The 54,609-nt window shown below is 61.0% G+C and carries 56 protein-coding genes and 2 pseudogenes (1 of these 58 only partly in view); 33 read left to right on the top strand and 25 right to left on the bottom strand.

Going from position 1 to position 54,609, the window contains the following annotated elements; translation table 11 throughout:
- A protein-coding gene (locus tag GFM02_RS31355) for a DUF982 domain-containing protein (RefSeq protein WP_168273140.1) crosses the window boundary here: on the bottom strand, positions 1-161 show its 5' portion. It extends 85 nt beyond the left edge of the window; only the first 161 of its 246 coding nucleotides appear in the window; the start codon lies at positions 159-161; its stop codon lies beyond the left edge, outside the window.
- Between the two features lie 437 nt (positions 162-598).
- Here GFM02_RS31355 and GFM02_RS31350 point away from each other — a divergent pair, with 437 nt between their 5' ends.
- Positions 599-781 (top strand): hypothetical protein, encoded by a 183-nt coding sequence (locus tag GFM02_RS31350; protein ID WP_168263379.1) that lies wholly within the window; start codon positions 599-601, stop codon positions 779-781.
- 535 nt (positions 782-1,316) lie between these two features.
- Positions 1,317-1,904 carry a hypothetical protein gene (locus GFM02_RS31345; protein ID WP_168273162.1) on the top strand — a complete coding sequence of 196 codons (588 nt, stop codon included), beginning with the start codon at positions 1,317-1,319 and terminating at the stop codon, positions 1,902-1,904.
- A gap of 136 nt (positions 1,905-2,040) precedes the next feature.
- Here GFM02_RS31345 and GFM02_RS31340 read toward each other — a convergent pair whose 3' ends face one another.
- A complete protein-coding gene (locus GFM02_RS31340) occupies positions 2,041-3,456 on the bottom strand; it encodes an FAD-binding protein (RefSeq protein ID WP_246792508.1) in 1,416 nt (471 codons plus the stop codon).
- A gap of 131 nt (positions 3,457-3,587) precedes the next feature.
- Between GFM02_RS31340 and GFM02_RS31335 the strand changes: the two genes are divergently transcribed.
- A complete protein-coding gene (locus tag GFM02_RS31335) occupies positions 3,588-4,484 on the top strand; it encodes a LysR family transcriptional regulator (RefSeq protein ID WP_168323832.1) in 897 nt (298 codons plus the stop codon).
- A 44-nt stretch (positions 4,485-4,528) separates the two neighbouring features.
- On the opposite strand, the gene GFM02_RS31330 is transcribed toward GFM02_RS31335, so the two are convergent.
- Positions 4,529-5,251, bottom strand: a complete 723-nt coding sequence (locus GFM02_RS31330) for a class I SAM-dependent methyltransferase (RefSeq protein ID WP_168323831.1) — start codon at positions 5,249-5,251, stop codon at positions 4,529-4,531.
- Between the two features lie 199 nt (positions 5,252-5,450).
- Here GFM02_RS31330 and GFM02_RS31325 point away from each other — a divergent pair, with 199 nt between their 5' ends.
- The 5 genes from GFM02_RS31325 to GFM02_RS31305 all read left to right on the top strand — a co-directional run bounded on the left by GFM02_RS31325 (position 5,451) and on the right by GFM02_RS31305 (position 8,357).
- On the top strand, positions 5,451-5,771 hold the full coding sequence (locus GFM02_RS31325) for a hypothetical protein (RefSeq protein WP_168263374.1): 321 nt from the start codon (positions 5,451-5,453) through the stop codon (positions 5,769-5,771).
- Between the two features lie 190 nt (positions 5,772-5,961).
- A complete protein-coding gene (locus GFM02_RS31320; RefSeq protein WP_168273377.1) occupies positions 5,962-6,333 on the top strand; it encodes a cell surface protein in 372 nt (123 codons plus the stop codon).
- Positions 6,334-6,487: 154 nt separating this feature from the next.
- Complete coding sequence (locus GFM02_RS31315; RefSeq protein ID WP_168263372.1) at positions 6,488-6,793, top strand: hypothetical protein; 306 nt, start codon at positions 6,488-6,490, stop codon at positions 6,791-6,793.
- Between the two features lie 237 nt (positions 6,794-7,030).
- Entirely contained in the window at positions 7,031-7,702 is a 672-nt protein-coding gene (locus GFM02_RS31310; RefSeq protein WP_027666195.1) for a class I SAM-dependent methyltransferase, read from the top strand.
- A gap of 19 nt (positions 7,703-7,721) precedes the next feature.
- Positions 7,722-8,357 (top strand): TetR family transcriptional regulator, encoded by a 636-nt coding sequence (locus GFM02_RS31305; RefSeq protein WP_168323830.1) that lies wholly within the window; start codon positions 7,722-7,724, stop codon positions 8,355-8,357.
- A 108-nt stretch (positions 8,358-8,465) separates the two neighbouring features.
- Here GFM02_RS31305 and GFM02_RS31300 read toward each other — a convergent pair whose 3' ends face one another.
- The 3 genes from GFM02_RS31300 to GFM02_RS31290 all read right to left on the bottom strand — a co-directional run bounded on the left by GFM02_RS31300 (position 8,466) and on the right by GFM02_RS31290 (position 11,022).
- Positions 8,466-9,188: a sulfite exporter TauE/SafE family protein gene (locus GFM02_RS31300; RefSeq protein WP_168323829.1), complete on the bottom strand. Its 723-nt coding sequence runs from the start codon at positions 9,186-9,188 to the stop codon at positions 8,466-8,468.
- Positions 9,189-9,323: 135 nt separating this feature from the next.
- Positions 9,324-9,602 (bottom strand): metal-sensing transcriptional repressor, encoded by a 279-nt coding sequence (locus tag GFM02_RS31295; RefSeq protein ID WP_026238697.1) that lies wholly within the window; start codon positions 9,600-9,602, stop codon positions 9,324-9,326.
- A gap of 79 nt (positions 9,603-9,681) precedes the next feature.
- The gene (locus GFM02_RS31290) at positions 9,682-11,022 is read right to left on the bottom strand and encodes a cation diffusion facilitator family transporter (RefSeq protein WP_168273381.1); all 1,341 of its coding nucleotides are present in this window, start codon (positions 11,020-11,022) and stop codon (positions 9,682-9,684) included.
- Between the two features lie 402 nt (positions 11,023-11,424).
- On the opposite strand from GFM02_RS31290, the gene GFM02_RS31285 reads away from it, so the two are divergent.
- Positions 11,425-12,321, top strand: coding sequence for an aldo/keto reductase (locus tag GFM02_RS31285; RefSeq protein ID WP_168323828.1), 897 nt, complete (start codon positions 11,425-11,427; stop codon positions 12,319-12,321).
- A 619-nt stretch (positions 12,322-12,940) separates the two neighbouring features.
- Here GFM02_RS31285 and GFM02_RS31280 read toward each other — a convergent pair.
- Positions 12,941-13,324: a hypothetical protein gene (locus GFM02_RS31280; protein ID WP_168323827.1), complete on the bottom strand. Its 384-nt coding sequence runs from the start codon at positions 13,322-13,324 to the stop codon at positions 12,941-12,943.
- Positions 13,325-13,524: 200 nt separating this feature from the next.
- On the opposite strand from GFM02_RS31280, the gene GFM02_RS31275 reads away from it, so the two are divergent.
- The 4 genes from GFM02_RS31275 to GFM02_RS31260 all read left to right on the top strand — a co-directional run bounded on the left by GFM02_RS31275 (position 13,525) and on the right by GFM02_RS31260 (position 18,009).
- Entirely contained in the window at positions 13,525-14,802 is a 1,278-nt protein-coding gene (locus tag GFM02_RS31275; RefSeq protein ID WP_168323826.1) for an alpha/beta hydrolase, read from the top strand.
- A 183-nt stretch (positions 14,803-14,985) separates the two neighbouring features.
- On the top strand, positions 14,986-16,236 hold the full coding sequence (locus GFM02_RS31270) for an NAD(P)/FAD-dependent oxidoreductase (RefSeq protein WP_168323825.1): 1,251 nt from the start codon (positions 14,986-14,988) through the stop codon (positions 16,234-16,236).
- Between the two features lie 9 nt (positions 16,237-16,245).
- Positions 16,246-16,956: an SDR family oxidoreductase gene (locus tag GFM02_RS31265; RefSeq protein ID WP_168323824.1), complete on the top strand. Its 711-nt coding sequence runs from the start codon at positions 16,246-16,248 to the stop codon at positions 16,954-16,956.
- 15 nt (positions 16,957-16,971) lie between these two features.
- Positions 16,972-18,009, top strand: coding sequence for a 4-hydroxyproline epimerase (locus GFM02_RS31260; RefSeq protein ID WP_168323823.1), 1,038 nt, complete (start codon positions 16,972-16,974; stop codon positions 18,007-18,009).
- 353 nt (positions 18,010-18,362) lie between these two features.
- Here GFM02_RS31260 and GFM02_RS31255 read toward each other — a convergent pair whose 3' ends face one another.
- Positions 18,363-19,031: a TetR/AcrR family transcriptional regulator gene (locus GFM02_RS31255; protein ID WP_205930544.1), complete on the bottom strand. Its 669-nt coding sequence runs from the start codon at positions 19,029-19,031 to the stop codon at positions 18,363-18,365.
- Between the two features lie 81 nt (positions 19,032-19,112).
- On the opposite strand from GFM02_RS31255, the gene GFM02_RS31250 reads away from it, so the two are divergent.
- On the top strand, positions 19,113-19,853 hold the full coding sequence (locus GFM02_RS31250; RefSeq protein WP_168323821.1) for an SDR family NAD(P)-dependent oxidoreductase: 741 nt from the start codon (positions 19,113-19,115) through the stop codon (positions 19,851-19,853).
- Positions 19,854-19,945: 92 nt separating this feature from the next.
- Here GFM02_RS31250 and GFM02_RS31245 read toward each other — a convergent pair whose 3' ends face one another.
- The 3 genes from GFM02_RS31245 to GFM02_RS31235 are packed head-to-tail and all read right to left on the bottom strand — an operon-like array spanning position 19,946 to position 21,260.
- Entirely contained in the window at positions 19,946-20,326 is a 381-nt protein-coding gene (locus GFM02_RS31245) for a TfoX/Sxy family protein (protein ID WP_168323820.1), read from the bottom strand.
- Positions 20,323-20,682 (bottom strand): nuclear transport factor 2 family protein, encoded by a 360-nt coding sequence (locus GFM02_RS31240; RefSeq protein WP_131661724.1) that lies wholly within the window; start codon positions 20,680-20,682, stop codon positions 20,323-20,325. The genes GFM02_RS31245 and GFM02_RS31240 overlap by 4 nt, the downstream gene beginning before the upstream one ends.
- Positions 20,679-21,260, bottom strand: a complete 582-nt coding sequence (locus GFM02_RS31235) for a TetR/AcrR family transcriptional regulator (RefSeq protein WP_168323819.1) — start codon at positions 21,258-21,260, stop codon at positions 20,679-20,681. The genes GFM02_RS31240 and GFM02_RS31235 overlap by 4 nt, the downstream gene beginning before the upstream one ends.
- Positions 21,261-21,416: 156 nt before the next feature.
- Between GFM02_RS31235 and GFM02_RS35505 the strand changes: the two genes are divergently transcribed.
- The 5 genes from GFM02_RS35505 (at position 21,417) to GFM02_RS31210 (ending at position 25,273) form a co-directional block, all read left to right on the top strand.
- A complete protein-coding gene (locus tag GFM02_RS35505) occupies positions 21,417-21,545 on the top strand; it encodes a hypothetical protein (protein WP_260682840.1) in 129 nt (42 codons plus the stop codon).
- Positions 21,546-21,673: 128 nt separating this feature from the next.
- Positions 21,674-22,537, top strand: coding sequence for an alpha/beta fold hydrolase (locus GFM02_RS31225; RefSeq protein ID WP_168323818.1), 864 nt, complete (start codon positions 21,674-21,676; stop codon positions 22,535-22,537).
- A gap of 33 nt (positions 22,538-22,570) precedes the next feature.
- Positions 22,571-23,575 carry an NADP-dependent oxidoreductase gene (locus GFM02_RS31220; RefSeq protein ID WP_168272406.1) on the top strand — a complete coding sequence of 335 codons (1,005 nt, stop codon included), beginning with the start codon at positions 22,571-22,573 and terminating at the stop codon, positions 23,573-23,575.
- Positions 23,523-24,152, top strand: a complete 630-nt coding sequence (locus tag GFM02_RS35285; protein WP_246792505.1) for a DUF2147 domain-containing protein — start codon at positions 23,523-23,525, stop codon at positions 24,150-24,152. Before GFM02_RS31220 ends, GFM02_RS35285 begins: the two co-directional genes overlap by 53 nt.
- A gap of 26 nt (positions 24,153-24,178) precedes the next feature.
- On the top strand, positions 24,179-25,273 hold the full coding sequence (locus GFM02_RS31210; RefSeq protein ID WP_168323817.1) for an alkene reductase: 1,095 nt from the start codon (positions 24,179-24,181) through the stop codon (positions 25,271-25,273).
- 26 nt (positions 25,274-25,299) lie between these two features.
- On the opposite strand, the gene GFM02_RS31205 is transcribed toward GFM02_RS31210, so the two are convergent.
- Positions 25,300-25,875, bottom strand: coding sequence for a TetR family transcriptional regulator (locus GFM02_RS31205; protein WP_168323816.1), 576 nt, complete (start codon positions 25,873-25,875; stop codon positions 25,300-25,302).
- 184 nt (positions 25,876-26,059) lie between these two features.
- Between GFM02_RS31205 and GFM02_RS31200 the strand changes: the two genes are divergently transcribed.
- Entirely contained in the window at positions 26,060-26,962 is a 903-nt protein-coding gene (locus GFM02_RS31200; RefSeq protein ID WP_168323815.1) for an alpha/beta fold hydrolase, read from the top strand.
- Between the two features lie 339 nt (positions 26,963-27,301).
- Here the strand turns inward: GFM02_RS31200 and GFM02_RS31190 are convergent, their stop codons facing one another.
- From GFM02_RS31190 to GFM02_RS31170, 5 genes and pseudogenes are all read right to left on the bottom strand, one after another.
- The gene (locus tag GFM02_RS31190; RefSeq protein WP_168323814.1) at positions 27,302-28,846 is read right to left on the bottom strand and encodes a putative bifunctional diguanylate cyclase/phosphodiesterase; all 1,545 of its coding nucleotides are present in this window, start codon (positions 28,844-28,846) and stop codon (positions 27,302-27,304) included.
- A 372-nt stretch (positions 28,847-29,218) separates the two neighbouring features.
- Positions 29,219-30,646 (bottom strand): hypothetical protein, encoded by a 1,428-nt coding sequence (locus tag GFM02_RS31185; protein WP_168323813.1) that lies wholly within the window; start codon positions 30,644-30,646, stop codon positions 29,219-29,221.
- A gap of 131 nt (positions 30,647-30,777) precedes the next feature.
- Positions 30,778-31,452, bottom strand: a complete 675-nt coding sequence (locus GFM02_RS31180; protein ID WP_168323812.1) for a hypothetical protein — start codon at positions 31,450-31,452, stop codon at positions 30,778-30,780.
- A gap of 249 nt (positions 31,453-31,701) precedes the next feature.
- Positions 31,702-31,867: pseudogene (locus GFM02_RS35280) on the bottom strand (RbsD/FucU domain-containing protein); the annotation flags it as partial.
- Between the two features lie 52 nt (positions 31,868-31,919).
- A complete protein-coding gene (locus GFM02_RS31170) occupies positions 31,920-33,452 on the bottom strand; it encodes a winged helix-turn-helix domain-containing protein (protein WP_168323811.1) in 1,533 nt (510 codons plus the stop codon).
- 116 nt (positions 33,453-33,568) lie between these two features.
- Here GFM02_RS31170 and GFM02_RS31165 point away from each other — a divergent pair, with 116 nt between their 5' ends.
- Positions 33,569-34,003, top strand: a complete 435-nt coding sequence (locus GFM02_RS31165) for a cupin domain-containing protein (protein ID WP_168283770.1) — start codon at positions 33,569-33,571, stop codon at positions 34,001-34,003.
- A 19-nt stretch (positions 34,004-34,022) separates the two neighbouring features.
- Positions 34,023-34,505, top strand: a complete 483-nt coding sequence (locus tag GFM02_RS31160; protein WP_020048284.1) for a RidA family protein — start codon at positions 34,023-34,025, stop codon at positions 34,503-34,505.
- Positions 34,506-34,567: 62 nt separating this feature from the next.
- Here GFM02_RS31160 and GFM02_RS31155 read toward each other — a convergent pair whose 3' ends face one another.
- Both GFM02_RS31155 and GFM02_RS31150 read right to left on the bottom strand, forming a co-directional pair.
- Entirely contained in the window at positions 34,568-35,038 is a 471-nt protein-coding gene (locus tag GFM02_RS31155; RefSeq protein WP_168323810.1) for an RbsD/FucU family protein, read from the bottom strand.
- Positions 35,022-36,269: an ROK family transcriptional regulator gene (locus GFM02_RS31150; protein WP_168323809.1), complete on the bottom strand. Its 1,248-nt coding sequence runs from the start codon at positions 36,267-36,269 to the stop codon at positions 35,022-35,024. Before GFM02_RS31150 ends, GFM02_RS31155 begins: the two co-directional genes overlap by 17 nt.
- A gap of 228 nt (positions 36,270-36,497) precedes the next feature.
- On the opposite strand from GFM02_RS31150, the gene GFM02_RS31145 reads away from it, so the two are divergent.
- The 7 genes from GFM02_RS31145 (at position 36,498) to GFM02_RS31115 (ending at position 43,349) form a co-directional block, all read left to right on the top strand.
- Positions 36,498-37,517: a sugar ABC transporter substrate-binding protein gene (locus GFM02_RS31145; protein ID WP_020048287.1), complete on the top strand. Its 1,020-nt coding sequence runs from the start codon at positions 36,498-36,500 to the stop codon at positions 37,515-37,517.
- A 155-nt stretch (positions 37,518-37,672) separates the two neighbouring features.
- Positions 37,673-38,737 carry an ABC transporter permease gene (locus GFM02_RS31140; protein ID WP_168323808.1) on the top strand — a complete coding sequence of 355 codons (1,065 nt, stop codon included), beginning with the start codon at positions 37,673-37,675 and terminating at the stop codon, positions 38,735-38,737.
- Between the two features lie 2 nt (positions 38,738-38,739).
- Entirely contained in the window at positions 38,740-39,522 is a 783-nt protein-coding gene (locus tag GFM02_RS31135) for an ATP-binding cassette domain-containing protein (RefSeq protein ID WP_168323807.1), read from the top strand.
- Positions 39,519-40,151 (top strand): nucleoside triphosphate hydrolase, encoded by a 633-nt coding sequence (locus GFM02_RS31130; protein WP_168323806.1) that lies wholly within the window; start codon positions 39,519-39,521, stop codon positions 40,149-40,151. The genes GFM02_RS31135 and GFM02_RS31130 overlap by 4 nt, the downstream gene beginning before the upstream one ends.
- A 72-nt stretch (positions 40,152-40,223) precedes the next feature.
- The gene (gene pyrC, locus GFM02_RS31125; RefSeq protein ID WP_168323805.1) at positions 40,224-41,270 is read left to right on the top strand and encodes a dihydroorotase; all 1,047 of its coding nucleotides are present in this window, start codon (positions 40,224-40,226) and stop codon (positions 41,268-41,270) included.
- Between the two features lie 173 nt (positions 41,271-41,443).
- On the top strand, positions 41,444-42,622 hold the full coding sequence (locus GFM02_RS31120; protein WP_168323804.1) for a GGDEF domain-containing protein: 1,179 nt from the start codon (positions 41,444-41,446) through the stop codon (positions 42,620-42,622).
- 190 nt (positions 42,623-42,812) lie between these two features.
- Positions 42,813-43,349 carry a glyoxalase superfamily protein gene (locus tag GFM02_RS31115; protein WP_168323803.1) on the top strand — a complete coding sequence of 179 codons (537 nt, stop codon included), beginning with the start codon at positions 42,813-42,815 and terminating at the stop codon, positions 43,347-43,349.
- An 837-nt stretch (positions 43,350-44,186) separates the two neighbouring features.
- Here GFM02_RS31115 and GFM02_RS31110 read toward each other — a convergent pair.
- Both GFM02_RS31110 and GFM02_RS31105 read right to left on the bottom strand, forming a co-directional pair.
- A complete protein-coding gene (locus tag GFM02_RS31110) occupies positions 44,187-44,684 on the bottom strand; it encodes a DUF1772 domain-containing protein (RefSeq protein ID WP_205930543.1) in 498 nt (165 codons plus the stop codon).
- Positions 44,672-45,496, bottom strand: a complete 825-nt coding sequence (locus GFM02_RS31105; protein WP_168323802.1) for an NmrA family NAD(P)-binding protein — start codon at positions 45,494-45,496, stop codon at positions 44,672-44,674. The genes GFM02_RS31110 and GFM02_RS31105 overlap by 13 nt, the downstream gene beginning before the upstream one ends.
- Before the next feature lie 100 nt (positions 45,497-45,596).
- Between GFM02_RS31105 and GFM02_RS31100 the strand changes: the two genes are divergently transcribed.
- From GFM02_RS31100 to GFM02_RS31090, 3 genes are all read left to right on the top strand, one after another.
- Positions 45,597-46,253, top strand: a complete 657-nt coding sequence (locus GFM02_RS31100; RefSeq protein WP_168272424.1) for a TetR/AcrR family transcriptional regulator — start codon at positions 45,597-45,599, stop codon at positions 46,251-46,253.
- A 72-nt stretch (positions 46,254-46,325) separates the two neighbouring features.
- On the top strand, positions 46,326-47,015 hold the full coding sequence (locus tag GFM02_RS31095) for an orotate phosphoribosyltransferase (protein ID WP_168272425.1): 690 nt from the start codon (positions 46,326-46,328) through the stop codon (positions 47,013-47,015).
- Positions 47,016-47,077: 62 nt separating this feature from the next.
- A complete protein-coding gene (locus GFM02_RS31090) occupies positions 47,078-48,004 on the top strand; it encodes a carbohydrate kinase family protein (RefSeq protein ID WP_168272426.1) in 927 nt (308 codons plus the stop codon).
- 294 nt (positions 48,005-48,298) lie between these two features.
- Here GFM02_RS31090 and otsA read toward each other — a convergent pair whose 3' ends face one another.
- From otsA to GFM02_RS31075, 3 genes are all read right to left on the bottom strand, one after another.
- Positions 48,299-49,705, bottom strand: coding sequence for an alpha,alpha-trehalose-phosphate synthase (UDP-forming) (gene otsA / locus GFM02_RS31085; protein WP_168323801.1), 1,407 nt, complete (start codon positions 49,703-49,705; stop codon positions 48,299-48,301).
- Between the two features lie 531 nt (positions 49,706-50,236).
- Positions 50,237-51,862 (bottom strand): glucose-6-phosphate isomerase, encoded by a 1,626-nt coding sequence (gene pgi, locus GFM02_RS31080; RefSeq protein WP_168323800.1) that lies wholly within the window; start codon positions 51,860-51,862, stop codon positions 50,237-50,239.
- Between the two features lie 150 nt (positions 51,863-52,012).
- Complete coding sequence (locus GFM02_RS31075) at positions 52,013-53,713, bottom strand: long-chain fatty acid--CoA ligase (RefSeq protein ID WP_168323799.1); 1,701 nt, start codon at positions 53,711-53,713, stop codon at positions 52,013-52,015.
- Between the two features lie 257 nt (positions 53,714-53,970).
- On the opposite strand from GFM02_RS31075, the gene GFM02_RS31070 reads away from it, so the two are divergent.
- Positions 53,971-54,363 carry a PRC-barrel domain-containing protein gene (locus GFM02_RS31070; protein ID WP_168323798.1) on the top strand — a complete coding sequence of 131 codons (393 nt, stop codon included), beginning with the start codon at positions 53,971-53,973 and terminating at the stop codon, positions 54,361-54,363.
- 135 nt (positions 54,364-54,498) lie between these two features.
- On the opposite strand, the pseudogene GFM02_RS35790 reads toward GFM02_RS31070, so the two are convergent.
- Positions 54,499-54,609 (bottom strand): annotated as a pseudogene (locus GFM02_RS35790) (IS110 family transposase); the annotation flags it as partial.

Below are 54,609 nucleotides of genomic sequence, written 5' to 3'. Positions count from 1 at the left end.
ACGTCGGCGCAAATCGTACAGGCTCTATCCAAGGCGGGACCCTCTTCGGTCGGCCAGTCTTCGACCAGCGCCCATGTCGCGGCCTGGGTGGTCTGGATCACCACCCACTGATCCGGGCCTTCAAGGGCGAGCGTTACCGGCTTCTTCCAAATGGTTTGCATGATCTCAGGATCTCCGCTGCGTGCTTTCTGTAGGGCTCACATAACGCGGTTCATCCAGCGTGGCGAGGTGAGGGGATGAACGAGATGCTCTTCTCGAGCAGTGAACTGCTGGGATGTACTTTTCGAAAAGGGTTTCATGCCGCCGTTTTGCGCGCTTATGCGGAACCTCCTAGAATTCCTGCACGAATTCACACGCCAGCAAGGTTTTGCCGGGCAGGCGTCTCCCTGGCGAGCAACGATGGAGACTTTTCCGGGTCCGGCCATACCGGGTTCTGGCTGCAGATCTGCCGGAAGCTCGCGCGAATAGCCCTTGCTACCCAAAGTTTAATCTCTCAGCTTCACTCTTCTCTTCCGTCTGGCCGTACTGATGGGTAGGATGAGTGGTATCGGATGCCGAGACGGAGATATCACAGGGCCGATCCGAGGGCAGGAAAGTCATGATCGCAGCCTATATCGATGAAATCATCATGTTTTGCGCCGGCCTATGGATGACATCCGTCGGCTTTGGTTATCTGCCATATCCAGGCAAGCCGGCACACCGGCCGCCGTTGGTTCGCCACTTCAAGTGGATGGGTCCTTTGCTGCTCGCGATCGCCGTCATTCTGGCCGCCGCCTCATAAGCCGCGTGCTCATGCTCGAGTGAAGCAATGACCAATATGTTGGCCTGCCCCACTCGTCCGGATCGCCCATTTCCCATCCCGCCCAGCAGAGCGCGACGCGACGGAATTTGGCGTTGCAGAGTCCGTGATTTGCCAGCGCGCGCGGATCATGTGTCAAAGCTGATTAGGGCTGCGACGTCGCTGGCCAGTTAGAAACGCGATACTGGCGTCCGGCTTGCTCCGCCGATCAGCCCCCGATCCGATCGGCTGATCGCAAGGGAATGCCTGGACGGCACTTGCGAACAAGATCGATAACAATGCCAGCAATCGCTTGCCGTAAACCACCACGTCCATCTTCCCTCGATCGACCATTCGCATCGTGATAAGAGAAAATCTAAGAATATTTTCCTAGTTCATGGATCGTTCTTGCTCTAGGTTGGCCGCCGTTGCAACCCATGGAAGGTCGTATGTCGAGCAGATTTTTCTCAACTGGCGAGGCGATGGCGCGGTCGAGCTTTGGCCGTCGCGCGCCGCTGATGCAAAGGGCGAGGCGCTGATGGCCGAATTCAACCCTCGCGACAAAAGCCGAACCAGTGCCGGAAAGACGCGGGCGCTGGTGCGCAAGCATACCGCTCCGCCGGGCGCGGCGGACGACGGCAGCCTTCGCTGGCAATGGTTCACAATTCAGTTGCTGGAATCCCCGGCCTTCACGACCCTGAGTGCGAACGCCTGCCGCGCCTTCTTCCGCATCGTCATCGAGCACACGGCCCACGCCGCCTTGGAAAACGGCAAGCTGATCGTGACCCATCCTCAGTTCGTATCTTACGGCGTGACCGGCGAATATGTGGCCGATGCGATCGATGAGCTCGAATATAAGGGGCTGATAAAAGTTCGTCGCGGCCGGGCGGGCAGCGGCGTCGCGCATCCCAACCGGTTCACGCTGACTTTTGTCGGTGACCATGAGGGTGCGCCACCAACGGATGAGTGGAAACGGTGCACGACGGAAAGATGCCGGAAATGGTCCGAGACCGACCGAAAGATTGCCGCCGACAAACGCGGTCGCGTCGGCAGAAAGAAAAAAACCTCACTTCGGAATCCCGAAATCCCCCCGCTTCGGGATTCCGAAATTCGCCGCGCTTCGTGAGGTGTGCAGGTGAAGAAACGTTGAATGATTTCAATGCCGCAACCAATTTCGGGATTCCGAGGTGCTATATAGATCTTGGTGGGGGAGTGCTCGGCATGAACCAAGGAAGCATTGCCTGGGACACATCCAGCTGCAGTCAAAACACGGTGTATCCAGGCGTCAGTGTGGCGAGCGGGTCGTAGCGCTGCTTGGCGTCATGGAGCAGCGACCATCTCGGCCCGAAATGATCCTTCCAGTCGTTCTGCGACATGGGAAACGCACTCACCGGATAGAGGACGCCGCCCGCGTCGCGAAGGCGCTCGTAAAGTGCGCGGTTGCTGATGACCATGTGTTCTGCCTTGGTCGCATCCTTCGATGCTGGGATGCGAATGAGATTGAACGGGAAGGCGATACTCTCATCCGGCATCCGGACAAGGGGCGTATGCAGCGCCTTTGTGAACATCGGGTAATAGGTAATCCGTCCGAAAGGACCGACATCCGAGTTTTTGAGTCCGGCCAGAATGTCGCCGGCAAGCTGCTCGGCGTTGGAGCCGCGCAGGAATGTCAGCAGCCACGGATGAGGATGAAACCATTGGCCATTCGAACGAAGCAGGCTTTCCAGGCGCGCAAACGCACTGAGATCCTCGATATAGGTCAGATCGGACATCACCGCCGCGCTGCGCTGATCCGACAAGCCGGCGAGCACGGCATCATTGTCGGGAGCCGCCTGGCCGTCGTAGTGGACGGCGCTCTCGAGCTGATATCGCCACGCGCCGGCGCCGTCGGGCAGAATGGCGCCCTGCAGTTGATCGAAACGGCCGTCGGTGAGCACTGTCCGCTGATCGGCCGTCAAGGAGCGCAAGTCGGTGTAAAACAGGCTGAACCGCCGAACCCGTTGCGGGGCTGGCACCAGACGCAAGGTGGCCCGCGTGATGATGCCGCACTGACCAAGCCCCGCACGGATGGCGTCGAAAAGATCCGGATTTGAGTTTGGTGAACACGTGAGTTGACGACCGTCACCGGTCACCACATCGAGGGCGAGAACATTGTCGGTCTGCATGCCGTATCGGAATGTCGTCGGGCCTATGCCGCCGACAGCAAGCGTGCCGCCCACGGAGAGTTCAAGATAATTCGTGAGCACCGGCGGCGTCAGCCCATGCGACAAGGCGGCGTCGAGAACGGCGCTCCATGTCGCGCCGGCATCGACACTGATGCGATCCGGCTGGACATCATGGATCGTGCGCATCGATGTCATGTCGAGCACGACGCCGCCCTCCACCATCGCCCGGCCGAAGACCGAATGGCCCTGTCCACGGGCCGCGACCTTCAAACCCCGGCTTGCTGCCCACGGCATCAACTCGGCGATATCGGCCGCCGATGCCGGTTTGAGAACGGTCTGCGGTTTCCTATGAACGAGGTGGCCGAAATCCTCTGCCGCTGCGGTGACGGCGTCGCCGGCGACGGAGGGAGTCTCTTCCGCCTTCGCGGCCGCTGCCAGACCGGTGGCCTTTGCCGCCAGCGCTGCGGTCGCGGTGAGGCCTGCACGCAGCAGTGTCCGCTTGTTCGTGGTCATGATGCGCTCCTCTCTTGGATGACAGGCAAAAAGCGCGTCGGCACCAACCTTCCGTTCCATATCGGGTGGCCGCCAGCCGAGACAACCGGCTGTGATTGACATAGACTCTTCCGAAGATCGGGAGAGTCTCGATGGACCGGTTGGATGATCTTGCAGCCTTCGTGGCGATTATCGAGAAGGGTAGCCAGACGGCCGCTGCCCGCGACTTGCGCCGGTCGCTGCAATCGATCAACCGGTCGCTGACGGCGCTCGAGCGCGGCGTGGGGATCGCCTTGATAAACCGCACGACGCGCCAGTCGACCCCCACCGAAGCCGGGCTTGCCCTCTATCGCCGCATCAAGCCAGCCCTGATCGAGATCAACGATGCCAAGCGCGAAGCCGCCGACAAGCGCGCCGAACCCTCAGGCCTGTTGCGTGTCGGAGCCCCGGTCCTGTTTGCGCCCGCCTTCGTGGCGCCGGTGGTTTGCGATTTCCTGGAGCGGTATCCGGCGGTCGAGGTGGAGCTCAAGGTCTCGGATCGCCAGGTCGATCTGCTGGAGCAGGGACTTGATCTCGCCGTGCGTATCCGGGAGATGCCAGACTCCACGCTCAAGGCCAGACGCATTGGCGAATTGCGTGTCGTGATATTTGGCGCGCCGGCTTATTTCGCCCGGCACGGCCGCCCCGGACATCCCGATGATCTCGAAAACCATCACTGCGTTCTTCACGCCGCCGATGATCCGGACATCGAGAAATGGCCGTTCCGTGTAGCAGGGAAGCATAAGAGCGTCCGCGTCCGTGGGCGCTTCCGGACGGATAGTGCGGCTGCCGCCCATGTTGCCGTCGCGCGCGGGCTTGGAATGGGCCGCGCGCCGCTCTGGCAGATCCGCCGTCTGGTCGACGACGGCGTCGTGGAGGTGGTTCTCGCGGACTTCGAAATCACCAGGATTCCAATCCACGCCGTCTGGCCGCCCACAAAGATAGCCCTTGCGAAAACCAAATTGTTCACAGACGTCCTGGCCACACGATTAAAGAGCGCGGACTTCTAATGCATGTCGCTCAAAAGTCTGCAGCGGTCATCCAATAAAGAGACTTAATGCGAAGATACCGATCTGCTTTGGCCACGGCACTTGGCCACGATCAGGAACTCCGTCTCCCGACCCCCGATCTTCCCGGCCGAGGTCGTGCGAAGCAGAAGACCGAAAGCTTCATAGAGCCAATAAAGCGGGGGAATTCGGTCCTTGAGCGCGTGCACCTGCGTCGACACATACTCGCCGACGAAGACGACATCCATCCCGAGTTCTTTCAATGTCCCGGCAATCTCCGAATGGGATGCCTCTGCGGCGTGTTCGACGCGAAATGGAGCATAGCCCGGCTTCCCGGCATTTTTCTGCCGCAACACGTAGCGATAGAACAAGACGTGTGTCCACCAGGGTGTCAGATCGGTGAAGATCCCCTTGGCTGAGTTCAGGATCGGCCCCTTGACGAACACCAGGCCACCGGGAGACAGGGTGTCATGGGCTCTCAACAAGGCCGAGCGTGGGCTTTCCAAATGCTCGAGAACGTCCCAGAAGACGCAGGCGTCGAAGTGACGATCGCCATAGTCGATGGTCTGAGCATCGCCGAGGATTCTTTCGGCGGCATCCTGGTTCTTTTCGAGTTGCTCTTTGGAGATGTCGACAACGGTATATCGCGCACCTCTCAAGGGGATATGCGTGCGAGAGCCGCCTCCGACCTCAAGGATATTTGTATCAGTCTTGCTGGAAAACGCTGATTGTGCGTGCGACAGCGCGTCGTTTACCCACGGCGAAGCCATAATCTTTCCCTCCTGAAAGATTAGCGTTTACGACTACAAGTAAGCATTAATATAATATTTTAGCAATATTTTAAGCATGTCTAGTCAGGTGGCGCGTCCGGCCGGAATGGCAGGCAAGCCCATCAGCCTAGTTTCGCGCAACCTTCCTGATGTATCCGCAGGTCTGATGATCTTTAAGGCGCTTCAGCCGGAGGAATGCATGGCGGTGGGAATTTTTCGGGCTCTGGCTGCCCTGGCGATGATGACGGGTCTTGGCGGCTGCATCGACCATGCCAATGATCCCGTGCTCCTGGCGGTCGGCGTGCCGGTCAATCCGCCGGTCGTTGCGCACGGCCTTTGCATGACCGACGGCAACGCCATGTATGACGAGGCGAGAAAGCAGTATCAGCTGCGCGCCCAGCTGACCGGCTATGCCGGGGCGGATGAGTTGGAAGCCGAAACCACGGCGCGCGCTGCCGCCCATCGCCAATATGTCGCTTGCCTCTCCGGCCAGGGTTACCGGACATTATACGCGAATTGAGAACAGAGAATTCACGTTTCGTCACCCAGCGCCGTTCGAGCCCTTTGCTGATCGCGACTTTTCCCGTTTTTCGGCGATTTAGTCACGCCGGATCGCCTGCAATCACGAGTTTTGGAATTGCATGTGAGCCATGGAACTCCGCTCGTTTGAAAGGCATTTTCCTAAGATAAATCCATAAGGAGGGTTTATCATGAAGATGTTCAGGCTTGCCCCATCCACCGCCGTGCTCGGCGCCCTTCTCGCCATCACGTCGATCATTCCTGTACAGGCAGCGCCCGTTCAGACGGCTCGACCGCCCGCTGTCTCGGATGTAAAAATGGTGCAATATAAACAACATGCCGGGTCCTGGCATGGCTATCAGGGTTTTCGCACGGAGCGCCCCGGCACCCGCCGCCACTCCGATGGCTACTGGTATCCGCTTGCCGCCTTCGGCGTCGAGGCCGGCACCACGGGCTCCATCGTCCGCCAGCCGGCGAAGAGGCCGGCGGCTCCGAAAATGTGCAACCCTACGTTTTCAGGATCGATCGGTCCCGGCAGCATGCCTTGCGATAACGGCTATTGAGCCGGCAAATGAAAGAGGCGGCGATGAGCCGCCTTTTTCTTGATCGAGCCGCCGCTCACATATCCGTGACCTCTGCTTTGGCACCGTAGTATGTGACAGATCGCCTTCCTAACTCCAGCGTGTAAACTCCACGAATCCTCCCAAGGAGACGATGATGACCACGACTTTCAAGAACGGCCTGATGGCCGCTGGCTTCGGCGTAATCCTCGGCCTTTCGGCCTTCTCGGCCATGGCAGATCCCCTCCAGTCGAGCGCGACAGAGCAAGGTTCAGCCGAGCGTCCGGTTGCCCAACAAGAAACCACGGTTGAGCATGACAGGCGCACCACCGGTTCGATCGGTGAGCGCGGCTCGGAAACCTCAGGTCGGATGACGCCTTACATGATGAACCCGAAGAAGCCCCTCAAGATGGATTGCAAGCTCGGCTTCAACCCGGGGAGCGGCTCCAGCTGCAACTATTGAGGACACCTCGGCATCTCGCGATTTAAGCGGGCGGCTTCCGGGCCGCCCCTTTCGCGTGTCGATTGGCAATCTTGCATTGACTGCAAAAATGCATTAGGTATAAATACTCGGGACGTGGCGGAAAAATCTGGGAAACGCCGCTCAGGCAAGCGATTGACGCCTCTGCCTTGGAATTGCCATGCTCGCCGTGATGGTCGCATTTCATAATCAATCGAATTTCAGACGGGTGGGATAGTCATGACTGCAAAGGCCGCATGCTCCGATTTCCTGCATTTTTTTCGCTCCTGGGTCAGCAACCCGCTTCGGGTCGCGGCCATCGCTCCGTCGGGGGATTCGCTTGCCAGGATCATGACCAGTGAAATTGCCGCACTCGACGGGCCGATCATCGAGCTCGGCCCGGGAACCGGCGTCTTCACCCGGGCACTGCTGGCGCGCGGGGTCAGCGAAGAGGATCTGACCCTGATCGAGTACGGTCCGGAGTTCATCACATCGTTGCAGGCGCGTTTTCCGACGGCGCGTGTGTTGCAGATGGATGCCGCCCATCTCGCCCATGCCGATATCTTCGAAGGCGAACCGGTCGGCGCGGTTGTCAGCGGCCTGCCACTTTTGTCCATGTCGCCGCGCAAGATCGCCTCGATCCTGGCCGGCGCCTTCACCTATATGCGGCCGGGCGGCGCCGTCTATCAGTTCACCTATGGCCCGCGCTGCCCGGTGCCGCGGCCGATCCTCGACCGTCTCGGTCTGAAGGCGGTGCGCATCGGCGGCACGGTGCGCAACCTGCCGCCGGCCTCCGTCTACCGGATTTCGCGCCGCAAGCCGCTGGACCTGTCGCGCGAGCGCTTCAGTTATCGCCAGAGCGCGGCTGAAATCGACGACGTCGCCGCCTTTTCCAACGAAACCGGCGGCTGAACGATGATGCCGGGCCGGAATGGCTGAGAACAAGCGGACGGAGACGACGGAAGGCAGGCGGGAACGCAAGCGGCGGCAGACGCGCGAGCGCATCGAGCAGGCGGCGATGACCCTCTTCCTGCAGCGCGGCTTCGAGGCCACGACGATCGAGGACATCACCGAGGCGGCCGATGTCTCCAAGCGCAGTTTCTTCGATTATTTCCCCTCCAAGGAAGAGGTGGTTTTCGCCTGGCAGGATGCCTTTGCCGATCGCCTGATGGCTGCAATCGCCGCAAGGCCGGCGAAAGAAACCTCCGTCGCGGCGGTCGAGGCGGCGATCACCGCAACCGTCATCGCGTCCGTCGATGAGCCTGGCCTGGCGCTTGGCGAACTCATCCATCGCACGCCGGCGCTGAAGGCCCGCGACCAGCTGAAATACGCCAAGCTCGAACAGAAGCTCGCCGAGGCGCTGCTGCTGCGCAAGGGAGGTGATCCGCTTGAGCGGCCCCGCATGCGCGTCCTTGCGGCCATCGTCATCGGTGCGCTGCGCGTCGGGGCTGAGCTCTGGCAGCAGCGCCCGCCAAGCGTTTCGCCGCAGGATTTCGCCCGGGAGATTTTCACCGACCTTTGGAAGATGCTGGCGGAATTCGGCGACGAGGCAAAGACCAGGCGTTGACGCGGGGCCGTCTGAGGCGGCGCAGCGCAGCTTCTGGTTCTAACCGCCGTCGATCTGACGATTTCAGTCGTCCGCTTTTGATCGGCTGCATAAGCTCGCAAACAACAATCAGACAAAAACGATTTCATGGAGAGCGACGGCAACGAGGATCGCGCCGGCCGCCGCCTCGATGGATTTCGAAACCACCGCCAGAAGCCTCGGCCGCGTGCTCAGCAGGCGGGCGAGCTGCTCGCGGAACATCACGGCGAGGATTGCGACCGCCGAAAGCGTGACGCAGACCCCGAGCATCATCGACAGGGCAAAGAGCAGTCCGGTGATGACCACCTGATGGATCATCGCGAAGGTCATGACGAACAATGTCAGAGGGCAGGGGATCAAGCCGGCCATGAAACCGACGGCGACGCCTTCGCCGCTTGAATGGGTGTGTGCGTGTCGGAAGAGGGCGCTCGATACCATCCACAGGCCGATGAGGCCGAGCAGGCCACGGCTGACGGCCTGAAGCACGGGTGCCGACCCGGCATCGACGAGGGAATGCGAGACCAGAGGCAGCGCGAGCAGTGCGATCAGCACGGCCATGCTCACATGGGTGAACGACAGAGCTATCGATACCAACAGCGCCTTGTGGGCCTTCATCGAGGATCCCGTGAGGTAAGTGGCGAGCACGGACTTGCTGTGCCCCGGCGTCAGGGCATGGGCTGCGCCGAAGGCGACGCCCATTGGAAGAAAGGTAAGGAAAGCAAACCAGCCGCCGCCAGCGGCGAACGACTTGATATGCTCTGCGAATGACAGGTAGATGTCGCGCTGGAATTCGATGATCTGCTGCCAGGGCATCAGGCCAGTCCCGTCGTCAAAACTGTAAGCAGATATAGCGCCCCACTTTGGCGATGGCCACCGGCAGATCGGCAGGATCGAAGCGGCCGCCATTACCCACGAAGAATAGGTCGCCAGGTAACGTCCGTCATTTCCTCAAAGATATTTCGTGATCGTCTTGAACTCATCGATCGACTGCCGCTGGTCGCGCGGCAAGGCACCGACCGTCTCTTCCAGGCAGTGGTCGAGATGATCCTGGATCAGCGTGCGCTTGGCGTTGATGATCGCCTTTTCCACCGCCGAGAGCTGCTGGGCGATGTCGAGGCAGGGCCGACCTCCCTCGATCATGGCGATCACGCTCTTCAGATGACCTTCCGCACGCTTGAGCCGCTTGACGATATCGGGATGGGTAGCATGCGTGTGCGGTTCGGTCATCGTGTCCATTTCCAGAATGCCTCCATCGCCTCCGACGGGATCGGTGGATCATACGTCGACGGCCTCCTCATCGGCAAGTTCAGTGCTGATGTCCATTCGGCTCTTCCATGTGGAAGGGGAGATCGTCCACCTCAAGCCCCGCCATCAATTTCAGCACGGCGTCGAATTCGTGGGGCTCGGCAGGTGCGACCGCGCTCAACATCGCATGGTGATCGGTCGGCGAGGGAAGCAACGGCAGCCGCTCGATGGCGCCGTTTCCGCGATCGATCTCGACGACCGCCTGCAGGCCATGCGCGTGCTTTCCGACAGACAGCCGGAAGCGCTCGCCATCCGGCGTGTCGACAATCTCCAGCAACCCGGTCGCCAATGGGGAGCCGACGGTGAACGGGCCGGGGGCATGGTGATGTCCGCCGCCACGATTTTCGGCAGGTGTCGTCGTTTCAGCCGTCTCGAACTGGATCGTCGCCGTTCCCAGCGCCGGCAGATGGGCGTTCAGCTCGTTGCGGAGGGCGAGGACGACCGTATTCGCCTCGGCAACCGTCTTCGAACTGCCGACAGCGATCGTGATATCGGCATGGAGCCGGTGACCGATCCAGCGCGCCTTGACGTCCCTCAGATTACCAATGCCCTCGACATGCTCTGCTGCATGACGGATCTCGTCGGTGATCCCGGTCTCGACGCCGTCGAGGCTGCGGGTAATGATGGCGCGCGCCGATTGCCAGACGATGCCGAAGATCGCGATGGTGATCAGCAGGCCGATGATCGGATCGGCGAGCGGAAAGCCGAACCAGACCCCAACGGCGCCGAGCACGACCGCCAAGCTCGTCAGGCCATCGGTGCGGGCGTGGTAACCGTCGGCGATCAGCGCGGCGCTATTCATCTGCCTGCCCACACGGATGCGGAACACCGCCACGGCCTCGTTGCCGATGAAGCCGATAACGCCGGCCACGGCCACCGCCAGAAGCTGGGTGATCGGCTGCGGGTTCAGCAGGCGGTCGATCGCCTCATAGCCGGCGACGATGGCGCTGAAGAGAATGATCAGCACGATCAGCATGCCGGCAAGGTCCTCGACCCGGCCGAGGCCATAATTGAAGGTTTTTGTCGGCTTCCGTCTGACCAGCGTGAAGGCGATCCACAGAGGAATTGCGGTGGCGGCATCGCCGATATTGTGGATGGTGTCGGCCAACAGTGCCACGCTGCCTGAAGAGAAGACGACGGCAAGCTGCAGAGCCGCGGTGATTGCCAGAATGACGAACGACCACTTGATCGCCCAGATGCCGCGCTCGGACGAGGCGATGCTGGGATCGACGACGCCGTGCGTGTGACCATGGCCTCCAGCATCGCCATGCGAGCCGTGACTGTGGCCATGGGATTGACCGCCATGACCGAAACCGAACCATTCCCTGATGCTGACGAACATTGCAGACCTCTATCCCAATTGGATTTTGACCTATCCCCCTGGAGAGGATAGGTCAAGTTGGCTTCTTGTCTGCAGATGCGATCCAATTCCATGCGAGGCGCTTGAACGCTCCTCGCGCGTCTATCCGGCGCCGCTGTTCCAGCACCAATTCTTTCGTCGGCCCCGTTTATCGAGCCCTGTTATCGGAACCGGGCCGTCCTATATCTGCAAGCGTCGTAGCGGCCACATTCTGATGATCCCCGCGATAGGCAGATCTTCACCATGCCGGGCATCGCTTTCGATCAGGGCAGACATTCGCGCTCGAAGGCATCTTCGAAAGCCTCGGCATCCGTGCTGCGGCTGTTCAACCGCCTCCGACCGTTCCACCGATTTCAATATTTGATTGATAAGAGAGGAAAGACCATGTCCAGTCACAACGCAGCCCAATACAACGCGGCAAAGTCAGGCGCCTTCAAGATCGGTGGCGATATCGAGATCAACCGTCTCGGTTTCGGCGCCATGCGCGTCACCGGCAAGGGCATCTGGGGCGAGCCTTCCGATCATGCCGAATCCATCCGTACGCTGAAGCGCCTGCCGGAACTCGGCGTCAACTTCATCGATACGGCCGATTCCTACGGCCCCGATGTCTCCGAATGGCTGATCAAGGAAGCCCTGCATCCCTATGGCGGCAAGTCTGTCATCGCCACCAAGGGCGGCCTGACCCGCCACGGCCCCGATATCTGGCTGCCTCTGGGACGTCCGGAATATCTGATCCAGCAAGTGCATAAGAGCCTGCGCAATCTCGGCGTCGAGCAGATCGATCTCTGGCAGCTGCATCGGATCGATCCGAAGGTGCCGGCCAAGGAACAATTCGATGCGATCAAATCGCTGCTCGATACCGGCCTCATCCGCCATGCGGGTCTGAGCGAAGTATCCGTTGCCGACATCGAGGCCGCCTCGAAGCATTTCAAGGTCGCGACCGTCCAGAACCGCTACAATCTCGTCGACCGCACCAGCGAGGACGTGCTCGACTATTGCGCCAAGCACAATATCGGCTTCATCCCGTGGTATCCGCTCGCCGCCGGCGACCTCGCCAAGCCGGGCTCGCTGCTCGATACGATCGCCAAAAAGCACAATGCAGCACCCAGCCAGATCGCACTCGCCTGGGTGCTGAAGCGCAGCCCGGTCATGCTGCCGATCCCCGGCACCTCCAAGGTCAAGCATCTCGAGGAAAACGTCGCCGCCGTCGAGATCACCCTCTCGAACGAAGAATTTTCCGCCCTCGACGCCGAGGGCAGCAAGGTCTTCAAGGCTGCTTGACAAGGCGAAGAACGGAGAGGGTGCGGCTTGGCTCCCTCTTCTCCCCAGCGGGGAGAAGGTGGCCCGAAGGGTCGGATGAGGGGGCCACACGGCACGCCCTTCCCACCTATCCCGCTACGCTTTGCTGAAAAGACCGGCTTCGCCGGCCCCCTCATCCGCCCTACGGGCACCTTCTCCCCGCTGGGGAGAAGAGGGAATCGAGAGGGCGCGGCATATCCCCTTCGCCCCGCGAGCGGGGGTCTGAAGGACGGGTCGAGACCCGTGGCTCGACCCCGGTAGGTGCCGGCAGGCGGATGAGGGGCAAGTCGGCGATCCCCGAGGCCGCAATCGGCATAATTTTGACCACCTGGTCAAACATGCCGTAAAATGAGGCGGCGGCAGGCCATCTAGGAAGCAAGCATTGCGCTCAGCGCATTGCTGCATTGCGGTATTTTCTCTATTCCGAATCAAAAGAATTGGCTATTACTATCTTCGTAAGCAGCGCACTCCTCCTCCCAGCGCTCTTACATCGGACTGACAACACTCCTCCTCCCAGTTGTCAGTCAGGATCAAGAGCCCGGCGCACCTCCTCCCGCGTCGGGCTTTTTTCTTTTCCCCGATCTCTCCAAGTCGAAATCGATCAATTGCCGATCCGGGCAACGCCGGTTTTGCCGTTGTCCCGGGTCCATTTAATCGTGTTGGCGCCGGCGCGTTCGAGTTCGAAGCACATCGGCTTGCCCTTGTTCCAGCTCTGGAATTTCTGGCAGAGGCGGTTGGCATCGATCCACCATTGGCCGGTATCGCTTGATTTGACATAGCGGCCGAGACCGATCGCCTGGCCGTTGCCGTCGACCTTGCCGGACGAGCGGAAGATCAGCGGCAGTTCGCCGCCGAGCGGCGTCGAGAGGTAGACCGTCTTGCCGATGATGTCGCGGCGGATATCGGCCTCGCCAAGCGTCTCCGTCGAGCCGAGCGAAGGCATCAGCATCAATGTCGATAAGCATGTGATCCCGAGCAATTTCATCACCGTGATCCATCGATTGAACCTGATCGGGCAAAACGCCGGGGGTAGCCGAAAGTTTCAGGCGCAATTCCAGCAAAAGCGCGCAGTGGTTTTCGCAGGGGATTGCTCTTGTCCACCTCCCGCGGTTTGACTCGGCAAGCCTCGTCGGACTATTTGGACGGGCGCCGCCTGTCCGGTGCGTGAACCGATTGGAGTTGGTCATGATCGGCAAAAGACGCGGCTTGCCCGCGGCTCTGACAGGTCTTCTGATTGCAACGATGGCGCTCGCCGGCTGCGGCGGCAGGCCGGTCGGTGTCATGCAGGCGGCCGGCACCGTGCCGGCCGGCACGTCGAAGGTCGATCTTCTCGTCGCGACGACGCGCGCTGCCGACGACAATCCTGCCGTGCTTTTCTCCGGCGAACGCGGCACCGGGCTCGCCGTCAATGCTGTCGATGTTTCGATCCCGCCGGAAGCCAATCGCAAGGTCGGCCAGGTGCAATGGCCAAGCCGCCTGCCGGCCGATCCGCTGCGCGATTTCGTCACCGTCTCCGTCGATCCCTTGGAAGGCGAGCGGGCCGGCGAGACCTGGCTGAAGACCCATATGCCGAAGAGCCGCCGCGTGCTCGTTTTCGTCCACGGCTTCAACAATCGATACGAGGACGCCGTCTACCGCTTCGCGCAGATCGTCCACGATTCGCATGCCGACGTCGCCCCCGTTGTCTTCACCTGGCCGTCGCGCGGCAGCATCTTCGATTATAATTACGACAAGGAAAGCACCAACTATTCCCGCGATGCGCTGGAGGAGCTGCTGACCCGCACCGCCGCCAATCCGGCTGTCAGCGACATCACCATCATGGCCCATTCGATGGGAACGTGGCTGACGGTCGAAGCGCTCAGGCAGATGGCGATCCGCAACGGCCACGTCGCTCCGAAGATCAACAATGTCATCCTTGCCTCGCCGGATCTCGATGTCGATGTCTTCGGGCGCCAGTTCGCAAGCCTCGGCAAGGAAAGGCCGCACTTCACCATCTTCGTCTCGCAGGACGACCGGGCTCTGGCGCTGTCACGGCGCATCTCCGGCAATGTCGACCGGCTCGGCCAGATCGATCCCTCTGCCGAACCTTACCGCAGCAAGCTCGAGGCGGCCGGCATCACCGTGCTCGACCTTACCAAGCTCAAGGGCGGCGACCGGCTGAACCACGGCAAGTTCGCCGAAAGCCCGGAGGTGGTGCAGCTGATCGGCGACCGGCTGATTGCCGGCCAGACGATCACCGATTCCAATGTCGGTCTCGGCGAGGCCGTCGGCGCGGTGGCGATGGGCGCTGCCCAGACCGCCGGAAGTGCTGTCAGTGTTGCCGTCAGCACGCCGATTGCGATCTTCGATCCGCGCACCCGGCGCAACTACGACGCCCAGCTGAAACGTCTCGGCCAGTCGATGAACAACACTGTAGGTTCGGTCGGCGACAGCGTCGGCGCCGGCCTGCCGGAAAGCCAGTAAAAATTCCACTGAGCAATTCCAGCAAAAGTGCAGAGCGGTTTTGCGTTTCGGAATTGCAAAAAAATAAAGAGATAGAGAATTTGTGTGATTCGGAGAAAACGGAAATTCTCTAGGCATCGCATCTTGATGTGATATATCAGATCCACGACGGCAATTCTGTCTGCCGTGCGATGGGTTGATGGCATGGTGGATGAGACGAAGAAGAGTGTGGCGGTCGTCGGCGCGGGCGTGATCGGCGCCTCGATCGCTTTCGAGCTGCAGCGACGCGGGTTTGAGGTGACGCTGATCGACAAGGGCGAGCCGGGACGCGGCACCTCTTTCGGCAATATGGCAAGCATTGCGCTCGATTTTGCCGCCGGTTCCGGCCCTTCGACCTGGAGGAAGATCCCCGGCTGGCTGCTCGATCCGGAAGGTCCGGTTTGGCTGCGGCCTTCCTATGCGGCCAGGATGCTGCCCTGGTTCCTGCGCTTCCTCGCCGCCGGCCGGCCCTCGCGTCTCCGAGAGATCGAGGATGCCGGCATGAGCCTGTCCAACCGCGCGCTCGGCGATTTCAGGCAGATGCTCGAGGCGATCGGCGCACCCGAATTGATGACCGAGGAAGGATGTCTGGCGATCTACGAGACGGAGGCGGAATTTGCTGCCGATCGCGGCCATCTCGCCATGATGCAGCGCTACGGCCTCGAATTCGAGGTTTTGAGCAATGGCGCCATCCAATATTACGAACCCACTCTGTCGCCGGCGATCGCCAAAGCCGTGTTGCTTCCCGACAACAAGTCGATCCGCGATCCCTACAAGCTGGTGGTGAAACTCACCGACGCCGCAAAGGCTGCCGGCACGACTTTCGTTTCCGGCACTGTGCGAAATATCGAGCGCAGGGGTGACGGCACCGCCGTCGTTCTCCTCGATGATGGCAGCCGCATCGAGGCGGGTTCGGTCGTGCTTGCCGCCGGCGTCCACACCCGCTTCCTCGCCGAAAAGCTCGGTGAACCGATCCCGCTCGAAACCGAGCGCGGCTATCACACGCAGATCATGAAGCCCGGCATCGCGATGCGCTATTCGGTGATCTGGCCGCATCGCGCCTTCATGGTGACGCCGACGGCGGGCGGCATCCGGGTCGGCGGCAATGTCGAACTCGCCGGCCTTGATGCTGCTCCGGATTTCCGCCGTCCGCGGGTGCTGGTGCGCCATGCCCAGCGCGCGCTGCCCGGCCTGAAGGTCGAGGAGACGACGGAATGGATGGGGCATCGTCCGGCGCTGCCCGATACGATCCCGATCATCTCGCCCTCGTCGAAAATGCCTGATGTTTTTTATGCGACCGGCCACGGCCATCTCGGCCTGACCTTTTCGGCAACGACAGCGCTGGTGATCGCCGATATGGTAACCGGGCTCAAACCATCCCTCGATATGACCCCGTTCCGCATAGACCGTTATTAGGAGGTCCCGATGTCCGAAACCACCAGACCCGTAGCGCTGATCACCGGCGGCGGCCGCGGCATGGGCGAGGCAATCGCCCGCGAGCTCTCCGCGCAGGGCTATCGGCTGGCGCTGATGTCGCCGTCGGAAAGCTGTGAGAAGCTGGCGGCCGAACTTGGCGGCGTCGCTTCGCGCGGCGTGGCCGAAAAGGCCGAGGATCTCAAGGCGATCTTCGACCTGACGATGAAGACCTATGGCCGCATCGATGCCGTCGTCAACCTGAGCGGCCATCCACCGAAGGGCGATCTGCTCGATATATCGGACGAGAACTGGACGCTCGGTTCCGACATGATGATCCTGTCGCTGGTGCGCATGGCGCGTCTGGTGACGCCGGTCATGCTGAAGCAGGGCAATGGCGCCTTCGTCAACATCACCACTTTCGCGGCTTACGAGCCGACGCTGGTCTTCCCGGTTTCCTGCACCTATCGCGCCGCCGCCGGCGCCTTCACCAAGCTTTATTCCGATCGTTATGCGGCCGACAATATCCGCATGAACTGCATCCTGCCGGGCTATATCGACAGCCTCAACCACAAGCCCGGGACCGCCGAGACGGTCCCGATGAAGCGCATCGGCCATGTGGAGGAGATCGCCAAGACCGCGGCCTTCCTGCTCTCCGATGGCGCCGGTTATATCACCGGCCAGAATATTCGCGTTGATGGCGGCGTCACCCGCCACGTCTGATCTGGAGTTTTCGATATGAGATGGAAGCGCACGATCCAGCTGTTGGATGTCCATGCCGAAGGCGAGATCGGCCGCGTCGCGATCGGCGGCGTGCCGAAGATCCCCGGCGATACCATTGCCGCCCAGCTGCATTGGCTGAACACCGATCCGAAGGGTGACGAGCTTCGCCGCTTCCTTTGCCTGGAGCCGCGCGGCGCGCCGATCGGCTCGGTCAACCTGCTGCTGCCGGCACGGCACCCGGAGGCCGACGCCGCCTTCATCATCCTGCAGCCCGACCAGGCGCATGCGAGTTCCGGCTCGAACTCGATCTGCGTCACCACGGCGCTCCTCGAATCCGGCATCGTCGAGATGAAAGAGCCGGAGACGATCGTGACACTCGAAACCGCGGCCGGCCTCGTCAAGGCGACGGCGACCTGCCGCGACGGGCGCTGCGAGAAGGTCAGGCTGACCATGGTGCCGTCCTTCGTGCATGAGCTCGATGTCGCGATCGACACGCCGCATTGGGGAAGGATCAAAGCCGATATCTGCTATGGCGGCATCTTCTATGCGCTTGTTGATGTCGGCCAGATCGGTCTGACGATCGAGAAGGCCAATGCCGCCGGCCTCGTCCAGGCCGGCATGATCCTCAAGGAGCTGATCAACCGCGACATCAAGGTCGTCCATCCCGAGATCCCGGCGATCTCCGGCGTCGCCTATGTCATGTTCCGTGATACCGAAGCCGACGGCACGGTGCGTACCTGCACCACCATGTGGCCGGGCCGGGCCGACCGCTCGCCATGCGGCACCGGCAATTCCGCCAATCTCGCCACGCTTTATGCCCGCGGCAAGGCCAAGGTCGGTGATATTTTCACCTCGAAATCGATCATCGGCTCCGAATTCGAAGTCGGCCTTCAGGCAGTGACCGAAGTGGCCGGCCGCCCCGCCGTCATCCCCACCATCACCGGCCGCGGCTTCACCTTCGGCCTGACCCAGGTAGCGCTGGACCCTTTCGATCCGCATCCGAACGGTTTTGCGCTGACGGATGTGTGGGGGCCGTCGGCTGGGGAGATTTGAGTGTTCAGGACATGATGCCGGAAAGTGCGAACGGTTTCCCGGACGATTGGCGCGAAGGGCTACCCCTCACCCTTTCTCCGATCCCGCTGAGAAGAGGGAGCCAGGCGGCGGCATCCTCCAACGCGCCTCATCCTGAGGTGCGATCCGCAGGATCGCCTCGAAAGACACGCCGCAACGCCGCTCCTTGCATAGATCCGACGCCGGAATGCCCGCCTCGTCCTTCGAGGCCCCTTCGGGGCACCTCAGGATGAGGCTCTCTGGAATGCCGGCGCACCGGCGATCCTACCAAGCTTCCGCGACCGACTGACCAAAGGTGACGCAGGAGCATCCGCGTAACGATATTCGAAACGCGATCAGCCTTGCCTGCGTTCAGCACCCCCGGTTCGTGTGTCCCAACCCAGCATGGCCAGTTCGGCGACTGCCTCCAGTTCGCCGCGGGTCGCTTCGTCGCGGGCCAGGATCGACATGCCGTTCTGAACGGTCTGCACGAAGCGGGCAAGCGCGTGGACGTCGGTCGAGACCGGAATTTCGCCTGCTGATATCGCCTGGTTCAGGCGCTGCTTCAGGCGGTCGAGCGTGATGGCGCGGGCAGTTCGCACGAGTTCACCGAGGTCCGCGTGGCCCTCGCTGCCGACCGAGGAGAGCGTCACCATGCAGCCGCGGGGAATATCCGCGACACAGCCGGTCAGGGCAGCGGCCGAATCCATCAGCAACGACATCACCGCTTCACGCGCCGTGCCCGCGGAAAAGAAGCCTGCCCAGACGAGCGCCTCGTTGTTGTCGCGATAGTGGCGCAGCGCCTCGGCATAGAGCGCCTCCTTCGAACCGAATGCCGCGTAAAGGCTCGGCGATCCGATCCCCATCGCCTCGGTGAGGTCGGCGATCGAGGTCGCCTCGAAGCCCTTGATCCAGAACAGCCGGGTCGCCTGCGCCAAGGCGGCTTCCCGATCGAACGCCCGCGGCCGCCCGCGACCGCGGGCAGGGGTTTCATCGACGTTCAACATCTCATCCGATTTTTGCATCGATCATTATATAAACCCATTGACACCCCGTCGCAACGTGCCTAGCTGTTTATGTGTCGATCACTACAGAAAGAGAAGATCATGACAGAACTGGCTGGAAAGCGTGCCCTCGTCACAGGTGGCTCGCGTGGCATTGGCGCCGCCATCGCATTGGCGCTTGCCGACAAAGGCGCTGATGTCGCCATCACCTATGAGCGTTCGGCCGACCGCGCCGCCGAAGTCGTCCGGGCGATCGAGGGCAAGGGCCGCAAAGCGCTTGCCATCCAGGCCGACAGCGCCGATCCGGCGGCGGTGAAGCGCTCGGTCGACGAGGCGGCCCAGGCACTTGGCGGTCTCGACATTCTCGTCAACAATGCCGCAATCGCGCTTTATGGTGCGATCGCCGACGTCAGCGTCGAGCAGATCGATGCGCTGCTTGATGTCAATGTGCGGTCGCCTCTGCTCGCTTCGCAGGCCGCCATTCCCTATTTGCAGGCGGGAGGCCGCGTCATCACCATCGGCTCGGTCGGCGCCGAACGCATCGTCGGCGACACCGGCACGGTCTATTTCATGACAAAATCCGCGCTCCACTCGTTTACCCGCGGCCTCGCGCGGGAACTCGGATCTCGCGATATCACCGTAAACCTGGTCCAGCCGGGTTCGACCGACACCGATATGAATCCCGCCAATGGCGACTTCGCCGACTTCCAGCGTGCCCTGATCCCACTTGGCCGTTACGGTACGCCGGAAGATGTGGCGGCGGCTGTGGCTTTCCTCGCAAGCCCGGCCGCAAGGCACATCACCGGAACCATCCTCACGGTGGATGGCGGCTTGAATACCTGAATTGGAATCTGTTGCCTCCGGCGCCTGCAAAAGAGGGGGGCGAGCGATGTCGGTCCCTCTTTTCGCCCCGATGGCGAGCGCCGGGCTGGGTATCAGCCAGACGTGGTGACGGCCTGGAGCGTATCGGCGAGCCGGTGGCCGGGCGTGGCGGTCGCGTGCAATGCACGCTCCGCGTAGCTGTGCAGCAGCGCGGGATCATCGATCACATGTGCGGGAACGGCGTAGTAGCGGCGAACCGTCACCGTCCGGCCGGCAGCGCGGTAGCTGAACGGTTCGCAGCCATCTGCCTCGAACTCCGCGCGCATCGCTGCGTCGACGCGGAGATACAAAGTGCCCTTCATGACGAACCCGAACTGCGCGCCGTTTCGAACCAGGGCGGAGCCGCCGAAGAAGCGCCTGATATCGATGCATCCGGCTGGGGCGATCTGGCTCGCAAAGTCGAGCGCCAGCCCGCGTGTCGCCTCGCTATTCATGGGTGCTGCTCCGCCAGAGGATCGAAGAAGCCGGTGATCGCGCCGAGCCGGCCATCGGAAATCACCCCGAAGCTCGCGCCGGTCTGCAAGACCCTCTCGTCTTCCTGGCGCAGTACCCAGCGCGCCAGCGAACGGTCATTATGGTGGAGGACGCTCAATATCTTGAACCGGCCTCCCGGCATGCTCTCCTTGAAGCCGGCCATGTAAGCCGAGAGACCGGCGCGCCCGGCGATCGTTCCATTCGGGTCGCAATAGGTCACATCGTCAGCGAGGCAAGCCAGCATTTCCGGCTCACGAGCGGAAGCATCCAGCGACCAGATGGCTGCATATCGATTCCAGAGGGCCTCAGGTGTCATAATATCGTCTCCAATTGATTGAATTCGTCTTCTATCGCCTGCCGCAGGCCGGCCTTGTCGTCGCCGCCGCGAATGAGCACCAGAAGGCCCTGATAGAAGGCCAGAAGGCGGGTGGCTGTCCTGTCCGCCTTGGCACCGTCGGCGTCCTGAACGAAGGTCGATGCCTCGGTCAGCCTTGAGCGGAATGTGGTGCGAAGGAGGCCGAGCGCCGCCTCGACACGGGGATGCCGATCGGCGCCGCCGCCGAATTCCACCGCCATATTGGTGATCAGGCAGCCGAGCGAGCCATCGTCGGGCTCATGCAGGAGCGAAAGGAACAATTCGCGCAAGCCTTTAAGCCCGGTTCCCGGCGGCGCAAACCGCTCGATCCGTCCCTCCAGCACCGTCCGGTTGTAATGCCCGAACGCCGCGTCGAAGAGGCCGGCCTTGTCGCCGAAAGCGTGATAGATGCTTCCGCCTTTGAGCCCGGTCGCCTCCTCGAGATCCCGGATCGACGCCCCTTGATAGCCGTGCTTGCGAAAGATGTGCATCGCCCCCTTCAGCACTGCCTCCTCATCGAATTCCCGCGTTCGGCCCATTGTCGCCCCGATTCTTTATCAATTGTTCTAGAGTGACTGATCAAGAATGGAAATGCAACGGTCTCCGTGACTTTCGGCGAAAAATCTCGGCCCGGTCGAGTTCGGTCATCGCCGGCGAGCGCGGGATCGGCATGTAGCGAGGAGCGACTCGGGCTCATGACGAAGTTTGAAGTGAGAATAGACCATCCCGACCGTGGTGATCTTTGCACCCTTCCTGGCTCGAGCGATCCGCGTACCAGCCTGCGGGAGATGGCGTTTGATTCGGCTGAGAAAAATTCCGCTTGACAACTTTGATGACGAGTATCATTAATCCTATTATGATGACAGTTGTCATTAAAATGTAGAGCGACCGAAGCTGCGTGCTTTCTCTCCGACCCAGCCCTGCCGGTTCGGGCCGGATATTGGAGTAAACGATGAACACTTCTGTAAGATATCTTCGGTCTGCCACGTGTTATGCCGAGGCGCCCAACCTCTGGATCAATGTTGGGAAAACCCCTTTTGCCTATCGCGACCTTGGCCCCCAGGGTGGCGTGCCGATCATTCTTCTCAACCATTGGGGCGCGGTGTTGGACAATTTCGATCCCCGCATTGTCGATGGTCTCGCCACCAGGCATCACGTAATCGCCACCAATTACAGAGGTATCGGCGCCTCAGGCGGTACGGCCCCTCTGACCATCGACGACATGGCACGCGACACGATCGCGTTGATCCGAACGCTTGGGTTCAAAAAAGTCGATCTGCTTGGATTTTCTCTCGGGGGATTTGTCGCGCAGGACATCACGCTGAAAGCCCCCGATCTCGTGCGCAAACTTATTTTAGCCGGTACCGGTCCCGCCGGAGGCCGGGGCATCGAGAAGGTGGGAGCGATATCCTGGCCCCTCATTATCAAAGGTCTGCTGACGTTGCGCGACCCAAAAACCTATCTGTTCTTCACGTCCACCGCCAATGGTCGCCAAGCCGCGAAAGCCTTTCTGGATCGACTGAAAGAGCGGAAGGCGGGAAGGGACAAGGGGCCAACTCCAAGGGCTTTCCTGCGCCAACTCCAGGCGATCAAAGCCTGGGGGCGGCAGGCGCCTCAGGATCTCGGCCGTATCACTATTCCGGTCCTGATCGCCAATGGCGACGATGACATCATGGTTCCGACCGTCAACAGCGCCGATATGGCCCAGCGCATCCCCGGAGCGGAGCTGGTTGTCTACAAGGACGCCGGGCATGGCGGAATTTTCCAGAACTACGCCGATTTCGTGCCGAAGGCTTTGTCCTTCCTTGGCGCCTGATACCACAATAGACTTCGAATTGGAGAAAGCCTCGTGAGGGCATTCGTCGTTGATAAGTACAAGAAGAAGGGCGCTTTGCGTCTGGCCAACCTGCCCGAACCGGAATTGCAGGACAATGATGTCCTGGTCCGGATTCAGGCCACGGCCGTAAACCTCCTGGACTCCAAGGTTCGGGATGGAGAGTTCAAGCTTATTCTTCCCTATCGCCCACCCTTCGTCCTGGGGCACGACGTTGCCGGAACGGTCGTCAAGGCCGGATCCAGGGTCAGGCGGTTCAAGGTGGGGGATCAGGTCTATGCGCGGCCGCGCGATCATCGGGTCGGCACATTCGCCGAATTCATCGCCGTCGATGAAGCCGACGTGGCGCTGAAGCCGAACAACCTCAGCATGACGGAAGCGGCGTCCATCCCGTTGGTGGGGCTGACCGCGTGGCAGGCGCTGGTCGAGGTGGGCAAGGTAAAACCCGGCCAGAAGGTCTTCATTCAGGCCGGTTCCGGCGGGGTCGGGACTTTCGCCATTCAGCTCGCCAAGCATCTCGGTGCGACCGTCGCGACGACGACGAGCGCTGGCAATGCCGAGCTGGCCAGAAGCCTCGGGGCGGATGTGGTGATCGATTACAAGACGCAGGATTTCGAGAAGGTCTTGTCGGGTTACGATCTCGTGCTGAACAGCCAGGATCCAAAGACGCTCGAAAAATCTCTGGCTGTGCTGAAGCCGGGCGGCCAGCTCATTTCCATTTCCGGTCCGCCCGATCCCGCTTTCGCCGGGGCACTTGGCCTGAACCTGTTTCTGAAACTGGTGCTGCGCCTGCTGAGCCGAGGAGTCCGAAAAAAAGCCAAGCGTCTCGGCATTCGCTACTCGTTCCTGTTCATGCGCGCCGAAGGGCAGCAATTGGGTCAAATCACCTCGCTGATCGAATCGGGCGCGATCCGCCCGGTCGTCGACAAGGTGTTCCCGTTTGAGAAGACCGGGGATGCGCTGGCCTATGTCGAGACCGGGCGCGCGAAGGGCAAGGTGGTCATCACGGTCGCAGACTAGAACCCTTGGAGAGCTCGGCGGCTCACCGGATTTTCATGACCTCTGCGACGCTGGCCCCTTCCCAGCCGACTTTACGCCTATCCAGCAACACACGCGTTCAACGCAATTCAAGGAGCTGACAGCATTGCATATATTAAGAAGGTCCACCGTTTTCGCACTCACCGCCGCTGCGGCCCTCATGTCATCGGCGGCATGGGCTGACAATACCTCGCCTGTTGGCTTGTGGCGGAATGTCGATGACGTCAGCGGCAAGCCGAGGGCCTTGGTCCGAATTACCGAGTCAAATGGCACATTGCAGGGCAGGATCGAAAAAGTCTTTCTCGCCGCGAACGAAAGCCCGACCTGCGCGAAATGCGAAGGCGCGCTCAAGAACGCGCCGGTCGTTGGCTTGGTCATCCTGAGCGGCCTGAAGAAGGACGGCGACGAATATACCGGTGGCCAGATTCTCGATCCGGACAATGGCAAGGTCTACAGCAGCAAGATTTCCGTCACCAACGGCGGCACGAAGCTCAACGTGCGCGGCTTTATCGGCGTGTCGTTGCTCGGACGTTCACAGGTCTGGGAACGTCAGCAATAATTTCTAACTCTTTGTGAAAGTGACACATGACCAGCAAGACACTCTTTGGGCCCTCGGTACTCGGCTCCCTCACGCTCTCCAACCGCATCGTTATGGCGCCATTGACTCGCAACAGAGCAGGCGCCGGATTTGTGCCGGGGGATCTCATTGCCGAATATTATGCGCAGCGGGCCTCGGCAGGCCTGATCATCTCGGAGGCGACCCAGATTTCGCAGCAGGGTCAAGGCTATCAGGACACGCCCGGCATCTACACAGAGGCGCAGATCGACGGCTGGCGTAAGGTGACCGACGCGGTGCATGCCAAGGGCGGCCACATCTTCCTGCAGCTCTGGCATGTCGGTCGGGTATCGCATGTCGACTTGCAGCCGGATGGGCAGCCCCCGGTGGCGCCTTCCGCCATCAGGGCCGCAACCAAGACGTTTGTGAACAACGCCTTCGTGGATGTGTCGGCACCTCGGGCGCTCGAACCGGGCGAGATCCCCGGCATTATCAAGGATTTCCGTGGCGCCGCCGCCAATGCGATCGCCGCCGGTTTCGATGGCGTCGAAGTTCACGGCGCCAATGGCTACCTGCTCGACCAGTTCGCCAGGGATGGATCGAACATCCGAACCGACGCTTATGGCGGCTCGATTGAAAACCGCGCCCGGCTGACGCTGGAGGTGACGGCCGCGGTCATCGAGGAAGTTGGAGCGCAGCGAACCGGCGTTCGGATTTCGCCGGTGTCGCCGGCCAATGGGATATCCGCAACCGATCCGCAGGCGCAGTTCAACTACATCGTCGAGCAGCTCGACGAGATGGGCATTGCCTACCTCCATGTCGTCGAAGGCGCGACGGGCGGGGCGCGCGACGTTGCACCCTTCGACTATGAGGCGCTTCGCCGCAGGTTCAAGAACACTTACATCGCCAACAACGGCTACGATCTGGAACTCGCGACGGCAAGGCTGGAGCAGGGACTGGCGGATTTGTTCGCCTTCGGCAGGCCGTTCATTGCCAACCCGGATTTTGTCGAACGCCTGAAGGCCGGTGCACCGCTGGCCAATCTCGATATGGCGACGCTCTATGGCGGAGGTGCTGCGGGCTATACCGACTATCCCACCATGGCCGCGCCGGTCGACGCCTGACTGCATAGGGCCGCGCATGCGCGGCCCTATTGCTTGCGCGCGTGATTTCCGATGGCGTCACGGCAGTCGGCCCGGCAGGCATCCAGGATTTCATCCGCCAGGGAAGAATTGTCCGGGCAGGCTCTCGAAAGGACGATGGCGCCCACGGCCTGAGCAAGGAGGCTGATGGTTAGCGCGCGCGATCCGGCGCCGTGATCGCGCGTCATGTCGCCCTCGAACGTGCTGAGCAGGTTCTCGATTCCTGCGGCAAAAGCCGATCTCGTCTCATCCGGCAGCCGTGCTGCTTCGCAACTTAGTGCCGCAGCGGGGCACCCATGACCGCGCGCATCCCGGTGCTCGCGCGAGATATAGGCTTCGATGGCGGCAAGCGCATCATATCCTGCGTAGCGTTCCGCGGTCTCGCCGAAACCCCTGGCGGTCGCCGCTGCGATCAGCTCCTCCTTGGATCGGAAGTGGTTGTAGAAGCCGCCATGAGTGAGCCCGGCACGCTCCATCAGCTCCGCCACCGCCACGCCATCGTACCCGCGCTCGCGAAACAGTTCGGAAGCGATGGTGATAATCCGCTCGTAGTTTTCCTGCTTTTTTTCCTTGGTGATCCGCACTTCGCAGCCCTTTCGACGGCCATGCCCAAACTATGATGTCGTGCGTCATTGTAGCTTGACTTATTGATGACGTATATCATTAATAATGTCAACCAACATAAGGATTACATCAGGGCAAGACGCACCTCACGGCATCCAACCGGCTGTAGAGGCGTCACAATCGTCGCGAAACGGGGAGGGGAGTATGTTTGAGGGTTTTGAAAGCGTCCGGATTGCCGTCGATGGCGTGGAAATCGCTTATGTCGCCGCGGGTGCGGGGGAGCCGCTGCTGATGCTGCATGGCTTTCCGCAGACCAAGGCACTTTGGGCACGGATCGCACCAGAGCTGGTCGCGCTTGGCTATCGGGTGATCTGCGCAGATTTGCGCGGCTATGGCGCCTCCGACAAACCGCCGGCTCGCGCTGATCTGGCCAATTACAGCTTCCGCGCCATGGCAGCAGATCAGCTCGGTTTGATGAAAACGCTTGGACACGAGCGGTTTCATCTCGCGGGTCACGACCGCGGTGCCCGGGTGGCGCACAGGCTGGCTCTCGATCATCCTGCGGCTGTGGCGAGCGTCACTTTGATGGACATCGTGCCGACGGCGGTGATGCTGGGCGACCTGCGCCGCGAGGTCGCTCAAAGCTACTGGCACTGGTTCTTCCTCGCTCAACCCGCGCCGTTCCCGGAGCGAATGATCGAAGCCAATCCCGATCTCTTTTATGAAACCTGCCTGTTTGGATGGGGCGCGGCAGGCCCGCAGGATTTCGACGTCGAACAGCTCGCGGCCTACCGGGCTTCCTGGCATGATTCCAAGGCGATTGCCGGCGGCTGCAACGATTACCGTGCGGCGCTGGCCGTCGATCTCGCCGACGATCTGGCGGAGCAAGGGAGACGTATATCGGCGCCGGCGCTGGTCCTGTACGGCGCAGCCGGCGCGATGGCCAAACTCTATGATCTCCCAGCCACCTGGGCGGATCGTTGCACCACCATGGACGCTCGCGCCGTACCAGGCGGACATTTTTTCCCGGACTCCGCGCCTGTCGAAGTTACAGAACAAGTGGCTGCGTTTCTTGGGCGTCATCCTTTTACCCCTGTGTCGGAGTAAAGTCCGGACGATTGCACCGGCGCGCCGTCACGCTGTAAAACTTTGGACTGCTGCCCCGAGCAGCTCTGCGAGCGCCTGCGATATCACGCTCCAGTGGAACGGCCGGTCGGCCAGGGTGGACAGGGCTTGCTCGACAACGGCGACGTATCGTCAGGCATTGCGCCGTCGCGTCAATCAATGACACGTCCAACCCGTTTGCCGATGGCGTCAGGTCCTATGCGCTCGATGCACCGACAAAGCCACGCAGCTCTGGGCGAAAAGTGAGGCATTGATAAGCGTAACTTGAAGTCGGCAAGCTCGTGTTGGCTCTGATTCAGAGCCAACATACCGCGGCCCCCATCAACCGCGTTGCAAAATTCTGGCGCTGACCTCGCCTGTGGCAAGCTTCTCGGCCGGCGCTGGCCTGCCAAGCAGATAACCTTGGCCGATATCGCAACCCAGGTCCTGAAGCCGCTGAAGCTGGCTCTCCTCTTCGATACCCTCGGCGGTTATCGTCACGCCAAGTCCCACACCGAGAGCGATGATCGCCCTGATCACCTTGTCTTGCTTATCGTCGGTTTCGAATGAAGAGACGAAACTCCTGTCGATCTTGATCTTGTCGAATCGGTAGTTGGATAGTTGTGAGAGGCTGGAATAACCAGTTCCAAAGTCGTCGAGAGCAATCCCGACCCCGGCATTCACGAGATCATCGAGGACGATTCGTGCCGTAACGGCGTCCTGGATGATGGCGCTCTCCGTCACTTCCAGCTCGACCCGGTGCGCGGGCAGACCGACATCGCCCAATATCTTGAGAATTCTGAGCCCCAGTAACCGATCGCTCAGTTGGATCGGAGAAAGGTTGAATGACAGGACGAGCTCGCTTGGCCAGGAAAGCGCATCGGTGCAGGCGTGGCGAAGCAGTTGGTCGGTCAATTCGACGATCAGACCGGCTTCCTCCGCCACCGGAATGAATTCGTTCGGTGGGATGAATTCGCCGGAGGCCGTCTTCCAGCGTGCCAGCGCCTCGAAGCCGATAATCCTATTCGTTTTCAGGTCCACAAGCGGTTGATAGTAGGGAACGATCTCAGCCTTCTTAATGGCTGCTCTCAGATCGGCTTCCATCCGGATCCGCTTCGCCAACTCGTCCTGCATCGAAGGAACGAAGGGCTTCACCAGATTGCGCCCCTGCTTTTTGGCGACATACATCGCACAGTCGGAATGTCGAATGACTTGACTGAGGTCATCGCCGTTCTCCGGAAAAAGCGCGAAGCCGACACTGGCGCCGAGGTCAACGGCGACACCATTGAATGTGAACGGCTTGCCGATCACGGTCACTATGCGGTTCGCCAACGCGGCAAGATCGGGATTTCCGGTTCGCCGCGCCAGAACAACGAATTCGTCTCCACCAAGGCGGAAAACGTGTTCACGGGGAAAGAGGGAAGAGAGCCGCTGAGCAACAGTCTTCAGCACCGCATCACCGTGATCATGCCCCAGGAGGTCGTTGACCTTCTTGAAGCCGTCGAGATCGATGCTGAACACGGCGTAGGTTTCTTCCCTTTGATCGGTCATCGCCTGCGCGCATACGGAATCCAGAAACCTGCGGTTAGGCAGTTCGGTCAGCGTGTCGTGACAGGCAATCCAGTCTACGTTCTTTTCGGCCTGCAGCCGGCGATTGACCTCCCTCGAAAGATCCCGGATTCTCAGCGCGGAATAAATGAGCCCGAGAAACCCGGAGATATTAAGGGCGAGGAGCGCGTGGTCCAGCGGATAGTCATGATGCTTCTCGATGAACCGATCCAGCCCTTCATGCCATTGGAGGAACCAAGATAGGCAGAAGAGAACCAGGAAGACCGCGAGCCAGGCAACGATCTCCATCTGCGGTCTGGTTGGTTGGATGCGAGGCATATGAACAGGCTCCTGTTGTGTGAAGAGCCGTCATGGCCAGTTTGGTACACTCGTATCACCGAATGCCGATGACGGATGGCGCTACTTCGCGGCATCGGCGGTCACGCCGTGATCGAAGACCGCCTCAATTCATTCGGGCGGAATAAGAGGGCCGGTATCGCAGTGGCTGATGAAGCCGCGCAGCACCGACAAATCCCAAAGATCATCTGTTCGCTTGATAGGTTAATGGTGGGTTGCCTTTACGAAGGCACGGGAGTTTCGCTGCGCACAATGGATATCTTTGCCGTAAATCGGATGAGGATTCGGTCCCATGGTGTCTACCGTTCGCCGAACAAGACAGGAGCGCCCTAAAGATGGACCGGATTATCAAGGCTAATTCGATTGGCGGAGCGAGATGAGTTGGGCGTTTGCCTCACCCAGGACGCCATTCGTCATTCGCAGGTAGAGTGCTGTGCCGGTCTGTTCGAAGAGCGGCTTGACGCCTTCAGCCAAATTGATCGCCTCTTCCAACATGGCGATCCTCTCGTTTTTCGTAACCGAAGGAAGCTCTGCCTTTGCATAGTGCTGCAGGGTCCGCGCAAGTTTCAAATCCATATAGGCGGTAGCGTCTGGCAAATTGAGCTTTTCCGTTATCGCGTATGCGTCGCGGTGAAGTTTCAACGCTTTTTGAAATCCTGCTTCCTCTCGGTTCAGTTCGGCCAACAGCAGCGTGTCATCGCCAAGATTCGCCATGTTTTCCCAGCTCGGGCCGTCCTTGTCTAATTTCCTGGCTATTTCGAAGGTCAGACTATTGAATTTTACGGCCTTTTCAGCGTCGGCACGCTGCTGGCTATCCGATGCGATACGTCCATATGCTGCGCCAACCGTGCTATAGATGTATCGCAACGCACGTTCATCGGTGCTGTTTTCATATTTGCCCAGCCACTCCTCCAACGGCTTCACGCCACGCCTGGCGTGAGCGCTTCCGTTTCCTGGATTGAGTTCATTGGCATAACCCAGCGTTGCGGAAAAATCCTGAGCAAAATCAAGCTCCTTGCTCTTGCTTGGATCTTTGATCGCCCTGTATTCGCGTTCCAACAGTTCTGCAGAACGCAACAGCAAGGCCTCATCGGATTTCCAGCGCCCAAGCTCTTCCAGAGCCTTTGGCATTCCGCTTGGTACGAAGCTATCGCAGTCGCTCCGACCGGCAAGTGGGCACAGGGTCAGCAGAGCTTCACCGGCTTCAGCTTTCATGGCGGAGCGAAATAGGAAGGGCGAATTATAACCAGCAAAGGCGCCGCTCGCATCGTTTGCGATCCAAAGGCTATCGAGAGCGGAGAAGGCTTCTTTTGCAGCATCCGGCGCGGCAGCATCCAGTGCGGCTCTCAGCATCGAGATTGCCAGGACCACGCGCCTATTCCGATCGGTTTCATTGTCGGGAAGAGAATAAGTATATTCCTCGTCTCCGTCGCCAAGCATCGTGGCCAACCAGATACGCTTTTGGCTTATCTCAACCGCGCTGCCCGTTGAAATGTCGTCGCATGCGTCCAGAAGCTCTTCTGCGGCCTCCGCACTGGATTTTGTCATTTCCCGTAGTTCGATGCAGAGATCGGTATCTCCGGCATAGGAGAATTTATCCAGCAAGGGCGTCGCAATATGCACCTCGCGTCCCGAAGCATCCTTGTAGATCCTGGAAGGCGGCGTTTCGCTCGCCTGTGGGATGCCGTCTGGCTTGATTGGGGTAGACAATCGAGTTTCTGTCGTGAGCGCCATGTAGGCGGCGGCGGCGAGCACGCAAGCTATCAGCAGGCGCTCTTTCATTTGATTTTCTCAAACCAGTTCGACGCAGAGGAATGATCGATCAATCGACGCTCCCGGATTCCACATGTTTTACGGCGTTGAGCGTCTGATACCCAACCGCTTCGCCAGGGTAGGGCGCATCCCGGAGCCGATCAACCCGCCAGCATGGTATCCCCCAGGCTGTAGCAGTGGCTTGCCTGATAGGCGTTCCGACCTCGGTTCATGTGCGTCACATTGAAAGTCCGAATGGCGCGCAAGATGCGGCGCTCCGCGAGGAATTTGCGGATCGAGGCCGAGCCCCGCACAGTGATGCCGAAAATGTCCTCGCCGCGTGGGAAAAAATAACCGACGTCTTCGGGTGTCGCGACGCAGTCCTCGAGAAAAGCCGCGTCCACATTGCCCTGCGCCGGTGAGTGATCGGTGGTGAAATGCGAAAGATGCACCAGGAATCGTGCGCGCAGGCCCTCGCCGTCGGCGTAGAGCGTGAAAAGCTCCATCCAGCTCGCATTGACGCGGACGAGCGGCTTGTCGGAAGTCGAGGGCAGACAGGAAGCCGACCAGTAGTGACGCTCGGTCTTGCGCGGGATGGGGATGCAGGTTTGCCCGTATATCCCGAGAATTTCCAGAACGTCTTGCGCCTGTGGGCGACGAAGCAGCTTCTCAAACCGTGCGACGTACTTGAACCGCTGTTCCAGGGACTCCAAGCGCTCTTCGGCGTCGATTAGGTCCGCCTTGCCTTCTATCCAATCGCGCTGCTGCTCAGGATCCAGAAACTTGCGCAAACCGGTGATGCTGCGACGAGGAGTAGTGCTCATGTCAGGTGCCATGTGAAATCCGTGTCCTCATCGCTTCACCGGCCTGATTCCGCACGTATCCCTGCAGCCGCGCGACGTCGGCTCCTGGTGGTGAGGCGACGTTCCGCAGCGCTTGACTTAACAAGCGGTTTGCCGGCGCGGTGGACCAATCCACCGGCCGCACAATAACTCCATCCAAAGAATGGCGAAAGACCGACCTTCAGCCGGACCGAAAGCCAAAGCCTACCGACGACCAAACGCTGCGTCTTTTGGCTGGAATTGCTAGTAGACGAACGGATGCACCTCGGCCGCCGCATGGGCGTCCGCCTCCTTCGGACAGATCACGCCCTTGCGCAGGATGATGTTGGCATAGAGCCTGGGCCGCCGGCCTGGATCACCGCATGGGCGGTCTTCACCGGCCGTCGGAGTCCCGGCCGACGAGCGGCAGGCCTCAGGCTTCTTCGGCGCCGATCCTGAACGGGTTTTGCCAACCGGTCGTCTTAAAATTCCGCCTCTCGCAGCAGCTCGTTCAGGCGGGTGGCCCATTCCTTGTTGCCATCCCTGAACGGACCAAGCGCATCGCCGGCGGATTGGGAAAGGTCGCTGGCAGCCGCAGCAAAGCGGCGGGCCTGTTCACGATGTCCCGCGGCCATATGGCAGCACGCCTGAATGCGCAGAAGCGCCGGCCAGTCAGGCCGCGCCTTTTGCGCCGTACGTCCCGTTTCGAGTGCGCCCTCGACGTTGCCCGAAAAGAACAGTGCAAGCATCAGGAGGCTGAACCAAACCCCATTCTGCGGGTCATGGGGGTTGAGTTCGAGGCCGCGAGCCAGGGGCTGCCGCGCGCCGGCCGCATCCCCCGAAAAGAGACGGGCCATGCCGAAGACGAGATAGCCCAAGGCGAAACTCGAACCGAGTTCGATGGACCGTTCCGCTGCGAGGATCGCCTGGTCAGCCCTGCCCGTATAGGCCGACACGATCGCCAGCGCATAGTGCGAGTACGGGTTCCGCGCATCGAGATAGATCGCCCGAAGGGCCGCATCCAACCCTTCCTTCCCGTCCGCGGCGGGGTTATCAGTCCAGCCGTAGCCAATGAGGCCCGCATTGACCCGCGCCCGCCAGATCTGCGCCTCCGGAAGCATGGGATCGAGTTCCGCAGCCTCGCGGAAGAATCGCCGTGCGACAAGGTGGGTGGGCTGGGTGACCTTGTGGAAATTGAATGTACCTTGCCTTACAAGGTTCCAGGCAGTGATGTTGCCGGTGTGCGGAGCCATCGGAAGCCCATGACGCAACAGCAGCTCGGGCTCCACCGCTGCTGCGATCCGCTCGGCGATGGCGTCTTGCACTGCAAATACCTCGGCCACCTGAAGGTCGTAATGTTCGGACCAGACGGTGGCACCTTTCACTGCGTCGGCGAGGTGCACCGATATCCGGATCTGATCGCGGGTATACCGGATAGCTCCATCCACCAGAAAATCGACGCCAAGTTCGCGCGCGATAGATTGCGGATCCCTCGAGCCATCCTTCCTTGTGAAACTCGCCCCACGTGAGGCGACGCGGAACCATCTGAAGCGAACGAGGGCCATGATCAGGTCGTCGGTAATACCGTCGGCCAGATACTGTCTTTCAGCATCACCGCCGAGATTTTCGAATGGCAGTACCGCAATCGCCGGCATCGAACTGGTCTGCGCATGCCATCCGCTTTCGGCTGCGTCGGTCCGGCTCTCCACAGGACCGGAAAATCGGTATCCGACCCGCGGAACCGTGACGATCCATTCGCTGCCGTCTGATGCAGGGCCGAGCAGCTTGCGAAGAGCGGCAATCTGAACGGAAAGATTGCTTTCCTCAACAATCAATCCCGGCCAAACCGCATCCATCAGGGCCGACTTGGAGACGACACCTCCCTGTGCCGAAAGCAGAGCGGCAAGCAGGGAAGCACCTCGGGCGCCGATAGCGACAGGCCTATTGTCGCGAAACAGGCATCCGTTCTCGGCAATGAACTCGAAGTGGCCGAAGGCAAGGTGCTGGGTGTTCATGGCCGAGATGATACGCGATTTCGCAACTTTTCGGAATTTTTCGGCCCCGCTTCAGGACTTGCGCCGGCCGAGCGCGCAGAGTCTGTTCCAGTGCAGCGGCTGAAGTGGTGAGAGCGATGAAGAACGAAGCAACGCACCCGAAAAATCCCCATGGATTAACCGCGAAAGTCGTACGCGGGAGCGGCAGCCATGTCGCCGAGCAAGGGTCGGTCTATCGCTCGGGCATCTCGGCACAAAGCGTCGGATCAAGCATGCTGTGGCTGGGGATGATTTCGCTACCGGCAGGCAGACGAACCAAGGCCCATCGCCATGAGGGGCACGAGACGGCCCTTCTGATGACTGCGGGCCAAGAAATCGAGATCTGGTCGGGGCCGGAGCTCGAGCGGTGCGAATTGGTCCACGCCGGTGACTATCTGTTCATTCCGGCCGGCGTTCCCCACGTGGCCGTCAATCGCAGCACCGAAAGCGCCGAGTTCCTCGGTGCCCGCAACGACCCCGCAGCCAACGAGAGCGTCGTTCTGATGCCGGAGCTCGACAACATCGTACCTTAACCACACCGGGAGGTGCACCATGGCCATCATCGAACAACGTCTGGCCGAAATGGGTCTGGAATTGCCCGAGCCTTTGAAAGTTCGCGAGGGGCTGCATATGCCCTTCGCCTGGGTTCGCGTGCGCGGCAGCCGCGCTTACATCTCGGGTCACGTCGCGTGCAACCGCGATGGGACATTGGCAGACCCGCTTGGCAAGGTCGGAGCGGATGTTTCGGCAGAGCAGGGTTACGCGTCAGCCCGGCTCGTTGCCCTGGCCCATCTCGCCAGTCTCAAACGTGCTGTCGGAGACCTTGATCGGGTCACGGCTTGGCTGCGCGTCTTCGCCATGGTGAATGTTGCTCCGGGTTTCAATGAGACGCCGCTGGTCACAAACGGCTATTCCGATCTGATACTGGAGCTGTACGGCCCCAGCGTTGGCGCCCACGCCCGCTCGTCCATCGGCATGGCCATCCCTTTAAATGCGCCCGTAAACTGTGAAGCGGAAGTCGAAATAGACGGGTGACCGCCGGAACAGGATGAGCATGATGTCGCCCGATGACTGCTCACACTTTTCGGCATCATGCTCTAGTAAACGAAGGGATCAACCTCGGCATGGGCGTCCGCCTCCTTCGGATAGATCACGCCCTTGCGCAGGATGATGTTGGCATAGAGCCTGGGCTCACCGGTCTGGATCACCGCATGGGCAGTCTTCACTCGTCCGTAGAAATCCTGGCCGATCAGTGGCACGACCTGCCGGTGCGGTTCGTGGCGGGCGCAGCAGTCGATCATCTCCTCATGCACGGGGTCGAGCTTGTCGCGCTCGGCCTTGACCGTCGAGCGGAAGATCGCCTCCGTCACGAAATCATCGATCGGCAGCACGCTGAGCACGGCGTTGAGGACCGGGATGAGGCGGTGGCCGTCGAGCCGGATCAGCCGGCGGGCATGTTCGACGCCCGGATAATTGCCGTCGACGATAGCGATCTCGTCGCCGTGGCCCATGGCGCGAAGCGTCAAAAGCAGCTCCGGGCTCAACAGCGGATCAAGTCCTTTCAGCATGGTCTACCTCCTTGAAGAGTACGTTCTGGTCGGTGAGGTAACGCGCGAAGATCGGCAGGCTGGCGCCGCCGATGGCGCGTGCCTGGGCGCCGACCGCGCCCTCGATGATTTCGGGCATGACGACGCCCTGCAGGTCGAGCTTGGCCGCTTCGTCGATGGTGGCCTGCACCACGCGGCTGCGCACCCAGCTGGGAAAGCCGCCGTCGATCACGGCCGCGCTGAAATCGAGGATCGAGGCGGCGGCAACGATCGCCTGCGCCAGCGCTTTGGCGCTGTCCTGGATCCAGGCTTCCATCGGCTCGCCGAAATCCACCCAGTCGTCGGCCGAATACCAGAGCGGCTCGGGATCGATGCCACGCTCGCGCAGCATGTTCTCGAGCACGAAGATCGAGGCGATTTCGAGCAACTGCTTCGTCTCGCCGTTCTTGCCCCGCACCGGCAGCGGCCCGATCGCGCCCGCCGTGCCGGTGCGGCCGGAAAAGATCGCCGAATTCAAGACGATGCCGCCACCGATGAAGGAGCCGATGAAGAAATAGACGAAATCCGGATAGGACGGCCCAACGCCGAAGACCAGCTCGGCGCCGCAGGCGCTGGTCGCATCGTTCTGCATGAAGACCGGATGGGAGACGCGGGAGGCGATGTCGGCCTGCAGGTCGATCTCGCGCCAGACCTCCATGGCGCCGGCCGGCGCCCCCACCTCTTCGGCCCAGTTCCAGAGCTCGAAAGGCGCGGCGATGCCGAGGCCGGCAATACGGCCGCGCTGCTTGTCGTCGAGCCGCTCTTCGAGTTCCCGAATGCCTGATGTGACGAAGGCGAGAATTTCATCCGGCAATGGATAGGCATAGGTCTTATGCAGCTGCATGCGGATGCGGCCGACGAAATCCATCAGCACCAGATCGGCGCTGCGCCGGCCCATCTTCAGGCCGAAGGAATAGACGGCATCGGGGTTGAGATGCATCGGGATCGACGGCTGGCCGACACGGCCGCGCACCGGATCCCCGCGCGACAGCAGCCCTTCCTTTTCCAACACCCGCATGATGACGGAGACGGTCTGCGCCGACAGCCCGCTGCGGCGCGCGATATCGGCCTTCGACAGCGCGCCGTAGAGACGCACCAGCGACAGCACGAGCCGTTCGTTATAGGCTCGTACCCTGACCTGGTTTGCACCGCCGGCCGGATTCAGAATTGGTGGCGGGACCGGTATGTTTGCCGATCCATCCAAGGACGACATGGCCGCTCCTCCCGATTGTTGGCCTATGCCCTAATTCGATGGAGCATGCCACATCGAATTAATAATTCAATTGGATTTATTTATTGACAAGCCAATTTCTTTTCGCTCTTAATTGCCGTCGTCAAGGGCACGGGACCGCTGGGAGGCATTAGCGATCCACGGCGAAGTGTCATATCTTAAGCTTCCGGCCCCGCAGGGGCGGCGCCGGCAAACTCTGGGAGGAGTTCCATGAAGAAATCTGTTCTCGCTTTCGGCGCGCTCGCGCTTGGTGTCACCTTTTCCGCTCCTGTCATGGCGGCTGACGTGGCTGCCTGCCTCATCACCAAAACCGACACCAACCCCTTCTTCGTCAAGATGAAGGAAGGTGCGACGGCCAAGGCCAAGGAACTCGGCGTCTCGCTGAAGTCCTATGCCGGCAAGGTCGACGGTGACAGCGAAAGCCAGGTGGCCGCGATCGAAAGCTGCATTGCCGACGGCGCAAAGGGCATCCTGATTGCTGCTTCCGACACCAAGGGCATCGTGTCTTCGGTCAAGAAGGCCCGTGATGCCGGCCTGCTGGTCATCGCTCTCGACACGCCGCTCGAGCCGGCCGATGCCGCCGACGCCACCTTCGCCACCGACAACCTGCTCGCTGGCAAGCTGATCGGCCAGTGGGCCAAGGAAACGATGGGCGACAAGGCCAAGGATGCCAAGGTCGGCTTCCTCGACCTGACCCCGTCACAGCCGACGGTCGACGTTCTGCGCGACCAGGGCTTCATGATGGGCTTCGGCATCGATCCGAAGGACCCGAACAAGATCGGCGACGAGGACGACGCGCGCGTCGTCGGTCATGACGTGACCAACGGCAATGAAGAAGGCGGCCGCAAGGCCATGGAAAACCTTCTGCAGAAGGATCCGAGCATCAACGTCATCCACACGATCAACGAGCCGGCCGCGGTCGGCGCCTATCAGGCGCTGAAGGCCGTCGGCATGGAAAAGAACGTGCTGATCGTCTCGGTCGACGGCGGTTGCCCGGGCGTGAAGTCGGTCAAGGAAGGCGTCATCGGCGCCACCTCGCAGCAATATCCGCTGATGATGGCAGCCCTTGGCGTCGAAGCGATCAAGAAGTTCGCCGACAATGGTGAAAAGCCGAAGCCGACCGAAGGCAAGTCCTTCTACGACACCGGCGTTTCGCTCGTCACCGACAAGCCGGTTTCCGGCGTCAAGTCGATCGACACCAAGGAAGGCACGGACAAGTGCTGGGGCTGAGCCCTGATTGTTGAAAGCAGATCGGCCGGGGCTTGATCCCCGGCCGTTTTCGACGGACGATGTTCCGTCGCCTCACGAACCGGCTAATCAAAGACCGGATGGATATCGGTGACGGCCCCCGCGCGAGTTCGGCGCGCGGATGCGGAGGAGGAACCATGACCGGAACACAGGAATTCGAACGTGTCCTCGACGGCAGCGACAAGAGCGTTGCCTCCTTCGAGCACGAGAGTGTCTCGCTGATCAAGCGCGCGCAGCATTTTCTCCACTCGACGCCGGCCGCCGTGCCGCTGATCGTTCTGGTGCTGGCGATCATCATCTTCGGGATCACCATCGGCGGACGGTTCTTCTCGTCCTATACGCTGACGCTGATCCTGCAGCAGATCGCCATCGTCGGTATTCTCGGCGCCGCCCAGACGCTGGTCATCCTGACCGCCGGCATCGATCTTTCGATCGGCGTCATCATGGTGATCTCGGCGGTTATTATGGGCAATGTCGCCATCACCTACGGCATACCGACGCCGATCGCGGTCGCAGCCGGCATGCTTGTCGGCGGCCTTTGCGGATTGCTGAACGGCTTCCTCGTCGCCTACATGAAGCTGCCGCCCTTCATCGTCACGCTCGGCACCTGGAACATCGTCATGGCGACGAATTTCATCTATTCCGCCAATGAGACGATCCGCGACACCGACGTAGACGAAAAGGCGCCGCTGCTGCATCTTTTCGCCGTGAGCTTCAAGCTCGGCAGTGCCGTGCTGACCCTCGGCGTCATCGCCATGGTGCTGCTCGTCCTGGTGCTCTGGTATGTCCTCAATCACACCGCCTGGGGCCGGCATGTCTATGCGGTCGGCGACGATCCGGAGGCAGCCAAGCTCTCCGGCATTCAGACCAAGAAGGTGCTGCTGACCGTTTACGCCATATCAGGCGTCATCGCCGGCTTGGCCGCCTGGGTCTCGATCGGCCGCAACGGCTCGATCTCGCCGTCCTCGGCGGTGACCGACTTTAACCTCCAGGCGATCACCGCGACGGTGATCGGCGGCATTTCGCTGTTCGGCGGCCGCGGCTCCATTCTCGGCACGCTCTTCGGTGCCATGATCGTCGGCGTCGTCTCGATGGGCCTCAACATGCTCGGCGCCGACCCGCAATGGAAAGTCCTTTTGACAGGCGTGCTGATCATCGCCGCCGTCGCCATCGATCAGTGGATCAGAAAGGTTTCGGTGTAATCATGGAACGCGAACCCCTTCTCACCGCCCGCGGTCTCGTCAAGCGTTATGGCCGCGTGACCGCGCTCGATAATGCCGATTTCGACCTCTATCCGGGTGAAATCCTCGCCGTCATCGGCGATAACGGCGCCGGCAAATCCTCGCTGATCAAGGCGATATCGGGTGCCGTCACCCCTGACGAGGGGGTGATCACACTGGAAGGCCGGCAGGTGCAGTTCCGCTCGCCGATGGAAGCGCGCGAAGCCGGCATCGAGACCGTCTATCAGAATCTCGCTTTGTCGCCGGCGCTGTCGATCGCCGACAACATGTTCCTCGGTCGCGAGATCCGCAAACCGGGCGTACTCGGTTCCATGTTCCGCATGCTCGACCGGCCGGCCATGGAAAAGCTGGCGCGCAACAAGCTCACCGAACTTGGCCTGATGACCATCCAGAACATCAACCAGGCGGTGGAAACGCTCTCCGGCGGTCAGCGCCAGGGTGTCGCGGTCGCTCGTGCCGCCGCCTTCGGCTCGAAGGTCATCATCATGGACGAACCGACGGCAGCGCTCGGCGTCAAGGAAAGCCGGCGCGTGCTGGAACTGATCCTCGACGTCAAAGCCCGCGGCCTGCCGATCGTGCTGATCTCCCACAACATGCCGCATGTCTTCGAGGTGGCCGACCGGATCCACATTCACCGCCTCGGCCGGCGGCTGACGGTGATCGATCCGAAGGAATACACCATGTCCGACGCCGTCGCCTTCATGACCGGCGCCAAGGCGGTGCCGACGGAGCCCGTCGCCGCATGAATGCACGCATCGATGAAATCGCCGGCGAGGTGCTTGACCGCGCCGGCCATTCCAGGCGTTTCCTGGTCGCCATCGCCGGACCCCCGGGCGCCGGAAAATCGACCATGGCCGACAATCTGGCGGAAGCGCTGAAGGCCAGGGGCGAAAGTGCCGAAGTCCTGCCGATGGATGGCTTCCACATGGACAACGCCATCCTGATCGAACGCGGCCTGCTGGCGCGCAAGGGGATCCCCGAGACCTTCGATGTCCGCGGTTTCCTCGATATCATCCGCGCCGTTAGGCTGGCCGATCAGGAGGTTCTGGTGCCGGTCTTCGACCGTTCCCGCGAACTCGCCATCGCGTCTGCCCGCCCTGTTTCCCCCGATCACCGCTTCATCATCGTCGAGGGCAATTATCTGCTCTTTTCGCTCGGCAAATGGGCGGAACTCGAAGGCGTCTTCGACTTTTCGATCATGCTCGCGCCGCCGATCGAGGTGCTGGAGGAGCGGCTCTGGGCGCGCTGGCGCGGTTACAACCTGACCGAGGAGGCCGCCAGCGCCAAGGTCTACGACAATGACCTGCCGAACGGCCGGCTGATCCTCGAAAACCGCCGCCCGGCCGATGTGACGCTGGAGATCGCGCTGGCGTGATGCCGCGGCGATTGTTTTCAGGTAAAAGATAGTGCTATCGAGGCCGCAGACGCATCGCTTCGGAGGCCTGCCATGCAATCGATCACCATCCGCCGTCCTGATGACTGGCACCTGCATCTGCGCGACGGCGCCATGCTGGAGGGCGTGATCGCCGATACGAGCCGCACCTTCGCCCGCGCCATCATCATGCCCAATCTCGTGCCGCCGGTCGTCACCACTGCTGACGCCAAGGTTTATCGCGAGCGCATCCTCAAGGCCTTGCCTGATGGCCATCGTTTCCAGCCGCTGATGACGCTTTATCTCACAGAACATACCAGTCCCGATGACGTGGAGGAGGGGAAGAACAGCGGCCTCATCACCGCCGTCAAGCTTTATCCCGCCGGCGCCACCACCAATTCGCATGGCGGCGTCCGCGACATGGAAAAGGCGATGCCGGTGCTGGAGCGCATGGCTGAGATTGGCCTGCCGCTCTGCGTGCATGGCGAGGTGACGACGCCTGACGTCGATATCTTCGATCGCGAGGCCGTCTTCATCGAGACCGTACTCGATCCACTGCGGCAGCGCCTGCCGGAGCTGAAAGTGACGATGGAGCATGTGACGACATCGAATGGCGTCGATTACATCAAGGCGGCCAAGGGCAATCTCGCCGGCTCGATCACCACCCACCATCTGATCATCAACCGCAATGCCATCCTCGTCGGCGGCATCCGGCCGCATTATTATTGCCTGCCGGTCGCCAAGCGCGAAAACCACCGGCTGGCTTTGCGCGCCGCGGCCGTCAGCGGCGACTCGCGCTTCTTCCTCGGTACGGATTCCGCCCCGCATGTCGATCCGCTGAAGGAATGCGCCTGCGGCTGCGCCGGCATCTATACTTCGGTCAATACGATGAGCTGCCTCGCCCATGTCTTCGAACAGGAGGGCGCGCTGGAGCGGCTCGAAGCCTTCGTGTCGCTGAACGGCCCGGCCTGGTATGGGCTGCAGCCGAACGAGGAGCGCATAACTCTGTCGAGACAGGCCGAGCCTGTTGTCTTTCCCGCGAGGATTGAAACCGGCGCCGGTCCGGTGACGGTGTTCGATCCGATGTTTCCCCTGCACTGGCAGGTGATGCAGCAGGCGTAAGCTTTTGGATTTCAATTTTAAATAGAATATTCATTTTAAAGTTCGACGCGATGTTAAACGCGTAGCATTTGCATTGTGCAGTGCATCATTTGTTAACGGATGCATAAGACATTCCTCTTCGCGGGTCGGTAAGCCGCCATTCGATGCGACAATAGCTGCGGAGACTGAAAAGCATGATGCTTGACTATAACTCCCTCTTGTTGGCGCTCGGCGTCTCCGCGGCCTGCCTGGCGGTGACGCTGATGGGCAGCTGGCTTGTCCGCCGCTCGGAAACCGTGCTGCTCACCGCCACCGTCGGCCTTGTCCTCGTCGTCAGCGGCATTTTCGTCTATAGCGCCTATGTCAGCATGCCGGAGAAGTGGCTCGGCATCGCCAATTTCGTGCTGTTTCATGCCGGTTTTGCCACCATCTGGGGTGCAGGCAAACAATTCCTCACCGGCCGGGTGTCTCTCCTTGCCATCGCGATCCGTGCGCTTGCGGCGATGATCTTCTCCGTCGTGCCGATGCTCTCAGGTTATGACGGCCTGGCCTTCATCGCCGATAATCTCGCCATCGCCCTTTTGCTCTTTGCCACCGCCCGGCAATACTGGCTCGCCCGGGCCGAAGCACCGGCGCCGCTCCTCGGCATCACAGCGCTTTATACGTTGACGGCGATCTCCTTCGTTCTCTGCGCCGCCGTGCTGATATCAGACGGCAAGCTGGTGCTCGGCAAAGCCCCCAGCAACTGGGCCGAAGATCTGAGCCTTGCCGTCTGCATCGCCGGCATGACCGGGATCGGCGCGCTGTCGCTGGCGCTGCATCAATGGCGGCTCGCTGCCCGTCACCGTCTCGATGCGATCACCGATCCACTGACCGGCCTGCTCAACCGCCGCGCCCTCTTCGATCAATACGGCACGCGCCCGATGGGAACGACCACGGCCGTCATCGTCTTCGATATTGATCATTTCAAATCCGTCAACGATCGCTTCGGCCATGCCGCCGGCGACCGCGTGCTCAATATCTTCGCCGGCGAACTTTCGGCCCATTGCCGCGCCGGCGATACCGCTGCCCGGCTCGGCGGCGAGGAATTCGTGCTGGTGCTGAAGGAGATCATGCCCGGCCGGGCGGAACTCACGGCCGAGCGCATCCGCCGGGCGTTCGAAGCGCGCGAGATCCATATCGACGACGAGGTGCTGACATGCACGGTCAGCGTCGGCGTCGCCCCCGGCCGGTCGAAGAGCTTGGATTTCGACGCCATGCTGAGTGCCGCCGACAAGGCTCTCTACGTCGCCAAGCGCGCCGGCCGCAACCGGGTCGAACTTGCCAGTTACCTCACGGCGGTTCCCGTCGAGGCAACGCGCACGGCGTCTTGATTCCTGATAAAGCCTCTCATAATATCGCCCTCGGCCGGATGCGGCCAGCCGCCCCGCGACGCTTATGCGTTATGGTGAATGCATCCAGACAACATCCTTCACATCCCTTGCCGTTTGGCGATCGATGGCGAACGGGTCAGCAGACGCGGGCACTGATCTTCCTGTTTGCCGCCAACGGAAGGATGACATCATGCGCGATTTTCGCGATGCCAAGCTCATGGCAAAGACATTGCGGCAGGCCCTTGCCGACCGCGACATTTCTCTCACCCACAGCGAGACGCTCGAAATCGTCGCCCGGCAGTTCGGCTTCGATCAATGGAATATCCTCTCGGCAAAGATCGATGCGACAGGGGCGAGCCCATCCGCGATCGGCATCGAGCCGCCGATGCCGATCTTCCGCATCTTCTCGGTCGAAAAGGCCATGGAGTTCTATCGCGGCTTTCTCGGCTTCCATCTCGATTGGGAGCACCGCTTCGGCGAAAACTTCCCGCTCTATTGCCAGGTCTCGCGCGACGGCATGGCGCTGCACCTGAGCGAACATTCCGGCGACGCCAGCCCCGGCGCCAAGGCCTTCGTCCGCGTCGCCAATGTGCGGGCCTATCACGCCGAACTCTCAGGCAAGGACTACCGCTACATGAAGCCCGGCGTCGAGGAAGCGCCGTGGGGCCTCGAGATGACCGTCACCGACCCCTTCAGCAACCGCATCGCTTTTTGCGAACAGACATAGCGGAAGAGGGCGGGGGAAATTGCTCCTCTGCCTCCGACCGCTGACAAAGCCGGCAAACTCTTTTCTTCATGTTCCAATTTGTTTCAAGGCTGACCGTTGCTGAATGGATTTGTGGCGACGCACGCCGCCGCTGCCGCGAGGCGCCGCCATATCCCCACCCTCATTCCTGTGCTCGTCACAGGAATCCAGCCACCGCGCGTCGGCGCGGTGAGTGACTCTCTGCGGCCGTCAAAAGAGTCTCACGCGCCCAAGGACTTGGGCGCACTGGATTCCTGTGACAGGCACAGGAATGAGGGTGGGGTGAGCGCCGTTCCCGAGACGAAAGCCAAGCCGCGGCACCCTCCAACGTACCTCATCCTGAGGTGCGCAGCCCGCAGGGCGAAGCCTCGAAGGACACGCCGCAACGCTGCTTCCTGCGTAGATCCGACGCCGGAACGCCCGCCTCGTCCTTCGAGGCCCCTTGCGGGGCACCTCAGGATGAGGCTCTCTTGAATGCCGGCGCCCCGGGGCGGTTGGCGTGGGACGGCGCCATGAGGTCGCGTGGGCATGCCTGCCGAGAGGAACAAAATGAAATACCTTCCAGCCTTCGTCCTAACGCTTCTGTCGATTGTCTTCGGATGGTTATTCTATGAAAGGTACTGGAAGTTTCGAGATTGCATATCGCAGGCCCTATCCAGTTGTCTCACTCCCGAGGGTGATAATCTAACGCAAGGCGGCTCTCTGTGGGCCGGTTTGGCAGGGCTGTTCTTGTTGCTCGCTGTGATCTCAGCCTGGCGCTCTTTCCGAAGCCGGGATGCTGGCAAATAAGCTGGAGCGGCCAGCTCTTCCGCTTGCTTCTCAAACGATCATCAGCGCCCGCACGAAGGCGACCGAGGCAAGCAGCGAGGCGATGGTCCGCACATGGTTCCACCACGTCCAGTCCCTGAGATAGGCGGTCCAGAGCTGAACCGCTTCCGTCCCGTTGCCGCCGATCTTTGCCAGCGCATCGTTCATCGGCACGTTGAAGATGATGGTCGAGAGGAAGGCGGCGAAGATATAGAAGGCCGCACCCGCCAGCATTAGAAAGGATGCCCCGCCGCGCCAGTCGATCAGGGCGAGCACGGCGATGACGAGGCAGAGGATCGCCGTCGGCACGAAGAGGCCCATGAAGGGCGAGCGGACGATCGTCACGTTGATCGAGTTCATCGCCGCAATGCCTTGCTCCGCCGGGATCCGCGAGAAGGCAGTCATGATGAAGGTCGAGAAGGCGAAGAAGATGCCGGCGACGAGGCCGCTGCCGATCGCCGCGGCCACGAGGGAGAGGGTGAGAAAGATCTGCATGGTCAGGCGCTCCATAGTCCGGTTGCCGCGGTCCGGCGGGCATATTCGCTGAAATCGGTTGCGGGACGGCCTAGAATTTCGGCGACACCGCCCATCACGTTGGAATTGCGCCCATCGAGGACCTGGCCGAAAAGCTCCTCCAGAAGATCGATCAGGCCCTGCGGCAGGCCGGCATCCGCAAGCCCGCCGGTGAAATCCGCCATCGACACCTGCTCGTATTCGATCGGCCGCCCGGCGGCCTGAGCGATCTCGGCGACCGCCTGGCGGAATGTCAGCGCCCGCGGGCCGGTCAGTTCGTAAGTCTTGTTGCGGTGGCTGGGATGGGTCAAGGCGGCGACGGCGGCATCGGCGATGTCGTCGGCATCGATAAAGGGTTCGCTGACCTCGCCCGCCGGCAATTGCAGGCGGCCAGCGAGGATCTGCTCCAGGAAGGCGCCCTCGCTGAAATTCTGGCAGAACCAGGAGGCGCGCAGGATCGTGGTGTTTATGCCGGAAGCCTTCAGTGCCGCTTCGCTTCGTTGCGCGCCTTCTTCGCCGCGGCCGGACAGCAGCACGATATGCTCAAGGCCGCATTCCACGGCGACCTTGGCGAGCGCTTCGATCGATTCCGCCGCCCAGGCGACGGCAAGGTCCGGCTGGAAGGCGACATAGGCGCTCGATGCGCCCTCTAGCGCGCCGCGCCAGGTCGACCTGTCCTCCCAGTCGAAGGGCCGTGCGCTGGAGCGTGATGCCGCGCGAACGGTGAGGCCGCGCTCTTCCAGACGCTTGATGATGCGGCCGCCGGTCTTTCCCGATCCACCGACGAGGACGATTTCGGAAGTCTGCATGTCAAAACTCCTCCCAAACTTGCAAACAAGAGAAATTCTCTCATTTGCAAAATGAGATAATCTCTCTTATTTTGTTTGTCAACTTCGAAAAGGAGAGAGAATGTCCGAGCAGCCGGCCGCAACACGCAGGCGCCAGCAGGAGTCTACCGGCCAGCTGCGCCGCATCCCCAGCCAGCAGCGCGGCCGCGAGCGCTTCGAAAAGATTCTCGCCGTTGCCTCGCAGTTGATCGAGAGCCATGGCAGCGACGGCCTGAAGATGAGCGAGATTGTCGAGAAAGCCGGTCTCTCTTTCGGCGCCCTCTACCAATATTTCCCCGACAAGACCTCGATCATCCGCACATTGGCCGATCGCTTCAACGAGGAGGGCAGGCGATGCGTCGAAGAGGAACTGGCGAAGGTGACCGACGCTGCGGCCCTGCAGGGCGCGCTTGCCACTATCGTCGACGAATATTATGCCTTCTTCCGCCGCGAGCCTGTCATGCGTGACATCTGGCATGCGACCCATACCGACAAGCTGCTGCAACAGGTCGATGCCGAGGACATGGAATTCCATGCCCAGGCATTTCTCGCCGTGCTTCTCCGCCTGTGGCCGGATCGCGACCGCAAGGAACTGCTCGCGATCGCGCGGCTGACGATGCAGTTGCTTGCCGCCGCCGTGCGTTATGCCGTTTCGCTGGATCCGGAGGAGGGCGCCCAGGCGATCGCCCTGTTCAAGAAGATGCAGATCGTTGATATCGGCCGCTTGCTGCAGCAATAGCCCCGCCTTTCGTCTGGAAACGGCGGGCTCTTGCTGCTATTCCCGCAAGGATCCAAGCCGAAGGAGAGCCGCATGATCCAGACCACATTTCCCGACCGCGCCGTGATGGCTGAATTGCTGGCCAAGATGCTCTGGGAGATCAAGGCGGTGCATTTCAATGCCGCCCAGCCCTATAAACTCTCATCCGGCATGGCGAGTCCGGTCTATATCGATTGCCGCAAGCTGCTCTCCTTCCCGCGCATCCGCTCGACGGTGATGGATTTCGCCGCCAGCACCCTGCTGCGCGATGCCGGCTTCGAGCAGTTCGATTGCATCGCCGGCGGCGAGACCGCCGGCATTCCCTTCGCCGCCCTGCTGGCCGATCGCCTCGGCCTGCCGATGATCTATGTCCGCAAGCAGCCGAAGGGCCATGGCCGCAATGCCCAGATCGAAGGCAACATGCCGGAAGGGTCGAGGGTGTTGGTCATCGAAGACCTGACGACAGCAGGCGGCAGCATGTTCAAGTTCATCGATGCCGTTCGTGCCGCCGGCGGCATCGTCGATCACGGCATCGCGCTGTTCTTCTACGGCATTTTTGGCGAACAGCGCTTTGCCGACGGCAAGGTCAGGCTGCATCAAATCGCCACTTGGCGTAATGTTCTGGCCGTTGCCAAGGAGCAGAAGCTCTTCGACGACAAGACGCTGTCGGAAGTCGAGGCCTTCCTCGATGCGCCGCTCGCCTGGTCCGGAAGGAATGGTGGGGTGAGTGAGCTTTCGCTCTAGCTAGTTGACAAAAGCTCGCTTAATCGGTTGATGAACGTGCAAGTTTTGTTGGGAGGAATACGATGATTTTGTGCTGCGGCGAAGCCTTGATCGACATGCTGCCGAGAGATACCACCCTCGGCGAAAAGGGCTTTGCCCCCTATGCCGGCGGCGCGATCTTCAACACCGCCATCGCGCTCGGCCGCCTCGGCATCCCCACCGCCTTCTTCACCGGCATTGCCGATGACATGATGGGCGAAATCCTGCTCGAGACGCTGAAGGCGAGCAATGTCGATTACAGCCCATGCGCCATCACCCCGCGTCCCTCGACCATCGCCTTCGTCAAGCTGGTGAACGGCCAGGCGACCTATGCCTTCTACGACGAGGGCACTGCCGGCCGGATGATCACTACGGCCGACCTGCCTGTTCTCGGCGATGATTGCGAGGCGCTGCATTTCGGCGCGATCAGCCTGATCCCCAGCCCCTGCGGCGAAACCTACGAAGCCCTGCTCGACCGCGAAGCAGCTCACCGCGTCATCTCGCTCGATCCGAATATCCGTCCCGGTTTCATCAAGGACAAGCCGTCGCATATGGCCCGCATCAAGCGCATGGCCGGCAAATCCGACATCGTCAAATTCTCCGACGAGGATCTCGAATGGTTCGGCCTGCAGGGCGATCACGATACGCTCGCCGCCCATTGGCTGAACCACGGCGCCAAGCTCGTCGTCATCACCAAGGGCGCGGAAGGCGCTTCCGGTTATACCAGGGATCGCAAGGTAACGGTGCCGAGCGAGCGCGTCACCGTAGTCGACACGGTCGGCGCCGGCGATACCTTCGATGCCGGCATCCTGGCGTCGCTGAAGATGGACAATCTGCTGACCAAGCGCCAAGTCGCCTCGCTGGATGAGCAGGCGCTGCGCAACGCCCTGACCCTCGGCGCCAAAGCCGCCGCCGTCACCGTCTCCCGCGCCGGCGCCAATCCGCCCTGGGCGCGCGAGATCGGGCTTTAACGCTTAAGCCGCAACCTCTCGATTGGGAGAAGGTGCCCGTAGGGCGGATGAGCGGGGAGAAGGTGCCCGTAGGGCGGATGGGGGCGGCGAAGCCGGTCTTAACAACGCTTCTGCTGGGTTCGGCGATGAGTGGTTGTGCCGTGCCCCTCATCCGCCTGCCGGCACCTTCTCCCCGAGGGGAGAAGAGATACGCGGCAACGTCTCCATTCCCTCTTCTCCCCCAGGGGATCCGAAGGACGGTGCGGCCGAAGGGTAGGATGCGCGAGGACTGGCCGTCGCCGACCGACCAGGAGACTATCCGGGGTCACGCTCCGAACGAAGCTCGGGAGCAGGCACCAGATCCCGCAGGAAGTTTTTGCACCAAAGTGAGACGTCGTGAGACAGCAGATGCTCCATCATCATGCTCCAGCGGTCGCGGCGCTCCTCCAGCGACATGGAAAGGCCCCGGGCGATGGCATTGGCAGTGCCTTCGACATCGTAAGGATTGACCAGCAGCGCACCCTTCAACTCGCGAGCCGCGCCGGCGAAGCGCGATAGCACCAATACGCCCGGGCGATCGGGATCCTGAGCGGCGACATATTCCTTGGCGACGAGGTTCATGCCGTCGCGCAACGGCGTGACCAGCCCGATCGTCGCCAGCCGGTAGAGACCGGCAAGCACGTTGCGGCTGATCGATCGGTTGACATAGCGGATCGGCACCCAGTCGACCGTCCCGATGGCACCGTTGACGCGGCCGGCCTGTTCGGCGACCATCTTCTGCATATGCTCGTATTCGGGAACTTCCGATCGCGATTTTGGCGTGACCTGCAGATAGGTGACCTTGTTCTGGTAGGCAGGATTGCTGGTGAGGAAGCGTTCGAACGCTTCCAGTCGCTGAATGATGCCCTTCGAATAATCGAGGCGGTCGACCCCGATGATCATGTCCCGGCCTTCAACGCTGCGCCGGGTCTTCTGTACCATGATATTGTTTGCGGCTCTCTCGGCGAACTCGGCGAAACCAGCAGTTTCGATCCCGATCGGATAGGCGCCGGCCTTGAATATCCGCCCATGGGAATCGAACAATCCATTTCCGAGGTCGTCGCCAATTCCCTCTCTTCTGAGATACCCGGCAAAGTTCTGGAGGTCGTAGTCGGTCTGGAAGCCGACGAGATCGTAATGCGAGAGCCCACGCATGATTTCCTCATGGACGGGCATCGTGACGAGAATGTCGGCCGGCGGCCAGGGAATATGCAGGAAGAAGCCGATCCGGTTTTTCAGCCCCATTTGGCGGAGTTCGGCTGCCAGCGGGATGAGGTGGTAATCATGAACCCAGATGATGTCGTCCGGCTCGATCATCGGCGCCAACCTGTGTGCGAAGAAGCGGTTGACGCGGAAATAGCCGGCCATTTCCTTACGGCCATATTCGGCGAGATCCAGTCGATAATGGCAGATGGGCCAGAGAACACGGTTTGCAAAACCGCGATAATATTCCTCGACGTCGGTGTCGGTGAGATCGGTCAGCGCATAGGTGATGTTGCCCTTCTGCAGTTGCGACAGCGGGCCAGGATCTCTGTCCCCGCTCGATTCGCCCGACCATCCCATCCAGATGCCGCCACGCTCCTGCAGGGCTGCCTGCAGCGCGACGGCCAGGCCGCCGGCAGCGGCGCTCCCATCTTTGGCCGGCATGGGAACACGATTTGAAACGACGACAAGACGGCTCATGAGCTTCCTTTAAAGGAGATGAGACATGAAAACGCTGCGTGACGAGCGTCTTGAGACATCTCCTGAACTTGGGCAGGGACCATGCAGTGAAGGCGCCGACATGAACGCAGCCGACCGGGACGCGAGCGGCCCAAGGGAACAACGAACGGAGCATCTTTTGCACAGATTTTGCTTGAATCTAGGGCGATTCCCTCGAATTGAAAGAATTCATTCTACAATTTTTGATTAGAAGAACGTTCAATCCGGTTTCGCTTAACGAAGCCCATCGTGCGGATGCATCAGGCCCGCTGATATTAGTTCATCATTTGCGGCGCAATGACGATGTTGGCGGCAGTCAGCACTGGGCGCGTGGGATCGGCCTTTGAGACAGGAGCCAGCGTCCGCCCCTCATCCGCCTGCCGGCACTTCTCCCCGTTCTGACGGGGAGAAGGGAATATGCCGTGACCTCTCCGTTCCTCACTCGCCTCTCGCAGGGCACGTCCCCTCTCCCAGAACGGGGAGAGGGCTAGGGTGGAGGGCAATCTCGAGCGCTTACTTCGCAAGCTTCACCAGTGCCGCAACCAGGCCCTGCGTCGAGGAGTCGTGCGATGCCGCACTTTCCTTGCCTTCGACGACCGGCAGCAGGCCGGTCGCCAGTTCCTTGCCGAGCTCGACGCCCCACTGGTCGAAGGAGTTGATGCGGAAGAGCACGCCTTCGACGAAGACGCGGTGTTCGTAAAGCGCGATCAGCCGGCCGAGCGCATAGGGCGTCAGCTTGTCGTAGACGAAGGTGATCGACGGCCGGTTGCCGGTAAAGACGCGGTGCGGCGCGATGAAATCGGCCTTCTTGTCGTCCATGCCCTTGTCGGTCAGCTGCTTCTTGGCTTCTGCGAAGGTGCGCCCCTTCATCAGCGCTTCCGACTGGGCGAGAACGTTGGAGATCAAGAGCTGGTGCTGGTGGCGCAGCTCCGGCTCGAAGGCGTTGGCGGCGATCATGAACTCGGCCGGGATGATGCTCGTGCCCTGATGGATGAGCTGGTAGAAGGCGTGCTGGCCGTTGGTGCCGGGCTCGCCCCAGACGACCGGGCCGGAATTGCCTTCGACCGGCGTGCCGTCGATGGTGACGCCCTTGCCGTTCGATTCCATGTCGAGCTGCTGCAGATAGGCCGGGAAGCGCGACAGGCGCTGGTCGTAGGGCAGGATGGCGCGGGTGGGATAGCCGAGCACGTTGCGATGGTAGAAGCCGATCAGGCCGAGCAGTATCGGCAGGTTCTCAGTAATCGGCGCCTTACGGAAATGATTGTCGACGGCATGGGCGCCGTCGAGGAATTTGCCGAAATTCTCCGGCCCGACGGCGATCATCAGCGGCAGGCCGATCGCCGACCAGATCGAGTAACGGCCGCCGACCCAGTCCCAGAAGCCGAAGACGCGGGCGCTGTCGATGCCGAAGGCGGCGACCTTGTCGAGCGCCGTCGAGACGGCGGCGAAGTGGTGCTGCACGGCCGCTTCGCCGAGCGCCTTGGCGATGAAATTGCGCGCCGTCTGCGCATTGGTCATCGTCTCGACGGTGGTGAAGGTCTTCGAGGCAACGATGAACAGCGTCGTTTCCGGCTGCACCAGCTTCAGGATATCGGCGATATGGGCGCCGTCGATATTGGAGACGAAATGCGCGCGCGGACCGTCATGGAAGGGAGCAAGCGCCAGCGTCGCCATGACAGGGCCGAGATCCGAGCCGCCGATGCCGATATTGATAACATCGGTGATTGCCTTGCCGGTCGCACCCTTCAGCGTGCCGGAGCGGACGTCGGCGGCAAACTTGCCCATGGCGGCAAGCACCGCATTGACGTCGGGCATGACGTCCTTGCCGTCGACCAGAACCGGCGTGTTGGAACGGTTGCGCAATGCGGTGTGCAGAACGGCGCGATCCTCGGTGAAATTGATCGCCTTGCCGGAGAACATTTCCTCGCGCTTCGTCTCGACACCGCCTTCTTCGGCGAGCTTCACCAAGAGCTTGAGGATGTCGTCATTCACCGCCGTCTTGGAAAAATCCATCAGCAGGTCGTCAAGCGCGACGGAAAAGCGCGAAAAGCGCTGCGAATCGGCGGCGAAGGCGGCACGGATATCGGTTGCCTTGGTGGCATCAGCGGTGCTTTTCAGCTGTTCGACGATGGCGTTCATGGGAGGCTCCTTTGGAGGCGGAAAGGTTGCGGAAACTATTCGCTTTCTCACCCGCAAATCAAGTTCAGCCACCTGCCGAAATAGAAAAAAGCCACCCGCGGCAAGCGGATGGCCCCTTAGGAAAGCCTCTAATTCATCAGATCGTCAAATTCAGCCACGCAGGTCCTTGCGCAGAATCTTTCCGACCGGCGACTTCGGCAGCTCGGTGCGGAATTCGATGAAGCGCGGGCGTTTGTAGTTGGTGAGGTTGGCGATGCAATGGGCTTTCACTTCGGCTTCCGTCAGGTTCGGATCCTTCCTGACGACGAAGAGCTTCACCGCCTCACCCGAATGTCCGTCCGGCACGCCGATGGCCGCGGCTTCGAGGATGCCGGCATGCATGGCGGCGACTTCCTCGATTTCGTTCGGATAGACGTTGAAGCCGGAGACCAGGATCATGTCCTTCTTGCGGTCGACGATCTTGGTATAGCCGCGATCGTCCATGAAACCCATGTCGCCCGAGCGGAAGTAGCCGTCGTCGGTCATCACCCGTGCCGTCTCCTCCGGCTTCTGCCAGTAGCCGGCCATCACCTGCGGCCCGCGGATGCAGATCTCGCCGACGTCGCCGAGCGGCAGCGAATTGCCTTCCTCGTCACGGATATCGAGGTCGGTGGAGGGAAGCGGCAGCCCGATCGAGCCGGTGAACTCCGGCGAATCGAAGCGGTTGGCGGTGGCAACAGGCGATGTCTCGGAAAGGCCGTAACCCTCCGTCACCGCCGTGCCTGTCATCTTCAGCCAGCGTTCGGCGACCGGGCGCTGGACGGCCATGCCGCCGCCGAGCGACATGATCAGCGAGGAAAAATCGAGCTTGGCGAAATCGGCATTGTTCATCAGCGCATTGAACAGCGTGTTGAGGCCGGGGAAGATATGCACCTTCGATTTTTCGAATTCCTTGACGAGACCGGGAATGTCGCGCGGATTGGCGATCAGGATATTGTGGGCGCCAAGCGACATGCCCATCAGCGAATTCACCGTCAGCGCAAAGATGTGGTAGAGCGGCAGGGCGCAGAGGAAATTCAGCACCTCCGGCTCTTTCTTGCGCTCGAAGGCCGATCGCAGCCAAAGCGACAGCTGCGCCTTGTTGGCGAGCAGGTTCTCATGCGTCAGCACCGCGCCCTTGGCAACGCCCGTCGTGCCGCCGGTATATTGCAGGAAGGCGATATCGCTGCCAACAAGCGTAAGCGGCTGGAGCTCTTTTCCCGCACCTTCGCGCAGTACCTGGCCGAAGCTCTTGTGCTGAGGGATCGACCAGGAGGGAACGAGCTTCTTCACCTTGCGCACGACGAAATTGACGATCAGCCCCTTCGGTCCCAGCATTTCTCCGAGCGAGGTGACGACAACATGGCGAAGGTCGGTCTTGTTAAGGACCTGCTCGACGGTGCGGGCAAAATTCTCCAGCACGAAGATCGCCTTGGCGCCGGAATCCTTCAACTGGTGTTCGAGTTCGCGCGGCGTATAGAGCGGGTTGACGTTCACCACCACCAGGCCGGCGCGCAGGATGGCATAGGTCGCGATCGGGTTCTGCAGCACGTTCGGCATCATCACGGCGACGCGGTCGCCCTTTTGAAGGCCGGTGCTTTGCAGCCAGGCGGCGAGTTTGCGCGTCTGGCTCTCCAGCTCGCGGTAACGCATCGTCTTGCCCATGCTGGAAAAGGCGGTCCGGTCGGCGTAACGGACGCAGGATTTTTCGAGCAGTTCGGCAAGCGAGGCATATTCCAGCGGCGGAATCTCTGCCGGAACGATATCGGGATAGCTGGCAAGCCACGGTTTGTCGGGCTTGGCTCCGTTCGGATGGACGGAAATGCTGTTCATCTTTGTCCTCTCTCCCTTGCTGCCGCCACCGAGCCAGCAATCGACTGGCCCGCAATTGACTGGAAGAGTCCTCCATCTTCCAGTCCGGCAGCTTATGCCATTGCCTGAACGGTTCAAGCCGAATGAAGCTATACTAACCTTGACGTAAACGTCAACATTCCGGTGTCGCGCGATCTTGGGGAGAGTGGGAACTTTGAGTCCGCCATGGCGTTGATCCTGCACACTCTTAATGAGGAACACCAAGAAGGAGGTACACAATGTTGAACCAGGATACCGACGCCAACCGCCGCGACCCGAATGTCAAGGATACACCGTCGCTGATCGCCAGCGACCGTGTCGAAGGCACCCGCGTCTATGGTGCCGACGGTAGGCATATCGGCTCGATTGAACGCCTGATCATCGGAAAGCGCGACGGCCGCGTTGCCTATGCCGTGCTGAGCTTCGGCGGCTTCCTGGGCATCGGCAACGATCACTATCCGCTTCCCTGGGAAAAGCTGAACTACGACACCCAGCTGGATGGCTATCGCATCGACCTGACCAAGGCGCAGATCGAAGGCGCCCCGAGCTATTCGGACGATGACGACACCTGGTACAACGACAACGGCCGCCGGGTCTATGATTACTACGGCGTGCCGCCCTACTGGATGTAACGTCGTCCGATAGGCCGAACTGGAAGGGTCCCGCGGATGCGGGGCCTTTTTGGTGTTTGGCGACGAGCTTCGCTCTTACCCGAGGTCATTGGGCACTCGATCCGGCAGATGCTTGCTCACCCTCACCAAGTCAGTTTATGCGTTGATCTTCCCTATTTCATTTTGGTGTCGCACGGCGTCTCTGACGCGGGCGTTTGCGATGGTGATGATCTTGCGCATGATGGCTGTGAGGGCGACGCGCTTGGG

Source organism: Rhizobium leguminosarum bv. viciae, from assembly GCF_012276115.1.
Taxonomy (GTDB): Bacteria; Pseudomonadota; Alphaproteobacteria; order Rhizobiales; family Rhizobiaceae; genus Rhizobium; species Rhizobium leguminosarum_T.
Note: the sequence above shows the minus strand (reverse complement) of the source record. Positions and strands in the feature narration are given on the sequence as shown.

What these genes read in the sequence shown, in the direction of transcription:
- GFM02_RS31115 (WP_168323803.1), top strand. Translation starts at nt 42,813, where the DNA reads ATGCGCGATTTTCGCGATGCCAAGCTCATGGCAAAGACATTGCGGCAG.
- GFM02_RS31340 (WP_246792508.1), bottom strand. Translation starts at nt 3,456, where the DNA reads ATGACCACGAACAAGCGGACACTGCTGCGTGCAGGCCTCACCGCGACC.
- GFM02_RS31155 (WP_168323810.1), bottom strand. Translation starts at nt 35,038, where the DNA reads ATGCTGAAAGGACTTGATCCGCTGTTGAGCCCGGAGCTGCTTTTGACG.
- GFM02_RS31120 (WP_168323804.1), top strand. Translation starts at nt 41,444, where the DNA reads ATGATGCTTGACTATAACTCCCTCTTGTTGGCGCTCGGCGTCTCCGCG.
- GFM02_RS31240 (WP_131661724.1), bottom strand. Translation starts at nt 20,682, where the DNA reads ATGACACCTGAGGCCCTCTGGAATCGATATGCAGCCATCTGGTCGCTG.
- GFM02_RS31280 (WP_168323827.1), bottom strand. Translation starts at nt 13,324, where the DNA reads ATGAAATTGCTCGGGATCACATGCTTATCGACATTGATGCTGATGCCT.
- GFM02_RS31090 (WP_168272426.1), top strand. Translation starts at nt 47,078, where the DNA reads ATGATTTTGTGCTGCGGCGAAGCCTTGATCGACATGCTGCCGAGAGAT.
- GFM02_RS31210 (WP_168323817.1), top strand. Translation starts at nt 24,179, where the DNA reads ATGACCAGCAAGACACTCTTTGGGCCCTCGGTACTCGGCTCCCTCACG.
- GFM02_RS31320 (WP_168273377.1), top strand. Translation starts at nt 5,962, where the DNA reads ATGAAGATGTTCAGGCTTGCCCCATCCACCGCCGTGCTCGGCGCCCTT.
- GFM02_RS31305 (WP_168323830.1), top strand. Translation starts at nt 7,722, where the DNA reads ATGGCTGAGAACAAGCGGACGGAGACGACGGAAGGCAGGCGGGAACGC.
- pgi (WP_168323800.1), bottom strand. Translation starts at nt 51,862, where the DNA reads ATGAACGCCATCGTCGAACAGCTGAAAAGCACCGCTGATGCCACCAAG.
- GFM02_RS31075 (WP_168323799.1), bottom strand. Translation starts at nt 53,713, where the DNA reads ATGAACAGCATTTCCGTCCATCCGAACGGAGCCAAGCCCGACAAACCG.
- GFM02_RS31330 (WP_168323831.1), bottom strand. Translation starts at nt 5,251, where the DNA reads ATGGCTTCGCCGTGGGTAAACGACGCGCTGTCGCACGCACAATCAGCG.
- GFM02_RS31270 (WP_168323825.1), top strand. Translation starts at nt 14,986, where the DNA reads ATGGTGGATGAGACGAAGAAGAGTGTGGCGGTCGTCGGCGCGGGCGTG.
- GFM02_RS35285 (WP_246792505.1), top strand. Translation starts at nt 23,523, where the DNA reads ATGTCGAGACCGGGCGCGCGAAGGGCAAGGTGGTCATCACGGTCGCAG.
- GFM02_RS31265 (WP_168323824.1), top strand. Translation starts at nt 16,246, where the DNA reads ATGTCCGAAACCACCAGACCCGTAGCGCTGATCACCGGCGGCGGCCGC.
- GFM02_RS31180 (WP_168323812.1), bottom strand. Translation starts at nt 31,452, where the DNA reads ATGGCACCTGACATGAGCACTACTCCTCGTCGCAGCATCACCGGTTTG.
- GFM02_RS31325 (WP_168263374.1), top strand. Translation starts at nt 5,451, where the DNA reads ATGGCGGTGGGAATTTTTCGGGCTCTGGCTGCCCTGGCGATGATGACG.
- GFM02_RS31260 (WP_168323823.1), top strand. Translation starts at nt 16,972, where the DNA reads ATGAGATGGAAGCGCACGATCCAGCTGTTGGATGTCCATGCCGAAGGC.
- GFM02_RS31135 (WP_168323807.1), top strand. Translation starts at nt 38,740, where the DNA reads ATGGAACGCGAACCCCTTCTCACCGCCCGCGGTCTCGTCAAGCGTTAT.
- GFM02_RS31130 (WP_168323806.1), top strand. Translation starts at nt 39,519, where the DNA reads ATGAATGCACGCATCGATGAAATCGCCGGCGAGGTGCTTGACCGCGCC.
- GFM02_RS31250 (WP_168323821.1), top strand. Translation starts at nt 19,113, where the DNA reads ATGACAGAACTGGCTGGAAAGCGTGCCCTCGTCACAGGTGGCTCGCGT.
- GFM02_RS31105 (WP_168323802.1), bottom strand. Translation starts at nt 45,496, where the DNA reads ATGCAGACTTCCGAAATCGTCCTCGTCGGTGGATCGGGAAAGACCGGC.
- GFM02_RS31315 (WP_168263372.1), top strand. Translation starts at nt 6,488, where the DNA reads ATGACCACGACTTTCAAGAACGGCCTGATGGCCGCTGGCTTCGGCGTA.
- GFM02_RS31255 (WP_205930544.1), bottom strand. Translation starts at nt 19,031, where the DNA reads ATGCAAAAATCGGATGAGATGTTGAACGTCGATGAAACCCCTGCCCGC.
- GFM02_RS31100 (WP_168272424.1), top strand. Translation starts at nt 45,597, where the DNA reads ATGTCCGAGCAGCCGGCCGCAACACGCAGGCGCCAGCAGGAGTCTACC.
- GFM02_RS31300 (WP_168323829.1), bottom strand. Translation starts at nt 9,188, where the DNA reads ATGCCCTGGCAGCAGATCATCGAATTCCAGCGCGACATCTACCTGTCA.
- GFM02_RS31245 (WP_168323820.1), bottom strand. Translation starts at nt 20,326, where the DNA reads ATGAATAGCGAGGCGACACGCGGGCTGGCGCTCGACTTTGCGAGCCAG.
- GFM02_RS31070 (WP_168323798.1), top strand. Translation starts at nt 53,971, where the DNA reads ATGTTGAACCAGGATACCGACGCCAACCGCCGCGACCCGAATGTCAAG.
- GFM02_RS35505 (WP_260682840.1), top strand. Translation starts at nt 21,417, where the DNA reads ATGACGAAGTTTGAAGTGAGAATAGACCATCCCGACCGTGGTGATCTT.
- GFM02_RS31095 (WP_168272425.1), top strand. Translation starts at nt 46,326, where the DNA reads ATGATCCAGACCACATTTCCCGACCGCGCCGTGATGGCTGAATTGCTG.
- GFM02_RS31345 (WP_168273162.1), top strand. Translation starts at nt 1,317, where the DNA reads ATGGCCGAATTCAACCCTCGCGACAAAAGCCGAACCAGTGCCGGAAAG.
- GFM02_RS31335 (WP_168323832.1), top strand. Translation starts at nt 3,588, where the DNA reads ATGGACCGGTTGGATGATCTTGCAGCCTTCGTGGCGATTATCGAGAAG.
- GFM02_RS31190 (WP_168323814.1), bottom strand. Translation starts at nt 28,846, where the DNA reads ATGCCTCGCATCCAACCAACCAGACCGCAGATGGAGATCGTTGCCTGG.
- GFM02_RS31160 (WP_020048284.1), top strand. Translation starts at nt 34,023, where the DNA reads ATGGCCATCATCGAACAACGTCTGGCCGAAATGGGTCTGGAATTGCCC.
- GFM02_RS31165 (WP_168283770.1), top strand. Translation starts at nt 33,569, where the DNA reads ATGAAGAACGAAGCAACGCACCCGAAAAATCCCCATGGATTAACCGCG.
- GFM02_RS31235 (WP_168323819.1), bottom strand. Translation starts at nt 21,260, where the DNA reads ATGGGCCGAACGCGGGAATTCGATGAGGAGGCAGTGCTGAAGGGGGCG.
- GFM02_RS31290 (WP_168273381.1), bottom strand. Translation starts at nt 11,022, where the DNA reads ATGTTCGTCAGCATCAGGGAATGGTTCGGTTTCGGTCATGGCGGTCAA.
- GFM02_RS31225 (WP_168323818.1), top strand. Translation starts at nt 21,674, where the DNA reads ATGAACACTTCTGTAAGATATCTTCGGTCTGCCACGTGTTATGCCGAG.
- GFM02_RS31295 (WP_026238697.1), bottom strand. Translation starts at nt 9,602, where the DNA reads ATGACCGAACCGCACACGCATGCTACCCATCCCGATATCGTCAAGCGG.
- GFM02_RS31200 (WP_168323815.1), top strand. Translation starts at nt 26,060, where the DNA reads ATGTTTGAGGGTTTTGAAAGCGTCCGGATTGCCGTCGATGGCGTGGAA.
- GFM02_RS31185 (WP_168323813.1), bottom strand. Translation starts at nt 30,646, where the DNA reads ATGAAAGAGCGCCTGCTGATAGCTTGCGTGCTCGCCGCCGCCGCCTAC.
- GFM02_RS31285 (WP_168323828.1), top strand. Translation starts at nt 11,425, where the DNA reads ATGTCCAGTCACAACGCAGCCCAATACAACGCGGCAAAGTCAGGCGCC.
- otsA (WP_168323801.1), bottom strand. Translation starts at nt 49,705, where the DNA reads ATGAGCCGTCTTGTCGTCGTTTCAAATCGTGTTCCCATGCCGGCCAAA.
- GFM02_RS31275 (WP_168323826.1), top strand. Translation starts at nt 13,525, where the DNA reads ATGATCGGCAAAAGACGCGGCTTGCCCGCGGCTCTGACAGGTCTTCTG.
- GFM02_RS31310 (WP_027666195.1), top strand. Translation starts at nt 7,031, where the DNA reads ATGACTGCAAAGGCCGCATGCTCCGATTTCCTGCATTTTTTTCGCTCC.
- GFM02_RS31145 (WP_020048287.1), top strand. Translation starts at nt 36,498, where the DNA reads ATGAAGAAATCTGTTCTCGCTTTCGGCGCGCTCGCGCTTGGTGTCACC.
- GFM02_RS31140 (WP_168323808.1), top strand. Translation starts at nt 37,673, where the DNA reads ATGACCGGAACACAGGAATTCGAACGTGTCCTCGACGGCAGCGACAAG.
- GFM02_RS31110 (WP_205930543.1), bottom strand. Translation starts at nt 44,684, where the DNA reads ATGGAGCGCCTGACCATGCAGATCTTTCTCACCCTCTCCCTCGTGGCC.
- GFM02_RS31350 (WP_168263379.1), top strand. Translation starts at nt 599, where the DNA reads ATGATCGCAGCCTATATCGATGAAATCATCATGTTTTGCGCCGGCCTA.
- GFM02_RS31170 (WP_168323811.1), bottom strand. Translation starts at nt 33,452, where the DNA reads ATGAACACCCAGCACCTTGCCTTCGGCCACTTCGAGTTCATTGCCGAG.
- GFM02_RS31150 (WP_168323809.1), bottom strand. Translation starts at nt 36,269, where the DNA reads ATGTCGTCCTTGGATGGATCGGCAAACATACCGGTCCCGCCACCAATT.
- pyrC (WP_168323805.1), top strand. Translation starts at nt 40,224, where the DNA reads ATGCAATCGATCACCATCCGCCGTCCTGATGACTGGCACCTGCATCTG.